Below are 55,627 nucleotides of genomic sequence, written 5' to 3'. Positions count from 1 at the left end.
CGGGAGGCCGTAGACCAGGGACGTCCTGATGTCGGACGCGTCCGCCGATGCGGGCCGGAGCTTCGTTCCGATGCGGAACAGCAGCACGGCCGTGGCCGGAAGGTAGCCGATGACAAAGGCGATAAGCAGCCCGCTCAACTCCAGCTTCAGGACGATGAGGTTGAACCACGCCGCCGTGGCCAGGGCGGCGGCGGCGATGATCTGCACGGTGACAAAGGTGTTCACCCGACTGTCGAGGCGAAGCCACACCGATCCAAGGCCGGCGGTGAAACTGACCGCCGCGACCGCAAGGCTGTACCAGATGTAGGGCTGGGACGGCGTACTGGGCGCCAGCAGCCGCCACACCGGATCGCCCCACAGGGCGATGAGCCCGGCCGCCACGAGCAGGATGACGAAAAAGGCCGTCAGGATCGAGTTGAAATATTCCCGCGGCCGCCCGGATTTCTTGTGGTCAAAGTAAAGGCGCGACACCGCCGAGAGGAGGCCCAGCGTCAGCACGTAACCGAGGATCTCGATGTTTGCGCGAACGATGACATAGGCCCCGAACTCGGCCTGCGGCAGGGCGCGGGTGTAGAGCGGCAGGAGCAGGAAACCGCCGACGCCCAGGACCAGCATATCAGCGACGCCGTAGATCGCGCTGGCGGTGAGCAGTTGGCGGATGTTCATGCAATATCCCGGGTGACCACCGCCGCGCTAGAATCCTCTGGCTGTCAGGTCAAGAAATGATCATCCCGGCCTCCCGCATGCCTGACGTCACGCTCCGGCGCGCGGCCATTCCGGGCGTCCGCGCAGGCCTTGACCGGCGAACAACCTCTCTGGTCTAAGCGCGGGTGCGCGCCGCGTGGAAAACTGCGGACCGGACTCCTGGGGGGCTGGATGGGGCTGTTTGTCAAACGTCTGTTCGGACACCTCTACCAGGTGGTTTCGGAGTCAGCTTACGCTGTTCTCAAGTCGAACGTGCGTTTCCCTGTAGCCTGCAATTTCCTCGCCATGCGGCTGCTCAGCCCGTTCGGAATTTCGAGGGGCTGGGACAGGCCCGGCGAAGCGCCCGGGCAGGGCCCCGTCGCCCAGCTCCGCGCCGACGGGATCGCGCCGCTGGAGCCGCTTGGAGAGAACCGCGTCGCCGCGCTGCGCCGCTTCTTCTGCGATCGCATCGGTGATGTCGATGGATGCGCCTACGCCGACCTCGACGACTATTTCGAACGCTCGCGGGACAGGAAGATCCAGCGTCCCAAGGGCGTCATCGCGACCGGCCAGAGCGATTGCGCGATCACCCAGTTTCTGTTTGAGGACGTTTATGTCGACCTCGCCGCCGAGTTTCTGGGCGTCGACCGGTCGCGGCTCATCGCCGCCGGGTCGATGGACACCCTGATCAGGCTGGACGAACCCAAGGCGCGGATCAGCGGCTATGACGACGCGCTCGAATTCCATCGGGATATCGATAGCTATCGCTTCGTGAAGATGTTCGTCTATCTGACGGATTGCGCGGTCGACGGCGGCCACCACGAGATTTACCTGCAGTCTCACCGGCATACGCCGGCCGTCCTTGGGCCGATCGCCCGCTACACCGATCAGGAGATCGAGAAGGCCATCCCGCAGGCCCGGATCCACAGGGTCGTGGGCAAGGCGGGCTATGCGTTCGCGGAAAACACCTACGCCTTCCACCGAGGCACGAAGCCGCTGACGGGCGACCGACTGATCCTGAACCTCCAGTACATGGAGGATACCTTCCTGGACTACTACAAGACCGCCTTCAGGGTTCCAGGCCAAGCTTGGCAAGCGGCGGCGTGACCATGCGAAGGGCCCCGCCAGGGGGCGGGACGATGACCGACGCACCACAGCGCCGCGCGGGGCGCTGATCGATGCTGTTCAACTCCTACGAGTTCATCTTCTTCTTCCTGCCGATCACATTCGCGGGCTTCTTCCTCGCCGCCCGCGCCAGCCACCGCATGGCCGCGCTCTGGCTGGTCCTGGCGTCGATCTTTTTCTACGGCTGGTGGGACCCGCGCTACGTCTTCCTTCTGCTGGGGTCGATCACCTTCAACTATCTGATGGGCTACTGGATCAGCCGGTCCCGACGCGATGACGGACCAACGGCCAGGGCCAAGCTCCTGCTGTTCCTGGCGGTCGGCGGCAACCTGCTGCTGCTGGGCTACTACAAGTACACCGACTTTTTCATCAGCACGACGAACACGCTGGTCGGGACGGACTGGGCGCTGGCCCATATCATTCTGCCGCTGGGAATATCCTTCTTCGCCTTCACCCAGATCGCCTTTCTGGTCGACGTCTATCGGGGCCTCGCGCGCGAGTACAACCCGATCCACTACACCCTGTTCGCCAGCTATTTCCCCCACCTGATCGCCGGCCCGGTGCTGCATCACAAGCAGATGATGCCGCAGTTCCATCGGCCGGAGACCTATCGGTTCAACGTCCGCAACATCAACGTCGGCCTGACCATCTTCACGATCGGCCTGTGCAAGAAGGTCCTTCTGGCCGATCAATTCGCGCTCTACGCCAATCCGGTTTTCGACGCCGCCGCCGCGGGCGGAAACATCACGACGGCCGAAGCCTGGCTGGGCGCCCTGGCCTATACGTTCCAGCTGTATTTTGATTTTTCCGCCTATTCGGACATGGCCATCGGCCTGTCCCTGTTGTTCAACGTCGACCTGCCGATCAATTTCAACTCACCGTACAAGTCGCGCAACATCATCGACTTCTGGCGGCGGTGGCATATGACCCTGTCGGCCTTCCTGCGCGATTACCTGTATTTTCCGCTGGGCGGGAACCGCCACGGGACGGTCCGCCGATACGTCAACCTGAGCGTCACCATGCTGCTCGGCGGGCTGTGGCATGGCGCCAACTGGACCTTTGTCATCTGGGGCGCGATGCACGGCTTCTATCTCGTCGTGAACCATGGCTGGCAGGCGTTGAGCGCCCGCCTGCGCCTGCCGCGGATTCCAGGCGGGGCCGTCCTGGCCGGAACCATCACCTTCCTGGCGGTCGTGGTCGCCTGGGTCCTGTTCAGGGCCGTAACTCTCGACGCCGCGGTCCTGATGCTGCGGGGCATGGCCGGACTGAACGGTTCGCTGCCGTTGTCAGGCCTGACGCCGCACATTCCAGCTGCGCCGGCGATGGTGACGCTGTGGATCATCGGCGGCCTGGCTGTCGTGAAACTGGCCCCCAACAGTCTGGAAATCTCGGCCTGGCTGGAGAACTGGAAACACCGGGGCCGGGTTCTGGGCTACGCCGCCGGCGCGGTCTTCGTCTTCGTCCTGCTCAACTTCAACAAGGTCTCGACCTTCATCTATTTCAATTTCTGACATGACCGAGAAACGTTTCCTGCAGGGATTTCTGGCCGCGCTGCTCTCGCTGGGCCTGATCGTTCTCGGCTTGCAAATCCTGATGACCCGGGTCGGCGAGATCGACTTCAAGGGGGTGGTCGATCGCCAGCTGGCGGCGCCGAACGGCGAGATACTTTTCCTCAGCGGCCTCAACCAGAACGCCTATCACTACAAGATCATGCTGTTCGACCGGGTGAGCCCGGAGGCGGTCGCGATCGGTTCGAGCCGCGCCATGGAGGTCAGGGGTGAGTTCTTCAACACCCGCTTCGTGACGATGGGCGGCGCGATCAACAATCTGCAGAATCTCGAGACGATCGCCGAACATGTGGCGCGCACGCCGACGCCGCCGCAGCTCGCCCTGGTCTATGTGGATCCCTGGCTGTTCAACGCGCGCTACACGGACAACCAGGCGCCCGTGCCCGACGTCCCGAAGCTGGTCTCGGCCGACATGCTCTTCGGCGGCCTCAAGGCGCTTCGACACGGCAATTGGCTGGGGAATTCGTTGCGGTCCCGCAACCTCGGCATCTATGCGCTGATCAACGACGAGGGCTACGCCCGGGATGGCAGCCAGTACTATCTGGGCACCCAGAACGGCTCGGTGGCGTCGTCCGATGTCCGGTTCGTCAGGACCTTCGGCCGCATCGAGGGGGACAAGCAGAATTTCCAGCGCAACACGCGCGCGGACCCCGCCCTGGTCGCCCGGATCTGCGCAGCGGTGAAGAAAATCCGGCGGAGAACACGGCATGTCGTCGTCGTCGCACCGCCCTTCGCCACACCCATTTGGGCCCGGCTTTCGCAGCCGGACTACGCCTATATCCAGGACGGGTATGAGCAACTGAGTGCATGCGTCGGCGACGCATCCTTCTTCAGCTTCGTCGATCCGGCGTCCATCCGGGGCGGCACGGACTGCGAATTCGTCGACGGCCTGCACGGCGGCGACGTCACCTACGCCCGCATGCTGAACCAGATCGGCGAGGCCGACCCGGAGACGCGGCGCTACCTGAGGGCCGATTTCCTGACGGCCTTTATCGAGCGGTACAAGGGACACGCCGGAGGCTCGGGTCTGGCGTTGCGCCCCGGTATGAAGGAAGTCGACTTCCTGGGGCTGGGTTGCCGAAAATAACGGCCGGAGCCCGAGGCGTCCCGGGCGCTATTTCATCAGCCCCTTGGCCTTCATCTCGACGATCGACTTTTCATAGCCGCTCTCGCGAGGGCCGGAGGTCAGCACCCATTCGCAGAATTCGCCGATCCCGCGCTCGAAGTCATAGGCCGGCGTGAAGCCGAGAACCGAGTTCGCGCGGGTCATGTCGGCGTAGTTGTGCCGGATATCGCCGAGCCGGAAGTTGCCGCTGATCGCGGACTCGACCGGCAGCTTGAGGTGGCGTGACAGCGCATCGACCACCAGGTTCACGCTGATCGGCACGCCGGTGCCGACGTTGAAGACATGGCCGGCGGCCTCGGGCTTCTCCACTCCCAGCACGGTGGCGTCGACGACGTCATCGACGAAGACGAAATCGCGGCTCTCTGCCCCGTCCTCGAAGATGTTCAGCGGTTTGCCCTGCATGATCAGGTTCGAGAAGATCGACAGGATGCCGGTGTAAGGGTTCGACAGCGACTGGCCCGGGCCGAAGACGTTCTGGTAGCGCAGGGCCACGGGCTCGATGCCCAGGGTCGGCGACAGGGTCATGACCATCTGCTCCTGCACCTGTTTGGTGATCCCGTAGAGCGAGGACGGGTGCAGTTTGGAATCCTCGTCGGTCGCGACGAGGGTCAGGGCCGAGGAGCCGGGATATTTCACCTCGAAGTCGCCTGCGGTCATGTCGGCCGCCGCGCGGTGCTCAGGATAGACGTCGCCCAGTTCCGGCGAACGGTATTTGCCTTCGCCATAGACCGAGCGCGACGAGGCGACCACGATCCGTTTCATCGTATGCGGAGCGTTGGCGAGGATGTCGAACATGAGGGCCGTGCCGCCGATGTTGACGGCGGTGTAGTGCTCGACCTTGTACATCGACTGGCCGGTGCCGGTCTCGGCGGCGAAGTGGACGATGACCTCCTGGCCGTCCATCGCGGCCGTCATGTCGCCCCGGTTGGCGACATCGCCGCGAATGAAGCGCACCTGGCCGGCGATCGACCGGTACAGTTCAGAGGCCTCGGGATCCGCGCCGTGGACCTGCTCGGCCAGGGTGTCGAGCACCGTGACCTCGTGGCCGCGCGCCTTCAGCTTCAGCGCCAGCCGCGTGCCGATGAAGCCGGCGCCGCCGGTGATCAGAACCTTCGCCATGACAGGCCCCCTATCGGATCAGCTTGACCGTCTGTTCGATATTGCCGCGCGAGGACGCGCCGAACACCACGGACTGGAGGTTGAGACGGTTCACATAGTCATAGGCCTCAGGCGCGGGGATCGCGCCGGAGGCCAGGGTGGACATGGCCATCATGGCGTAGTCGGCGCCGTCGTTCTCGGCCAGGGCCGCTTCATAGGAGGCGCGATCCGGCGACATCAGATAGCCGAGCTTGTTCATCGACGAACAGATCACGACGTCGTGGATGTCCCACTCGATCAGACGCTTGCGCAGCAGGGGCATGTTCTGGGTGATGAAGCCCGGAGCGGCGCCGTATTTCTTGCGGACGTGCTTGCTGTATTCGACGAACGGCTCGGCCACGCCGAAGCCGAGCATCAGATCGACGACGATGTTCTGCAGGAAGACCACGCGGACATCGAGGCCCTTGAAGGCCGACATCTCCTGGTCGACCAGCATCTTCATCATCCGCACGGCGTCCAGCGACATGACGGCCAGACCGCCCTGCGCGATCTTGCCCATCGCGGAACCGGCGCCGTCGGACATGAGGACGCTGTGCAGCGCACCGACCATGCCCTTTTCCGCAACCAGGTTTGCGTATTTGTGCGGGTAGGGGATCGATGGATACCAGGCCAGCTCGGGGTACTGGCTCTTGCGGGCCCTGAAACGGTCGCAAATCTCGCCCGCGCGTGCATTGCTGTTGAGCATGACGGCCCGGATGCCCGTCTCGAATGCGGTCTCATAGACGTTGAAGATGGCGTCCAGATCGGCGAAGCGCTCGGCCTGGGCCTGAGCCTTCTCCTGCGACATGTGATTGATGCCGAAGAACTGGTTGTCGCCAAAGACGATGCGATCAATCTGCGGCATCAGGCGACGACCTGCTTGTTCTTGTCGAAATCACGGAAGATGCCGTCGATGGTGTCCAGCACCGCCGCCCCGTCGGCGAAGGTGCAGCGGGTCCGCGGGTCGCCACGCTGAACGTGATCCACGAAATGATAGAGCTGGGCGGTGAACTCGACCCCGCGCAGGTAGAAGGGGGCGGGGTTGAACAGGTCGGTGATGTAGAGCTGGTTCCAGCCGGCGTTCAGCCCGTGGGCCGGCGCGGGTGCGTTCATGAATATCTTCAGCCCGTGCTGGTCGGCCAGAATCTTGCCCTCCGTGCCGAAGATTTCGAGCTTGTTGGTGGGCTTGCGGAAGCTGGGATCGCTCCAGTTCACATAGAGCGAACCGGCGAGGCCCGAGCGGTAGAGGAAGCTGGCCGAGACCACGTCCTCGACGTTTTTCGAGAAGACTTTCGACAGGCTGCTGCCCATCACATGATCGGGCTTGCCCATCAGGTAGTCGATCAGATCGATGGCGTGGGACGCCATCTCATACGTCGCCCCGCCCCCGTTGGCGTGGGTGGCGCGCCACCCGTCCTCGCCCGGATCGCGGATGATGGTCGAGCTGAACATCTCGCTGCGAAAGCGGATGACGCGGCCGATCAGGCCTTCCTCGATGAAGGCCTTGGTCTTCATGAAGACGTCGTTGAAGCGGTTGATGTAACCGACCTGGCTGACCAGGCCCTTCTCTTCGAACCGCCGGGCCAGTTCCGCGCCCGAGGCGGAGGAGAGCGTGTAGGGCTTTTCGACGAAGGCGTGCAGTCCCTTGTCGGCCACCGCGGTGAGGATCTCGTGATTGAACGCCGGCGGCGTACAGACCAGCACCGCGTCGAGATGCTCCTTGTCCAGCAGGGTCCGATAGTCCTTGTGGGCCCGAACGCCGGCGTACTTGGACAGCAGCTTGTTCACCACCACGGAAGGATCGGCGACGGCGACGACATTCACGTTCGGATGGCTGTTCACGATGCAATGGTGCGTCACCCCCATGCGGCCGGCGCCGATGACGCCAATCCTCAGTGCGTTTTCAACCATGCGATCCGGAAACCATTGCTCGCGCGAGAACAGGGGGCGTCTCCAGCCGCCGGGAGGCCGCCGAAAAGTGCGCCACACCTATCGGTAGCGCCCTGAATGTCAACTGGTTGTGGCTGGCCGCTGCGGTCCGGAAACGGTCAACCGATGACCTCCAGAAGAAACTGCCCGGGCGAACGCTGCACGGGCGCGGGGCGTTGGCCGCGCAGGTTTTCCACGTCCGCACGAAGCGCGGCGAGGTCATCGCCGAGGGCGTGGACGATCGTGTTGTGCGGCCCGAAATGGCCGCTCTCGGCGACATGGGAATTGTTGGTGATGAGCTTCACGCCCATCGCGAGAGCCTCGAAGCAGCGCATGGTCGCCCCCGTCTGCAGGGGATGGGCGTAGTCCAGCGTGAAGTCCGACGCCGCCAGGGCGTCGACATACTGATCATAGGACAGGGGCTTGAAGGAGATGCTCTTGCGCCATTTCCAGTACAGCAGGGGACTGCGCAAAGCGTTCATCGTCAGGCTGATGACGCCCTTCTCATAGAGGAAAACGAAACTGTCCTCGGTCCCGAGGGCGTTGAGGACATGATCGAGGTAGGCCAGCCGGTTCGAGTGGTTGCGCTGGATCGCCGAGATCCGGTAGCGGGTCGGCGGCGGGGGCGTGATCGGCGTCTGGCTGGAAAACAGTTCAACGACGGGCCAACCCTTGGTCCGGGCGTCCCGGTAGTCGAAGGTGGTGACGCGATCGACCGCGGCCCCCCAGCGCTCCGTCGCCCGGTCGTACGACAGGGCGTCGAAATGGTAGCCGACGACCCGATCCGCCCTGGCCTTCATGTCGGCGACGAGTTCGGGGCCGATGCCGCGCCCCTTGATGATGACGATCAGGTCCCAGTGTTCGCCGGCCAGGAAGCGCCGCGCGAACACCCGCCGCGTCCACCAGCGGGAGATCGGCAGGTCGAATTTGGCGAGCACGCGGCCGATCGGATGCTCCGGGTACTCGTCATTCGCGCGGGTGACCTCGTAGCCCATCGCTTCCAGGCCGCCGCCGATGATCCGGGCGAACGAGTAGAAGGACAGCGGCATGACCAGCAGGCAGGTCTTCTTCTTCTTCGACAAATCGGCTCTCAGGTCTGGGGCGGCGGCAGCGGATGGCCTGTGCCGTCCACGAGATGGCGGACGAACGCCTGGATGCGATATTCCGGGAACTGCGCGTCCGGCTCGGCCAGCGGGAGGTCGACGAAGGCCTTCACCCCGCTGAAATCGAGACCGCTGAAGACGTGGATGCGGTCGGGGGAATAGAAGCGCTCCTGGGCGATCCGCGGATTGTTGGTGATGATCTTCTTGCCGGCGCACAGGTTTTCGAACACCCGCATCGTGTAGCCGCTTTGATGATGGTTCGCGAAGTCGAAGGCGGCGACCGAAGTCTCGATCATGTCCTTGAACTCGGCCTTGCCGATCGAGCCGAACGAGAGGCCTTCGGGCTTCAGCCCGGCACGCCGCAGCTTCAACCGCGCCGGCGGCGTGCAGGCCATGAAGGCCTGGAACGGGACGAGGTGGCGTTCGCAATAATCCCTGAACGCCGCCACCGCCTCGTACCGCGCCGGGTTGACGACATTGCCGACGAAATACACCGCCGACCGGTCCTGCTCCCGACGGGGCAGGTCCTGAAAGTCACGGCTGCAGAACAGCGGCAGATACCGCAGGCCGTATTCGCGCGCGTCGTCCGGGTCGAAGGTGAAGACGTCGTCGAACGCCTGCAGATGGGGCCGATAGTCGTGGTTGGCGATCGAGTCCCAGTTGTAGAGCACGAAGCGAGCGCCGCTGAACGCCGCCTTGAAGCCGGCCATGTTGGCCGCCGACATCTGATGGGCCTGGATGAACAGGACCATATCGTAGTCGCCCCCCCGCTCACGCTCGAGGATGCGGGCGTGGTGCTGGTCGAGACGGCTCTGCCACAGCCCCGGCGAGATGATCCGCAGCCCCTTCATCAGCAGGTCGCGCGGCATGATGTCGTGCACGGTCAGCTCATGCCCGAGCGCCCGCAGTTCGGCGGCGATATTGGACGTGTAGTCGTGATAATGGAGGGCGATCAGCAGAATTCTCACGCCGGATCCCTCTCCGGTGCGTCTGGTTCGAGAAACGCGCCGTCGGGGCGGGTTCGACGCCAGGTCGACGACGCCGTGTCGTATCGACGGATGACCACGGCCGGGGCGCCGACGGCGACGCTGTAGTCGGGCAGGTCCCGGGTCACGACTGCATTGGCCCCGACCACGCAATGTCGGCCGATCCTGGCGCCGAGCACACAGACGTTGTGCCCGAGCCAGCTGCCGTCGCCGATCTCGACGTCGCCCACCTGTTCAACCGCCTGGTCGAGGATGGCGGTTTCCGGATCGCGATAGCCGTGCAGGTTGTCGGATATGTAGACGTTGTTCGCGGTCAGCACCTTGGCGCCCAGCACGATCCTGCGGGTCGCGTAGAAATGGTTGAACCGGCCGATGCGGCTGCCATCGCCGATTTCCAGCCGGCACTCGGCGCTGCCGGTGTGGGGCTGCGCAGCGAGGCAGGTCTGATGGGCCACATAGACTTCGCTGCCGAGGTGAATCCGCTCCGCCCCCTCCACCGCGATAGGCGCCACGACCAGGGTTCCCCGGCCGAAACTGCCGAAACGCCTGGCGTACAGCAGCCGAAACAGGCGCGCGCGAACGGCGTTGCCCAGCCGCATGTGCATCATCATCCGGCGCTACCCCAGGTGGGGAGGTCCGGCGCCGAACAGGCGGGGCCTCGCGAAGACGGGGTCATGACGGGCGAGCCGGCGCTGGTTCGGCATAGCCGCCCGGCTCCTCGTGTGGCGCGCGCACGGCGCGGGTCGTCACCACGCGCTTCCGCGACAGCATGGCGCTGAACAGCAGCATCAGGAAGAAGGGCGTCAGCATGAGGGCTTCGCCGGTGAACGCCAGCACCAGCATCATGCCGAAGAGCAGCGGTTTCGGGAAAAAGCGCTGCCGGAATATAGCGACCAGGAACGGCAGGGACATTGGAATGCCGATGCTGGCGATCAGGGCGATCAGTCCGTTGGACGAGCTGCGTTCGGCGGTCGAGCTGTAGTCAAGGCGGGTGTCGGCGTATCCCAGCCTCGCCGCCTCGCGCTTGTATCGCTCATCGTCGAAACCGACCCCGACGAGCGGGTGGGCGAGGATGACGTTGACGCCGGTGTAGAAGTCGTAGGTCCGCGCCCAACTCGACCCCCGGAAGGCGCCCGTGGTCTTGGCCGTGAAGTTTTCGGCGGCGATGAAGAGCAGCGGCGCCGCGAGAAGCGGCGCCAGCAGGGCGGCGGCGAGCTTCTCGCCGGGGCTGGCCCGGTGGAACCCCTGGGCGAAGCCGATGCCGAAAAGCATCAGGGCGATCAGCAGGCCGGTGGTCGACTGGAGGAGAAGCACCCCGATGATGGCCAGCGCGATATCCAGACGACGTCTGGTGACGAACAGCGACATGAACAGGAAGATGTTCATGTAAATCTGGAAAACGCCGGGCTCCCAGAAGAAGCCGTCCGGCCGGACCAGCCCCCCCGCCTCCGCGATGGTGACGTGGTAGGTGAAGACCCAAAACACCGTCTGGTACACCGCCTCATCGACGAGGACCGCTCGGAAAAGGTGAGGCATCCACAGCGCCAGTAAAACGGTGCCGATGATCTGCAGTCCCATGAACTGGAATATCGGGCGCAGGTCCTCAATGATCGTGTCCCTCGGCTCGGAAAGGTAGAGTCCGAGGAGGGCCGCGCCCGCCAGGAAGTTGGCGTATCGCGTCGCCAGCGCCATGAGATCGACGTCCGGCGAACCGAAGGTCGCCACGATGAGGACGCCGAACAGCAAAAGGCCGATCGCCCACATGTCCCGCTTGAGGCCGAACGTCGGCCCCCGGCACAGGAAGCAAATGCCCAGCACCAGGATCAGGAGCGGGATTCTGGGCACGGCGAGGTTGCCGCCGCTCATCAGAATGGCGAAAAAGATCGCGAGTCGCCGGAGAGCCTGGAGGGCCGCCGGGCTCAGGATATGGTGACGTGCCGCCATCGCCTTCACTCCACAATCTTCAATCTGGCGGTCGCCATTCCCGATTCCGAAGGCCTTTTAGCCGACATCGGGGCAAATCTGAATTCTCGATAGTCCGGCGGGGTCAGGCGACTGCCTTACTCCTGGATCAGCCGCCGCAGGTACGCCCCGTAGTCGCTCTTGCTCAGCTTCTGGGCGGCCCGCTCCACCTCGGCCCGGTCGATCAAACCCATGGAGTAGGCGATCTCTTCGGGGCAGGCGACCTTCAGGCCCTGACGCTTCTCGAGGATGTGGACGTAGTCGCTGGCCTGAAGCAGGGCTTCGTGCGTGCCGGCGTCGAACCAGGCGAAACCGCGCCCCAACTGCTCGACGTTGAGCCGGCCCCGCTCGAGATAGTGCCGGTTCACGTCGGTGATCTCCAGCTCACCCCGGGCCGAAGGCGTGATGCTCGCCGCGATGTCCACGACTTCGGGGTCATAGAAATAGATGCCGATGACCGCCCAGTTCGACTTCGGCGACTTCGGCTTCTCCTCCACCGAGCGGGCCACCCCCTGCTCGTCGAAGCTGACGATGCCGTAACGCTCAGGATCATCGACATGATAGGCGAACACGGTCGCGCCGGTGTCGACCTTCTGGCGGGCGCTGCGCAGGGCGTCGGGCAGGCCGTGCCCATAGATGATGTTATCGCCCAGGATCAGGCATGAGGGGTGCCCGCGTACAAAGTCAGCGCCGATGACATAGGCTTCGGCCAGGCCGTTCGGCGACGGCTGCTCGGCGTAGGAGAGCGTGAGGCCCCACTGGCGCCCGGTTCCCAGGACCTGTTCGAACATGGGCCGGTCATGGGGCGTGGTGATGATCAGGATGTCGGTGATCCCCGCCAGCATCAGCGTCGTCAACGGGTGGTAGATCATCGGCTTGTCGTAGACCGGCAGAAGCTGTTTCGATGTCGCCAGCGTCAGCGGGTGGAGGCGCGTGCCGCTGCCGCCCGCCAGGATGATGCCCTTCATGATTGAGTCCTCGTGTTCCTGGGCCCGTACAGTTCGTCGAGGCAGGTTTCCAGCGCCGCCTGCCAGTGCGGCAGGCGCAGACCGTAGACCGCCGCCAGCCGCTCTGTGCAAAGGCGCGAATCCGCCGGGCGGCGCGCCGGGGTCGGGTAGTCGCTCGTGGCGATGGGCTTGACGCGGCAAGAGGGACCGCCTCGCGCCGCCGACCCCTCCATGATCGCCTGCGCGAAGCCGCACCAGGTGGTCTCGCCCCCGCTGACGGCATGGAACACGCCCCAGGCGTCGGCGGGCGGCGCGGCCGTCATCGTCAGGACGCCGGCGACCACGTCGGCCAGGTCCCGGGCAAAGGTGGGGCGGCCGCGTTGGTCGTCGACGACCGACAGCTCGTCCCGCTCGCCGGCCAGGCGCAGCATGGTCTTCAGGAAGTTGGACCCGACGGGGCTGCAGACCCAGGCGGTGCGAAGGATCACGTGTCTCGGATTGGCGCCCGCCACCGCCTGCTCGCCCTCGAGCTTGGTCCGTCCGTAGACCCCCAACGGACGGGGCGCGTCGTCCTCGCGATAGGGCTCGCCTTTGGAGCCGTCGAACACATAGTCGGTGGAGAAGTGGATGAAGGGGGCGCCGACGCCAGCCGCCGCCGCGGCGGCTGCGGCGGGACCGGCGGCGTTCAGCGCCCGCGCCGCCGCCTCGTCGGTTTCGGCCTTGTCCACCGCCGTGTAGGCCGCCGCGTTGATGACCACATCGGGCGACCGGGCCAGCACGGCGGCCCGCGCCGCGGCCGGGTCGGCGAGGTCGAGCACGTCCCGGCCGAGCGCCTCAACCTCGTGGCCGTCGGCCGGCAGCCGGGCCTGCAGGGCCGTCGCCACCTGGCCGGAGCGGCCGAGAATGAGGATGCGCGCCATCAGCCGCCGGTCGCCACCAGGCCCAGGCGGTCGCCCGCGTAGACGCCATCGCGGAGCGGCCGCCACCAGCTCTCGTTGTCGAGGTACCAGCGCACGGTCTGCCGCAGCCCTTCCTCGAAGCTGACGGTCTGGGTCCAGCCGAGCTCGCGCTCGGCCTTGGTGCAGTCGATGGCGTAGCGCTTGTCGTGCCCCGGACGATCCGTGACGAAGGTGATGAGCCGGCGCCGGGACGTGTCACCGGGAACCGCCTCGTCCAGGGCGTCGCAGATGCCTTCGACCACCTCGAGGTTCCGCCGTTCGGCCCGGCCGCCGAAATTGTATTTCTCGCCCGGCTTTCCCTTCAGGGCCGCCGCGACGATGCCGCGGGCATGGTCCTCGACGTAGAGCCAGTCGCGCACGTTGGAGCCGTCGCCGTAGACCGGCAGAGGCTTGCCGGCCATGGCGTTGAGGATGACCAGCGGGATCAGCTTTTCCGGGAAGTGGAACGGGCCGTAGTTGTTGGAGCAGTTGGTGATCAGGGTGGGCAGGCCGTAGGTCTCGAACCAGGCGCTGACCAGATGATCCGACGCGGCCTTGGAGGCGGAATACGGCGAGCGGGGGTCGTAGGCGGTGGTTTCGGTGAACAGGCCGGTGGGACCGAGGGAGCCGTATACCTCGTCGGTCGAGACGTGCACGAACCGGAACGCTTCGCGCGCCGGGCCGGCGAGCTCCCCGAAATAGCCGCGCGCCGCCTCCAGCAGGCTGTGGGTGCCGACCACATTGGTCTGCACGAACTCGGCGGAGCCGGTGATCGAACGGTCGACGTGGCTTTCAGCGGCAAGGTGGATCACCGCGTCGGGGCGGAAGTCGTCAAACGCCGCCTGCATCGCCGGCAGATCGCAGATGTCCGCCTGTAGGAACCGATAGGCCTCGCGCGCCTCGATCGAGGCGAGGTTTTCCGGGTTGGCCGCATAGGTCAGCTTGTCGACATTGAGGATCGACCAGCCGAGGTCCTCGACGACGTGCCGGCAAACCGCGGATCCGATGAAGCCACAGCCTCCGGTGATGATCGCGCGCATGGACATACTCCTCAGTCGAAGGTCGCGGCGTCGGACAGGCCGGGGAGGGCGCTGTCCTTGGCGGACAGAACCGGCCGGCTGACCGGAAGCGGCCAGGCCACGGCCAGGTCGGGGTCGTCCCAGGCCACCCCTACGTCGTGGTCGCGGCTGTACGGCGCCGACACCTTGTAGATCACCTCGGTGTCCGGCTCGAGGGTCAGGAAGCCGTGCGCGAAGCCGACGGGCACGAGCAACTGGGTCTGGTTTTCGGCGCTGAGTTCGAGGCCGAACCACTGCCGGAACGTCGGCGAACTGCGGCGAAGATCAACGGCCACATCCCAGATCCGGCCGCGGATGACGCGAACCAGCTTGTCCTGGGCAAAGGGCGGCCGTTGGAAGTGCAGGCCCCTCAGGGTTCCTGTCGCCAGCGACAACGACTGGTTGTCCTGGATGAATTCAATCTCGATCCCGCCCATCGCCAGCGCAGGCCGGCTGTAGGTCTCGACGAAGAAGCCGCGATCGTCCTCGAATTTCCGCGGCTGGATGATCTTCACCTCTGGAATCGGCGAGGAACTGATAGCGAAATTCGTCATTCTCTTTCCGTCGCCGCCTTCGTCTGTGAAGGCCGGATCAATGATGAAAGCAGTACCCCCAAGGCGCTTCTGCCCGCGATCCTCAGCCCGCGCAAGCCGCATCCGCCAAAGCGGGCGCGGCCGGCGTCGGGGCGGTGCGTCGGTCCGGCGGGCCGGACTCGGGGTTGCGGCGAGGGCGACGACGCGGTCGTTCCGGCCGACGCGTCCGGGTTCCTGACCGGCCGGAAGCGGGTCAGCCGCCGTGACGCCCTCAAAAATGACTGGTTGGTGCGGGATACAGTTGAATGCCCCATCCCGTTTCGTGCATGTGACCGCCATGCTTCGCCGACTTTTCAACAGGGCCCCAAAGACGCCGCCGACCGCTCCAGTTCCGACCGGGCTGCCCGCAGGCGTCGTCGTCTGGGCGATCGGCGACATCCACGGCCGTCTCGACCTGCTCGAAGTGTTGCTGGAGTCGTTGGCGCAGGCTGACGCTTCCGACGCCCAACGGCGCGTGCTGGTCTTCCTGGGCGACTATGTCGATCGCGGCGCCAATTCGCAGGGCGTGATCGACCGCCTCACCGTCCTTCAGGATCAAGGCCTCTTCGAAACCCATTTCCTCAAGGGCAACCACGAGGCCAAGATGATGGAGTTTCTGAAGGATCCCTCCGTCGGGGCGGCCTGGTGCGAGTACGGCGGCGCGGAGGCTCTGAAATCGTTCGGGCTCAAGGCCCCGGCGATGAAGCATCGCACGGAAGGCTGGGCGACCCTGTCGGCCGATTTGAGACATCGGCTTTCGCCGCGGCAGCTTCGGTTCCTTGGGGAGCTGGAGGCCAGCGTCTCGATCGGCGGCTATTTCTTCGCTCACGCGGGCGCGCGTCCGGGAATCCCGCTCGACGAACAGTCAGAATACGACCTGATGTGGGTCCGGAGCTCGTTCCTGAAGGACCCGGACCCATTCGATCGGGTCGTCGTCCACGGCCATACGCCCGCAGCCGAGCCTTATGCAGACCACCGGCGCATCGGGGTCGACACCAAGGCCTACGAATCCGGCGTGCTCACCGCCGTACGGCTGGAAGGCCTGAGCCTCCAGTTCATCCAGGCGGTGGCGGACCTCGACGGCGCGCCCGGCATTCGCACCCTGCCGTCCCAAAAGGTCCTTCCTGACTGAGGACCAGCGAGGCCGCATCCGGTCCGGTCAGCAGGCGACATCGCGCAAATCCCCCAGGTCGGCCCATACGCTCTCGGCGGTCGGAACCCGGCCCGCTCCGCGCCCCCTTACGGTGAACAGACGGCCGTCGGCGGTGGTCACGCGCAGGGCGTTTCCCTCGTCGGCCAGGTCGGCGAACAGCGGGTCCCCGTCCACGGCCTCGAAGGTCACCCCGGCCCGCCGGGTCTCGAGATCCAGCCTCGCCACCTGCCGCGCCCGGCCCGACGGCAGCCCGGCCGCGCCCGACAGAGCCGCCCGGGCGACAGCGTCCACGGGCAGGCGCCAGTCCGCCGCCTCATGCGCCAGGATGGCCAGCTTGGCGGCGGCGTCGAGGCCGTCCAGGTCCGCGGACGGATCAGCCTCGGCGAAGCCCGCCGCCTGCGCCGCCGCCACGGCCGTGTCGAAGGCCATCCCGTCCGCCAGCCGATTGAGGATGAAGTTGCAGGTGCCGTTCAGGACCGCCTCGATGCGCACGATCTCTCCATGACGGCGCGCGCGCCGGACGGTCTCGATCAGGGGCGCGCCGCCGCCGACGCTGGCGGAGTAGAGCAGGCGCGCGCCGCCGCTGACCGCCAGCGCCGTCAGGGCCGCCAGGTCGCCGCCGATCGCCTGCTTGTTGGCGCTGACCACGTCGATGCCGCGCGACAAGGCGGCCCGGGTCAGGGCGAGGCCGGTCGAGGCGTCGGAGAGGACCTCGACCAGCACGTCCGGCTCGCGCGCCAGCAGGGCCGCCGGGTCCGTCACACGCAGATGGCGCGGCAGGGCCGTGTCCCGCGCCTTGCCTGGGTCGCGGACCAGCACGCCCACCACCTCGAAGCGGTGGTCGGCCAGCAGGCGCGGCAGCAGGCCGCCGCCGACCACGCCGCATCCGGCCAGCGCCACGCGAAGCGGCGCGACCCTGTCCTCGACCGGGCGAGAGGACGCGACATCCGGACCCGGCGCGAGGGTGACGCCGTCGTGCAGCAGCGCCTCGCCGGCGGCGGGCGTGACGGTGGGCGCCCCGATGGCGTCCAGGGTCTCCGCCAGCCGGCGGACGGCCCTGTCGCCGCCGGCCACGACGGCCACCACGCGGCGACCGCGCCGGACCTCGCGGTAGACGGCGGAGGCGGCGTCGGCCGTGTCGCCTGACAGCTGCAACAGGGCGACGGGTTCCGCAGCGGGCGGGGCGGCGAGCGGGGCCGGAGTGGCGCGGCCCAGAGGCAGGGCGGTCATGGCGGCGCCCTCCTCAGGCGGCTTCGGCGGCGGGCGCGACCGGCACGGCGGCCAGGGCGGCCGACAGGTCGGCGAGCAGGTCCTCGGGATGCTCGAGCCCGATCGAGAGGCGCAGCAGGCCGTCGGTGATGCCAGCGGTCGCCCGCGCCTCCGGCGTCATGGCGGCATGGGTCATCAGCGCCGGGTGGGCGATCAGGCTCTCCACGCCACCGAGCGACTCGGCCAGGGTGAACACCTCCAGCGCGTCGACCAGCGTCCGCACCGCGGCGATGTCGGCCAGCTCGAAACTCAGCATGGCGCCGAAGCCCCTCTGCTGGTGCGTCGCCACGGCGTGGCCCGGATGGCTCTTCAGTCCCGGATAGTGGACCGCCTTCACCGCCGGATGGGCCGCCAGCCATTCGGCGATCCGGCCGGCGGTGGCCTGCTGCCGTTCGATGCGGGCGAACAGGGTGCGGACGCCGCGCAGGGTCAGCCAGGCGTCGAACGGCGAGCCGGTGACGCCCAGGCAGTTGGCCCACCAGCCCAGCTGTTCGAGATCCGCGGGATCCTTCGCCACCACGCAGCCGCCGACCACGTCGGAATGGCCGTTGATGTATTTGGTGGTCGAGTGGATCACCAGGTCGGCGCCCAGGGCGATGGGGGTTTGCAGGGCCGGGGACAGGAAGGTGTTGTCGACCGCCGCCTTGCAGCCGACGGCGTGGGCCCGGGCGCAGAGGTCGGCTACGTCCACCACCCGCATCAGCGGGTTGGACGGCGTCTCGATCAGGATCAGCTTCGGCCCGCGGGCGAAGGCCGCGTCCAGCGCCGCGCGGTCGTTCTGATCGACGAAGGCCACCCCGAAATGGCCCCGCTTGGCCCGCGCGCACAGCAGGCGATGGGTGCCGCCGTACAGGTCGTGCGGGGCGATCAGCAGGTCGCCGGGCTCCAGCGAAGACAGCGCCAGATCGACCGCCGCCATGCCGGTCGCCGTCACCACCGCGCCGCAGCCGCCCTCGAGTTTCGCCAGCGCCTCGGCCAGCACGTCGCGGGTCGGGTTGCCCGAGCGGGTGTAGTCGTAGCGCCGTTTCCCCTCGAGCCCGTCGAAGCTGTAGTTCGACGACAGGTAGAGCGGCGTCATCACCGCGCCGTGCGTCGGGTCGCTGTTCACGCCGTGACGGGCGGCGGTCGTACAGGGGCGGACTTCGGACGGACAGGTCATGCGGCGATCTCGCGAGGGGAGGTGGCGTAAAGCGGGGAGAGGGCGTCGTGCAGGGCGCGGCCGACCAGCTCGCGCTCCTTCAGGAAGGCGTCGTGGCCGAAGATCGAGGGGGCTTCGATCAGGCGCTCCAGGTTCGGGGCGCGGGCGGCCAGTTCGCGACTGTCCTCTATCGGCACGAGCCGGTCGGAGGTGAAGCCGATGACGGTCAGCGGGCAGCGCACGGTTTCCGGCGGGACGTCGTGGCGGTCCAGCGAGTCCGACAGGGCGATCCAGCGCGCGGCCGAGGTGGCCTCCGCATAGGCCGCGCCGCGCGCGATCAGATAGTCGCAGACGGGGTAGGCCGCGCCCGCCTCCGCCGGCGGGGTCGAGGCGAAGCGCAGGGCGAATTCGTCGGGCGTGCGATAGGTGACCATGGCCAGTTGGCGGGCCAGGGCGACGCCCTCGGCCTCGCGGCCGCAGTCGCGGGCGAAGGCCAGCAGGCGCCGCTGCACCCCGCGCCACGCCGTGGCGGCGGGATGGCTCCGGTGCGCCGCCGAGACCGCCACGAGCCGACCGACCCGCTGCGGGAAGGCGGCCGCGAAGGCCAGGCCGATGCAGCCGCCGTACGAGGCGCCGACGAACGCCTCGGCGCGCGGTTCGCCGATCGCGTCGAGCAGCAGGGCCAGCAGGCGGGCCTGATCCCCGGTGGTGATGGTGACCCCGGGGTCGTCCCGGCCGGGCGGCAGGTCGAAGGCCAGCACCCGGACCCGGTTCAGGTCGACGGGACCGCCGGCCCGAACCGCCCACGACCACCAGCGCGTGGCGAAGCGGCCGCTGGAGATGCCGCCGGCGACCACGACCAGCGGGCCGCGATCAGGGCCGTGCAGCCGGCCGACCACCTCGGGGGAGGCGAGGCGCTCGCCGGACGTCAGCCGGAAGTCTTTGGGGATCGGCGCGCGGACATCGCGTCCGGGCGCTTCATCGATGGGCCAGTGTTGGGACGCCACGGTCCGCTCCGCTTTCGCTCAGCGAAACCGATGGGGCGGGCCAATTCGTGCGGTGACAGACCCGTGAAGTCAGCCGGACCCCGGACGTGGAGGGGCCGTCGCTTCACTCATCTCTCGCGGCTTCCGGGGAGGCCTCGCAGGAGTTGGCACCATCTCCAGGATCGGGTGGATCCTGGAAGGTTGCCCCGGCGTCAAAGGGCCTATCCCTCAGCCGGTCTTGATGAGTGCCCTTACGGTGGCGAACAGTTCGGGCGGCGTCAATCCCCCTGTTGCAGGTGCGAAGCCGAGGGCGTTCAGCCCTCGCTCCATCCCCCCGCCAGCGCCTTGAACAGGGCAATCTGGTAGGTCGTCACCAGGGCGTCGGACGCCGCCAGCTGCGCATCCGAGGACGCCAGCGTCCGTTCCGCGTCGATCACGGTCAGGAAGCTGTCCGCTCCGGCGTCGAAGCGCAGGCGCGATAGGCGGGCGGCGGTGGCGGCCTCGTCGCGGGCCGCCTGCAGGGCCGAGCGGCGGTCGAGCTCGTTGGCGTAGTTGGCCAGGGCGGTCTCGGTTTCCTGCAGGGCGACCAGCACCGCCTGGTCGAAGTTGGCCAGGGCCACGTCGGCGCCGGCGCCGGCCTGTTCGACCCGGGCGCGGGCGGCGAAGATGTTGGGGAACGACCAGCTGATCAGCGGCCCGACGGAGAAGCGGAAATTCTCGCTGTCGCCCAGACCGCCGGCCTCCAGCGCCGTGGCCCCGAGCGAGCCGCCCAGGGTGATGCGCGGGTAGAGGTCCGCCGTCGCCACGTTCACCCGCGCCGCGGCGCCGGCCAGGTTGCGCTCCGCCTGGCGCACGTCGGGGCGACGGGCCAGCAGGGCGGCGCCGTCGCCGACCGGGATGGGTTGGCTCAGCTGCGGCGGGCGCTGGCAGGCGCGGGCCGCTTCGCTGGCCTCGGCCGGGGTGCGTCCGATCAGGGTGGCGAGACGGAACAGGGCCCCGTCGCGCTGGGCCCGCAGGGGCGGCAGCGACGCCCGGGTGGTCTCCAGGGCCGCACGGGCGCGGGCGGTGTCCAGCCCGTTGCCCGAACCGGCGTCCAGCAGTCGCTGGGTCAGATCGACGGTGTTCGACTGCAGTTCGACGGTGCGTTCCGCCACCGCGATCTGCGCGTTGGCCGAGCAGGCGTCGGCATAGGCCCGGGCCGTCTCGGCCGCGACCGATACGCGGACGATGCCCAGCGCCGCCTCGGCGGCGGCGGCGTCGGCGCGGGCGGCGCGGATGGTCGACTCCACCCGGCCGAACAGGTCGACTTCGTAAGCGACGTCCAGACCGGCGTCGTAGGTGTCGGTCTCCGGGGCTTCGGTCCCGGCCGGAAGGCCCGGCACGGTGGCGGCGGAGGGACGACCGGTGTTGACGGCCGCCGTGGTCGTCGTGGTCGGGAAACGGCCGACGCGGGCCTCGCCCAGCGCGGCGCGGACGCGGCGCAGGTTGGCGGCCGCGGCCTCCAGCTCGTTGTTCTCGGCCAGGGCCTGGCCGATCAGGCCGTCCAGGACCGGATCATCATAGAGACGCCACCAGTCGTCGCGCGCGGCCTCGGCCGTCACGGCGGGGGTGGCGGCCCCGATGAAGGCGCCCGACGCGGAGGGGGGAAGGGTCGCGTCAGGCGCCTTCGGCCCGACCGCGCACGAGGCCAGCAACAGGCTGGCGCCGGCGGTTGCGGTCAGGAACCGGAGAGGGGGTCGGATCGTCATCAGGCGTCTCCCAGCCGGGGCGTGGCGGGTTCGAGTTGGTCGTGCGGCGGCATGCCGCCGGTGGTCGGAATCTCGACTTCCTTCTCGGGGGAGCCGGGCATCTTCGACGCCACCCAGCGCATCACGACGTAGAAGACCGGGGTGAAGATCAGGCCGAAGAAGGTCACGCCCAGCATGCCGGAGAAGACCGCCGTGCCCAGCGACTGGCGCATCTCCGCGCCGGGGCCGGTCGCCAGCATCAGCGGCACGACGCCGAAGATGAAGGCGAAGGAGGTCATCAGGATCGGACGCAGGCGGGTCCGCGCGGCGCGCACGGCGGCGTCCCAGCGGTTCAGTCCCTCGTCCTCGGCCTGTTTGGCGAACTCCACGATCAGGATGGCGTTCTTGGCCGCCAGGGCGATCAGCACCACCAGTCCGACCTGGACCAGGATGTTGTTGTCCAGACCCCGGATGTTGACCCCGATCATCGCCGCCAGGATGCACATCGGCACGATCAGCACGACCGCGAGCGGAAGCGTGAAGGCCTCGTACTGGGCGGCGAGCACCAGGAAGACGAACACCACCGCCATGATGAAGACGATCGTGGCGCCGCCGGACGACTGCTTCTCCTGCAGCGCCAGGCCGGTCCATTCGTAGGAGAAGCCCGGGGGCAGGGTGGCTTGCGCCAGCTGCTCCATGTGGGCGATCGCCTGGCCCGAGGACACGCCCGGCGCAGCCTGTCCCTGAAGCTCGGCCGCGGGGAACAGGTTGTAGCGGACGATCCGCGACGGGCCCGAGTCCTCTTGCAGGGTGGCCACCGATCCGATCGGGACCATGGCGCCCGACGCCGACCGGGTCTGCAGGTTGGCGATGTCGGCGATGTCGTCGCGCGAGGTCGGCTCCGCCTGCGCCGTCACCCGGAAGGTGCGGCCCAGGAAGTTGAAGTCGTTGACGTAGGCCGAGCCCAGATAGACGCCCAGGGTGCTGAACACGTCATTGGGCTGGACCCCCATCATCAGCGCCTTGTCGCGATCGACGTCGGCGGCGATGCGCGGCGAGCCGGTGTTGTAGGTCGAGAAGACCTGCTGCACCTGGTCCGGCGCCTGGGCGGCGGCGCCCATCATGGCGAAGGTCGCGCCTTCCAGCGGGCGGTAGCCCGCGCCGGACGTGTCCTGCACCATCATCTGGAAGCCGTTGCCGTTGCCCAGACCCTGAACCGCGGGCGGGGCGATGACGAAGATGTTGGCGTCCTCGATGCCCATGGTCGCGCCGGTGATGGCGCCGGCCAGGGCGGCGGCGCTCTGTTCGGCGGTCTTGCGTTCCTCGAAGGCGTCCAGACGAACGAAGATCGTCGCCGCATTGGAGCCGAACGAGAAGCTGGTGCCGTCCAGGCCGGCGAAGGCGACCAGGCCCTCGACGCCCTCGGTGCTCTTGATGGTGTCCGAGGCGCGGCGCATCACCGCTTCGGTGCGCTCGAGCGAGGCGCCCGGGGGCAGCTGGATGACGCCGATCAGGAAGCCCTGATCCTGCTCCGGAATGAAGCCCGACGGGGTGTCGATCAGACGCCAGGTCGTCAGGCCGAGCAGGCCGACGTAGACGATCAGCACGATGGCGACGGTGCGGACCAGCCGCGCGGTCAGCCGGCCGTACTTGTCCGACAGCCAGTCGAAGCCTTCGTTGAAACGCCGCCCGGCCCAGCCGCCGTAGTAGACGGCCGTGCCCCAGACGCCCGGCTTGCGGGCGTTCTCGTCGTGCTCCTTGTGCGGCTTCAGCAGCAGCGCGGCCATGGCCGGCGACAGCGTCAGCGACACCAGCAGCGACACCACCGAGGCGGTGGTGATGACGATGGCGAACTCGCGATAGAAGATGCCCGGGATGCCCGGCACGAACATGGTCGGAACGAACACCGAGACCAGCACCAGGCCGATCGAGATCAGCGCGCCGGAGACCTCCTTCATCGAACGATAGGCGGCCTCCTTGGGCGTCAGCCCCTCGCGGATGTAGCGCTCCACGTTCTCGACCACGACGATGGCGTCGTCGACCACGATCCCGACCGCCAGGACCAGGGCGAACAGGCTGAGCGAGTTGATCGAATAGCCGAGCATCAGCTGGACGGCGAAGGTCGCCACCAGCGCCACCGGAATGGCCACGATCGGGATGATCGCCGCCCGCCAGGTCTGCAGGAAGACGATGACCACCAGGACGACGAGGATCACGGCCTCGAACAGGGTGTGCTGCACGGACTCGACCGAGGCCGCGACGAACTCTGTCGGGTTGTAGGCGACGTCGACGGCCATCCCCTGCGGCAGCTCGGCCCGGAAGGCTTCGACCTCGGCCATGACGCGGTCGGCGGTGCCCAGCGCATTGGCGCCCGGCTGCTGGATGATGGCGATGCCGACGCCCTGCTCGCCGTCGAAGAAGCCCTTGATGCCGTAATCCTGGGCGCCCAGTTCGACGCGCGCGACGTCGCGGATGCGGGTCACGCGGCCTTCGGCGTCGGTCTTGATGACGATGTTCGAGAACTCGTCGGGATCACTCAGACGGCCCTGCACCTGCACCGGCAGCTGGAAGGCGGCGGCGCTGGTGGCGAAGGGCGGCTGGCCGATCGCGCCGGCGGCGGCCTGGACGTTCTGGGACTGCAGCGCGGCGACGATGTCCGGTCCGGTCAGGTTGCGGGCCGCCGCCTTGGCGGGGTCGATCCAGACCCGCATCGAATAGTTGCCGCCGCCGAAGACCTGGACAGCACCCACGCCCTCGACCCGCAACAGCCGGTCGCGCAGCGTCGAGTTGGCGTAGTTGCCGACGTAGTCGTTATCCAGAGACTTGTCCGGGGACGTCAGTCCCAGGATCATCAGGAAGCCGCTTTCCTGCTTGTTCACGGTGACGCCGATCTGGCGGACCTGGGAGGGCAGGCGCGGCTCGGCCAGGGCGACCCGGTTCTGGACCAGCACCTGCGCCGCATCCAGGTCGGTGCCCGGCTGGAAGGTCACGGTGACCGCCACCGTCCCGTCCGAGGTGGACGAGGACGACAGGTACAGCATGCCCTCGACGCCGTTGACCTCCTGTTCGATGGGCGCGGCGACGGTCTCGGCCACGGTCTCGGCCGAGGCCCCCGGATAGGCGGTGTTGATGGTGATCGTCGGCGGCGCGATCTCCGGATACTGCGACAGGGGCAGCAGCGGATAGGCGAACACACCCATCAGGGTGATGAACACCGCGATCACGGCCGCGAAGATCGGCCGGTCGATGAAGAAGCGTGAGATGTTCATGTCCGGCTCAGTCGCCCGAGGACAGGCTGTTGGCGAAGGTCGCGGTCGAGGCGGGCGCGGCCCGGGTCACGGGAACCTGGGCTTCGCGGGCGACGGGGCGGATCTGGCCGGTCGTGGCCTTCACCTTCATGCCGGGCGCCTGGATGCGCTGGACGCCGTTGATGATGACCCGGTCCGTGCGGGCCAGGCCCGAACGGATGACCCGCAGCCCGTCGACGATCGGTCCCAGCTGCACCGGCTTGGGCGCCACCGAACCGTCGGCGGCGACGACATAGACGATGCGCCGGGCCTGGTCGGTGGCGATGGCGGCGTCGGGCACCAGCATGGCGGTGTAGCCGCCGGCCCCGGCCAGACGAGCCTGACCGAACATGCCCGGCTTCAGGAAGCCGTCGGCGTTGGGGATCACCGCCCTCAGGCGGATCACGCCCGAGGAGGTGTCAACCGCATTGTCGGTGAAATCGAGCGTGCCCGAACGGGTGAAGGTCGCCTCGTCCTGCAGCCGCACCTGGATCGGGGCCGCGCCGTTGCGGGCCTGACGCTGGTATTTCAGCAGCACGGCTTCGGAGCCGTCGAAGACGAAGTGAATCGGTGCGCTGGAGACCACGGTGGTCAGCACGTCCGCGGCCGACGAGCCGCCGGCCACCAGGTTGCCGGCGTCGACGCGGCGGTCGGACACCCGGCCCGAGATCGGCGCGGTGACGCGGGTGAACTCGAGGTCCAGCTGGCGGGCCCGGACGTTGGCGTTGGCGGCGGCGATCGCCGCCTGGGCCGTCTGCAGGGCGCCGCGGCGGGTGTCGACCTCGGCCTGCGAGATGGCCTGCGATTCCAGCAGGGTCTCGGCCCGCGTCAGTTCGCTCTGCGCCAGCGTCAGCTGGGCCTGCGCCTGGGCCAGTTGGGCCCGGGCCGAGGCCAGGGCCGCTTGCGCCGGCCGCGGGTCGAGGCTGAACAGCAACTGGCCGCGCCGGACATAGTCGCCGTCGCGGAAATGGACGCCCGAGATGTAGCCGCCGACGCGGGCGCGCACCTCGACCGACTGGGTCGCTTCAAACCGGCCGGTGAACTCGTCCCAATCCTGGACGGCCTGCACCAGCGGTACGGCGACGGTCACCGCCGGCGCCGGGGGGGCCTGCGCCTCGCTCTTCGAGGTACAGCCATAGAGCGCGGCCGCCATGAGGGCGGACGCGGCCACGATCTTCACCGTGCGCATGTGTGCTAGTCTCCGTAAGGGAGAAATCCCTGTCTCTGTCGACCTCGGCCATCGGGGAGGAAACCGTTAGTCAACGCCCGGTGACTTAATGGTGATCGCATGGCCGCTTGTCAACGGGCGATGACAAAGCCATATACGGCGTGGGGCTTTGTTCAGGAGCTATCCTGTTGTTTTGTCATGTCGCGCCTCGGCCAAGAAATGCCGAGGCGACCCGCGCCGCCATTCTGGAGGCCGCGCGCGAACGGTTCGCGCGCGAAAGCTATGACGACGTCGGCATGCGCGACATCGCCCGGGACGTCGGCGTCGACGCCGCCCTGGTGTCTCGCTATTTCGGCTCCAAGGAAGATCTGTTCACGGCTGTCCTCGACAGCTGCGAGAACGGCGCCGACCTGATGGAGGGCGAGCGCGCCACCTTCGGCCGTCGGATTGCGCATGAGGCCATTTTCGAGGGCAAGAGCGAGAGCAAGCTCAAGGGCCTGCTGATCCTGCTGCGTTCGGTCGGCTCGACCAAGGCGATGGAACTGGTGCAGCGCACCGGCAACGAGCGCTTCTTCAACCCGTTCGCCGAATGGGTCGGCGGCCCCGATGCCGCTGTTCGCGCCAGGCTGGCGGCGGCCTTCATCATGGGCATGGCCGTCAGTCGCGAGATCACCGGCGGTTTCGGCCTGAACCCCAGCGAGTGCGAGCAGATGCGCGACAGGATGGCTGTCCTGCTCCAGGACATCATCGACAACTGATTCAGCCGCGCGGCTGGAATTTCCGGATCACGCCCGAGAAGGTCATCAGCACCCGCTCGCCCGCATGGATTTGGCCGCGCACGAAGATCAGGCTCTTGCCGGCCCGGATCACCTCGCCGGTCGCCTCGACCAGTTCCCCGACATAGGCGCCGTCGATGAAGGTCGAGTCGAGCGACACGGTCACGCCCGAGGCCCCCTCCATCTCCTGATAGGCGGTCTGGAACATGGCGATGTCGGCGAAGGTCATCAGGCAGCCGCCGTGCATCCGGTCGCCGGCGTTCATATGCTTGGGCTCGGCCCGGAAGGCGCAGCGCATCCGCCCGTCCGGGTCCGGCTTGAAGTAGAACGGCCCGACCACCTGGTCGAAGGTGCCGTGCAGGTCGTACATCTGCCAGCCGGCGAACTCGCCCTCCGAAACCGTGACCTTCGCGACCATGGGAAAACTCCGCCTTCTCTATGTTCCCGCAATGCAGCATATAGGCGCGATGAGCGACCCCATCGAAACCGCCATCTTCGAAAAACTGGCGAAGGCCGACCCCAAAGGCGTCGGCGGCAAGAGCATTGAGCCCGCCGACGTGGCCAAGGAACTGCAGCCGGAACAGTGGCAGCGCATGCTGCCCAAGGTGCGCGCCTGCGCCCTGGGCCTGATGCGTCAGGGCCGGCTGACCATCACCAAGAAGGGCAAGGCGGTCGATCCGAACGCCTTCAAGGGCGTCATCCGCCTGCGTCTGCCCACCGAAGCGGAAACCGCCGCGGCGTTGGCGGCCCTGCCGCCGGCTGTTGAGGACGATGGCGACTTCGCCTGACACCACAGGCCTGGACGCCGTCCTCGCCGACATCCGCGCCTGCCGCGCCTGCCTCGGCCAGCTGCCGCACACGCCGCGCCCGGTGGTGCATGTCTTTCCCGAAACCCGGCTGCTGATCTGCGGTCAGGCTCCCGGGCGGCGCGTGCACGAGAGCGGTCGGCCGTTCACCGATCCCTCCGGCGACCGCCTGCGCGACTGGCTCGGCGTCGATTACGAGACCTTCTACGCCGACCGCCGCATCGGCGTCGCCGCCCAGGCCTTCTGTTACCCCGGCACGGCCCCGAAAGGCGGCGACTATCCGCCGCCGCGCCGCTGCGCCGAACTGTGGCGGCCCGGCCTGCTGGCCGAACTGCCGCAGGTCGAACTGACCCTGCTGGTCGGCGGCTACGCCCAGGCCTGGGCGCTGGACGACCGCGCGAAGCCGAACATGACCGACACGGTGCGGGCGTGGCGCGACTACGCGCCGGACATCCTGCCTCTGCCGCACCCCTCGTGGCGCAACACGGCGTGGCTGCGGCGGAATCCGTGGTTCGAGGCCGAGGTGCTGCCGTATCTTCGCCAGAGGGTTCGGGGCATTCTGGGGACATGATCGTCCGCGCGCTGGCCGTCCTGTCGCTGATCCTCACTGTCGCCGCCTGCGCCACGCCCGCGATCCAGCCGCCGCTGACGCCGCCGCCCGGTTTCGCCGGTCCCGCACTGGAAGCCCGCCACCTCGTCATGGACGACGGCGCCCGCCTGCCGCTGGCCCGCTGGACGCCCGAGGGCGAGCCGTGGGCGGTGATCGTCGCCCTGCACGGCATGAACGACAGCCGCGCCTCGTTTCGGCTGGCCGGTCCGTGGTGGGCCGAGCAGGGCATCGAGACCTGGGCCATCGACCAGCGCGGCTTCGGCGAGGCCCCCGGCCGCGGCGTCTGGGCCGGCGAGGCGCGCATGGCCGAGGACCTGCGCACCGCCGTCGCCCTGGCCCGGGCCCGTCATCCGCGGGCGGCCCTCGCCGTCGTCGGCGAGAGCATGGGCGGGGCGGTGGCGATCGTCGCCTTCGCCTCGGACCGGCCACCGGACGCGGACCGCCTAGTCCTGCTGGCCCCGGCGGTGTGGGGCTGGTCGGCGCAGGGGCCGATCAACTCGGCCGGGCTGTGGCTCGCCGCCCGGACCATGGGTGACCGCGCTGTCGAGGCACCCGAATGGGCCGTCCGCGCGCTCCCGGCCTCGGACAACCGGCTGGAGCTGTTCCGCAACTATCGCGACCCCAACAGCCTGATCACCACCCGCTTCGACGCCCTGTACGGCCTCGTCGACCTGATGGAGAACGCGTCCCGCCGCCTCGGCGACATCCGGGCGCCGAGCCTGCTGCTCTACGGCGCCAACGACAATGTGATCCGCAAGGAGCCGATGCGGCAGGCGCTCGCGCGGGCCGGAGAGCGGCCGGGTCTTCGCACCGCCTTTTATCCGGACGGCTGGCATATCCTGAACCGGGATCTGCAGGCGGAGACGGTCTATCGCGACGTCGAGGCCTGGCTGCGTGACGCCTCGGCTCCCTTGCCGTCCGGCGCCGGGGCCGCGCTGCCGGCGCTTCGATAGAGCGAAGGGGCGGATCGCCGCTCGCCGGTCTCGCCCCCAAACCGCCATGCTTGCTCTGTTAAGCGTCCCGGCGTATCAGCCCGCAACAAAAAATACCCCGGGAGACGCCACTTATGGGCAAGACGCTGTTTGATTCCCCGTCGTTCGCGAACCACGAAGGCGTGCACGCGGTCTTTGACGAAAAGACCGGCCTGCGTGCGATTATCGCTGTTCACTCTACGGCGCGGGGTCCCGCCGTCGGCGGCACCCGCATGTGGAACTACGCCTCCAGCGCCGAAGCGCTCGAGGACGTCCTGCGTCTGTCCAAGGGCATGAGCTACAAGAACGCCGTCGCGGACCTCGAGATGGGCGGCGGCAAGTCGGTCATCATCGGCGACAGCCGCACCCAGAAGACCCCCGAGCTGTTCCAGGCCTTCGGCCGCGCCGTGAACACCCTCGGCGGCATCTATTACGCGGCGGAAGACGTCGGCGTGTCGGTCGCCGACATCGCCGAAGCCCGCAAGGTCACCCCCTATGTGCTGGGCGTGAAGGAAGGCCCGGAAGCCTCGGGCGACCCCAGCCCCGTCACCGCCGAGGGGGTGTTCCGCTCGACCCTGACCGTCGCCCGCCGGCTGTGGAAGCAGGACGACCTGACCGGCCTGACCATCGCCCTGCAGGGCATCGGCCATGTCGGCGGCTACCTCGCCGACAAGCTGCACGCCGCCGGCGCGAAACTGGTGATGACCGACGTCAACACCGCCCTGCTGTCGGAAGTCGCCGCCCGCACCAATGCCGAGGTCGTGGCGCCCGACGCCATCTATGACGTCAAGGCCGACATCTACGCCCCGTGCGCCCTCGGCGCGACGCTGAACCCGGAGACCCTGGACCGGCTGACGGTCAAGGCCGTGGTCGGCGCCGCCAACAACCAGCTGGCCACGCCGGACATCGGGCGGATGCTGTTCGAGCGCGGCGTGCTCTACGCCCCCGACTACGTCATCAACGGCGGCGGCATCATCAACGTCGCCTCGGAAATGAACGCGCGCCAGACCGGCGGCGCCTACGACCCGGCCTGGGTCGAGGGCAAGCTGTCCCGCCTGATGGAGACGCTGGAGGAAATCCTCGAACGCTCGGCCGTCGAGAAGCGGCCCACGCACGAGATCGCCGACGCCATCGCCGAGGCCCGCATCAACGCGGCCCGCGACGCCAAGGCGGAACAGCGCAAGGCGGCCTGACCTGTCCCGGTCGCGCCCGGCGGCGGACGAACGGGCCCGCGTCTGACGCACCGGCCCTCCATGGTGCGTCGTGGCGGCGGAACCCATCGGGGCATCTGGACTCTTCGGACCGGTCCCGGGGAGTCCAGAGTCCGGATTCGCTCCGGCCGGGCATACGGAACACTATGCCTGAATGCTCCCGTTTGATTCGGGCCGAGGCGCCATGACCGCAACGCACCGCAAGGGCTTCGACCCGCTGCTCATCGTCATGGTGGTCGGCTTCATCATGGCCGTCGGAGCGCTGGCCTACCCCGCCTTCCGGGCCGATCCGATGAGCGCGCCCGGGTTGGTGCTGATCTTCACCGCCGGCGCCGTGGCCCTGATCGGCCTGTTCGCCTTCGCCCGGAGCGAGCGCCGCAAGCCGTTGGGCGACACCACCATCGACCTGCTCGACGCCATGGCCGAACCCGCCGCCCTGGTCTGGGCGTCCGGCCAGGTCCTGGCCTTCAACGCGGCCTGGGCCGAGAGCAACGGCGCCGTCAACACCCTGCCCAAGGGCCGCTCGGCCGCCGCGCTGTACATGGCCTTCGCCCAGGCCCGCGCGGGCGAGCAGGGACGGGCCATCGTCATGATCGGCGACCGTGAGCAGGAGGTGCTGATCGGCCAGGCTGGTGAGGGCCGCTTCCTGGTCCGCGCCGCGCCCGAGGCCGCCATTCCCGTGATGACCGGAGGGACGTCCGCCCCCGGCTCCAACGCCGCCGAGAGCCGGGCCATGGCCGCCGGCGCCCCGTTCGGCTCGGCCGTGATCGCCGCCGAGGATCTGTTCGGGGGCAAGGTCGAGGAGGCCAACGCCGCCCTCTCCGTCCTGACCGGTCCCGCCGCGGCGCGTGACGCCGCCTTCGGTCATCTGTTCGACCCCGTCCTGGTCACGGAGGCGCGCGCTAGGCTGGCTGCGGGATCGTCGGGCCCGATCGAACTGGTCGCCCGCGCCTTTCCCGACCGGATGCTGCACCTCTACGTCGCCCCGGAAGGCGACAAGCGGCGCGTCTGGCTGTTCGACGTCTCGGCCCAGAAGTCGATGGAATTACAGCTGTCGCAGGCCCAGAAGATGCAGGCGGTGGGGCAGCTCGCCGGCGGTGTGGCCCACGACTTCAACAATCTGCTGACGGCCATCCAGATGCAGCTCAGCGGCCTGCTGGAGCGCCACCCGGTCGGCGATCCCTCTTACGAGGGGCTGAACGAGATCCGCCAGACCGCCATCCGCGCCGCCGACCTGGTGCGCAAGCTGCTGGCCTTCTCGCGCAAGTCCACGGTGCGCCGCGAACGGCTCGATCTCGGCGAACTGGTCGGCGAATTCGCGGTCCTGCTGCGCCGCCTGCTGCGCGAGGACGTGCGGCTGGAGACCGACTACGGCCGCGACCTGCCGGTGGTCCTGGCCGACAAGAGCCAGCTCGAGACGGCGGTGATGAACCTGGCCGTCAACGCCCGCGACGCCATGCGCGGCGTGGTCGAGCCGGGCGCCGGCGTGGTCACCATCCGCACCCTGCGCCTGAGCCGCGACGAGGCCCGCGCCCTCGGCTGGGCCGCCGCCCCCACCGCGGCCGTCGCCCTGATCGAGGTGACCGACACCGGTCCCGGCGTGCCGCCCGAACTGCTGGACAAGATCTTCGAACCCTTCTTCACCACCAAGGCGGTGAACGAGGGCACCGGCATGGGCCTGGCCACCGTCTACGGCATCGTCGAGCAGGCCGGCGGCCACATCAACGTCTCCAACCTCGAGGACGCCGAGTCCCGGATCCTGGGGGCGGCCTTCCGCATCTTCCTGCCCGAGGCCGGCGAGGCGGAGCTGGCCGAGACGCCGGTGGTCGAGGTCAAGCCCAAGGCGCCCCGCGATCTGTCCGGGGCCGGCCGCATCCTGTTCGTCGAGGACGAGGCGGCCGTGCGCGGCATCGCCGCCCGCCTGCTGCGCCAGCGCGGCTACGACGTGATCGAGGCGGCCGACGGCGAGGAGGCCCTGGCGCTGGCCGAGGAGCACGCCGGGACCATCGACATGATGATCTCGGACGTCATCATGCCCGGCCTCGACGGTCCGTCCTTGCTGAAGAAGGCCCGGCCGTTCCTCGGCGACGCGCCGGTGATGTTCATCTCGGGTTACGCCGAGAGCGACTTCTCGGACCTGCTTCAGGACGAGGTCGGCGTCTCCTTCCTGCCCAAGCCTCTGGACATCAAGACGCTGGCCGAACGGGTCAAGCAGGAGTTGCGCGCCGCCTAGGCCTACTGTTCGCGACGGTCCCGGTTCCGGTCCCGGCGGTCGTCGCGGCGCTCGTCCCGCCGATGATCCCGGTAGCGATCGCGCCAGTAGGGCGACTCGGGCGGGATATAGAAGTCGCGGTAGCCATAGTCGCCGGGGCAATAGCGCTGGTTGGCGCCGTAAGGCAGGCCCGGCGGCGTCGCCCAGTAGCAGTAGGCGTTCTCGTATTCGAGGTCGGCCGCCGCCTGGTCGAGACCCACGGCGATGGCTTCCCACATGGCCGGGTCGCTGCTGCAGGCGGTGGTCGTCAACGCGGCCATCGCCGCGAGGCCGAGCCGGAACTTCTTCAACGTGGATATCATGTCGCGCGCCTCCCAACCCGCACCGTGCCCGGCGGCGGGGGAGGTCGGCAACCGACGAAATCTGACGGCGTCAGCCCGCCTGCACCGCCTCGCGGGCCGCGAGCACGCTCGGGTCCGCCGCCGCGGCGGCCAGGATCCAGTCGCGGAAGCGGGCGATCTTGGGCGAGCGCCGCCGGCCTTCGGGCCAGACCAGCCAGTAGGCGTAGTCGGGGATCAGCTTGACCGCCAGCGGCACCGGCTGGACCAGCAGGCCCGCCGCCAGTTCGCGCGCGAACAGGATCGGCGAGGCCAGCGCCACCCCCTGATCGCCGAGCGCTGACGCCACCTCCAGCGCCTGGTAGTCGGCCCGCAGACGGGAGGGGGCCTGGCCGTCGGCGGCGACGCCGGCGGCGGCGAACCACACCGCCCATTCCTTATCCAGCCCGATCCGCGGCGCCTTCAGCAGGTCTTCGGCGGTCCGCAGCTCCAGTCGATCCCGCAGGCGGGGGCTGCATACGGGGGTGAACACGCTGGGCATGACCTCGACGCTCTCCACGCCCGGCCAGTGGCCGGTTCCCGAGCGGATGCCGACATCGAACCCTTCGCGCGACAGATCGACGAGATGGGCCGCCGTATCGAGGCGCACCGCCAACTCGGGATGCGCCAGCTGGAACTCGCCCAGCCTCGGGGCCAGCCATTGTGTCGCCAGCGTCGCCAGGGTGGTGATCGACAGGATCGCCTGGTCAGCCTCGGTCAGGTCCGACAGGGCGCGGCGCAGCAGGGTCATGGCTTCGGTGGCGGCGCGCGACAGCCGTTCGCCGGCCTCGGTGGGGACGACCTCGCGCGGCAGCCGCCGGAACAGGCTCTGGCCCAGCCGGCCTTCCAACGCCTTGATCTGCCAGCTGACCGCCGCCTGGGTCATGCCCAGTTCCTCGGCCGCGCGGGTGAAACTGTTCAGGCGCGCGGCGGCCTCGAACACCCGGATAGAGGCCAGGGGAATTCCGGCGAGAGGATCGGCCATAAGCATGCCTTATGCTGCGCCCCGCCAATCTGGTTTGCGGGCGGCCGCTGTCAAGGCCATTTTGACGTTGTCCTCACCGCAGGAACGTCAGGAGGCCAAAATGGAAGAGGCACACCGTATACATAAGGAAGTCGCATGGGGTTGGGTCAACGTGCTCAACGACTGGCGGCGCAGCCGCACGCGCGCCCGCATCCGCAAGCCGCAGCGGATCCTCGCAGCCCCGAGCCGTTGATCCGCCTGCATGGGGCGGACGGTCAGTCGACCGTCCAGCCGTCCGCCTCGCGCAGGGCATTGTGGATGGCCGTCGCGGCGATCGCGGCTTCCGCCCCGGCCACGGCGATCTGGTTGAGCCCGCGCACCACGTCCCCGGCGGCGTAGAGTCCGGGCACGCTGGTCGCCTGATGGGCGTCGACCTCCATGCAGCCGTCATCCCCCACCCGCGCGCCCAGCGCCCGAGCCAGCTCCGCGTTCGGCGATGTCCCCAGCGCCGAATAGACCAGGTCGAACACGCGGAAATTCCCACCCCAGCTCAGCGCCGTCACCCGATCGCCCTCGAGCCGGACGTTGTCGATGGGCGCCCGGATCAGTTCGGCGCCCATCCGGCGAAGCTCATTCTCCTCCGTCAACGCCCCGGCCGGACCGACGTGGATCAGCGTCACCCGATCGGAGTAGGTGCGCAGGAAGGCCGCCTCGCGCACGCCCCTGTCGTCCTGACCGATGATCGCCACCGCCTTGTCGATGGCTTCATAGCCGTCGCAGATCGGGCAGATGCGGACCAGCGACCGCTCGATGGCCCGCTCGACGCCGGGCAGGTCGGGATGGTGGTCCACCACCCCGGTCGCCAGCAGCACCGCCCGCGCCCGGATGTCCCGCCCGTTCAGGCGCGCCCTGAACCCTTCGCCGTCCGGCTCCAGGGTCTCGACGCGGCCGGACTCGATCACGGCGTCGAACTCCAGCGCCTGTTCGGTCATCCGCCCTACGATCGCCTCGCCGGTGATGCCCTGGGGAAAGCCGGGCAGGTTGTGGCTCACCGGGATCCAGCAGGCGCGCGGCGCGCCGCCGTCCGCGACCAGCACCCGTCGCCGGAACCGCGCCAGATAGGTCGCGGCGGTCAGGCCGGCGGGGCCGGCGCCGATGATCAGGACTTCGGGATCGGCGGGGCTCAGCGGGTTCGCCATGTCGTCGGCCAATAGTCCACGGGCACCCCCCAGCATTCCGGCATTTCCAGTTCCGAGGTCAGCACGAATTCCCGTCCGGTCCAGGTCCAGGTCGAGGCGGTCCCGCAGTCGCCGATCCCTCGCGCCTTGGCGAAGGCGGTGATGGTGCGGGCCTCCGGCGCAAAGCCGGCGTTGATCGTGGTGGCGGTCGGCTCGTCCGAGGTCGAGGTCAGTCGGGCGGGGCGGGGGTCGCGGCCTCCGGGACCGGTGATGAACCACTCATGGCCCATGTTGTAGGCGCCCATGAAGCAGGGCACGGCCCACAGTTCGGTCGAGGCGTCGAGCCGCGCCGACATGACCTCCTTCTGCACCCAGTCGCTGTCGGCGGTATCGGCGCGGCAGGCGATCACCACCGGCAAGGCTTCCAGCGCGGCCGGAAGCACCTGGTCCTTGTCCCCGAAGCCGGTCTGGGAGACGGCGGGCGCCGGCGTGACCACGGGGAGAGGCGGAGGCGTCGGCACGGCCGAGGCCGGCTTGACGCCGCGCCGACGCAGGGCGGTCACGGTGTCCAGCCGCCCCTGCCGCTCGTCGATCCACAGGAGGGCGGCCGAGGCTCCGGACAGCGACAACTCTCCGGCCGAGCCGACCTGCGCCGCCTGCCCGTCGGCAAGCGCACGCACGACATCCGGCGCCCGGTCGGCGGAAACCTCGCCCACCAGCGGGTAGTCGGTGATCAGCGTAAGGCCGTAAACCTCCCCGTCGACGCTCAGAGTGGGCGGTCCCACCTGGTCCTCCGGCGCCCAATAGCCGACAGCCACCTCGGGCCGGGCGTCGGGTCCCGGTTGCTGGGCGATCCGGATCCAGCCGGTCCCGTCGGTCGCGGCCGTGAAGGCGAAACAGGCGTTGCCGTTGTCGCAGACCGCCATCCAGTCGCGGAAGCCGCGGCGCTCCGAAGGCATTTCGCTCGCGGCGGCCGTCTGCGGCGCGGCGGGGTCGGTCCGGGGCGGTGACGCGGCGGCCCCCGGTTCGGCGGAACAGGCGGCCAGCATCAGGCCCGTGGTGATCGTGACGAGGCGCATGTGGTTCTCCCCCTACAGCCGTCGACGAGCCCGGAGGTTCCGCGACGGCTTGCGGCGCGGATCCCGATCCGGCCGCTCTTCCGGGATACTCGGGCCGATCCGTCCGGTCCGCAACCTCACGTTCGGCGACCGTCCGCCTTTGCGCCCGCGCGCCCCCGCCGCTATACCCCCCGCCTCACTCCCATTTCCAAGTCAGAGGCGCGAAACCGCATGGCCAAGATCAAGGTCGCCAATCCCATCGTGGATATCGACGGCGACGAGATGACCCGCATCATCTGGCAGATGATCAAGGACAAGCTGGTCTTCCCCTTCCTCGACCTCGAGCTCGACTACTACGACCTGTCGATGGAGAACCGCGACGCCACCGACGACAAGGTGACGGTTGACGCGGCCCACGCGATCCAGAAGCACGGCGTCGGCGTGAAATGCGCCACCATCACCCCCGACGAGGCGCGGGTGAAGGAGTTCGGCCTCAAGAAGATGTGGAAGTCGCCCAACGGCACCATCCGCAACATCCTGGGCGGCGTGGTCTTCCGCGAGCCGATCATCTGCAAGAACGTGCCGCGGCTGGTGCCGGGCTGGACCCAGCCGATCGTCGTCGGCCGCCATGCCTTCGGCGACCAGTACAAGGCCACCGACTTCCTCGTTCCCGGCCCCGGCAAGCTGACCATCAAGTTCCAGGGCGAGGACGGCCAGGTCATCGAGCATGAAGTGTTCGACTTCCCGTCGTCGGGCGTGGCCATGGGCATGTACAACCTCGACGACTCGATCACCGAGTTCGCCCGCGCCAGCTTCGCCTTCGGCCTGCAGCGCAATTTCCCGGTCTACCTCTCGACCAAGAACACCATCCTCAAGGCCTATGACGGGCGCTTCAAGGACATCTTCCAGAAGGTGTTCGACGAGGAGTTCGCGGCCCAGTTCAAGGAAAAAGGCCTGACCTACGAGCACCGCCTGATCGACGACATGGTGGCCGCGGCCATCAAATGGTCGGGCGGCTTCGTCTGGGCCTGCAAGAACTACGACGGCGACGTGCAGTCCGACGTGGTGGCGCAGGGCTTCGGCTCGCTGGGCCTGATGACCTCGGTGCTGATGACGCCGGACGGCAAGGTGCTGGAGTCGGAGGCCGCCCACGGCACCGTCACCCGCCACTACCGCCAGCACCAGAAGGGCGAGGCGACCTCGACCAACTCGATCGCCTCGATCTTCGCCTGGACCCGCGGCTTCTCGCACCGGGCCAAGCTGGACGGCAACGACGAGCTGGCCACCTTCGCCGCCACGCTGGAGCGGGTCGTGGTCGAAACGGTCGAGAGCGGCCACATGACCAAGGACCTGGCTCTGCTCGTCGGCGACCAGCAGGGCTGGCTGACCACCGAGGGCTTCCTCGACAAGGTCGCCGAGAACCTGACCAGGGCGATGAAGGGCTAGACGGGGCGCTGACGCCCGCGACGCGGTCGCTCGCTGTCCGGGCCGCGTCGGGCCTTCCGACCGCGGCCCACCGACAAGGCCCGCCGGATTCGCGTCCGGCGGGCCTTTCGTTTGAGCGAGGTCCGCGTTCGTGCATTGATGGACCCATGAAGAAGCTGTTCGGCAATCTCCTGCTGCTCGCCGTCATCGTCGCGGTCGTCAGCTTCTTCGCCGCCCCGGCGGTGGCCTTCTTCGGCATCCGGTCGGCGGCGGACGCCAATGACGTCGCCGGCCTGTCGCGCCTGATCGACTTCGCCGCCGTCCGCAAGTCGTTGCGGCCCCAGCTGTCGGGCGATCCCGCCGCCATGGCGCCCGCGCCCGCCTTCCTCGATGATCCGATCGGGGCGGTGCGCCACCAGATCGAACAGGCCCGCCCGACGGCGGCCGTCGATGTCGACGCCTGGCTAACCCCCGCGGCGCTGGCCGCCCTGACTCGGGGCGAGGGCCGCTACGCCGCGCAACGTACCCGCATTCCGGCGGTGGCGCCGACCAATCCGATGCCCGGACCGGTGTTCTGGGGCATGAACCGGGTGCGGCTGGCGGTCGCCGACGAGGGCGGACCGCGCACCGTCTTCACCTTCGAGCGGAAGGGGCCGTTCGAATGGAAGCTCGTCCATATCGGCCTGCCCGAGCGCGTCGCCCCCGCGGCGACCGCGCCCGCGCGCCGCTAGCGATCGGTTCCGACTCACGGCAACCGTAGCTGTGGGAAGGCGTTACGACGCCAGAGGGTCGAATGAAGAAATCACTGATCGTCGGCGTCGCCGCCGGGGCCGTCGTCCTGTTCGCGCTCGTCTGGGCGGCCGCCCCCGTGCTGGCGGCGCAGGCCCTGATCCGCGCGGCTGAGGCCGGCGACGAGAACAAGATCGAGCGCCTGGTCGATTTCCCGTCGTTGCGCCAGAGCCTGAAGGACGAACTGAACGCCGAACTGGCGGCCCAGCTGCGCCGCGACCCGCGCATGGCGGAGAGCGGCCTCGGCGGCCTCGGCCTGATCCTGGCCCCGATGCTGGTGTCCGGCGCCGTCGACGCCGTCGTCACGCCCGAGGTGGTCGCCCGGATGGTCACCACGGCCGAGGCGCCCGATCCGACCGTCCGTGACCAGCCCGAGCCCGGGGATGCGGTCGACGAGGACGACATCCACCAGTCCTGGGGCTACCGCGACTTCAACGCCTTCGCGGTCACCCTGACCGACCGTGACCGGCCCGAACAGCGGCTGGCGCTGATCCTGGAGCGGCGCGGCCTGTTCACCTGGAAGCTGGCCGCGGTGGATATCCAGAACGAGGCGGGCGCCTAGGCCAGCGCGGCCCGCACCGCCGCCAGGCCGTCCTCGGCCCTGGATCCGTCAGGCGCGCCGCCCTGGGCGAAGTCCGGCTTGCCGCCGGCCCCCTGGCCGCCCATCGCCATCACGGCCGCGCGGGCCAGATCGGCGGCGTTGACCTTGCCGGTCATGTCCGAGGTCACGGCGACGGTGACCGCCGCCTTGCCCTCGGTGACGCCGATCAGGGCGACGACGCCGGAGCCGACCTGCTTGCGGAAGTCCTCGGCCACCCCACGCAGGCCCTTGCCGTCGACGCCGTCGAGCACGCGGGCGATCAGCTTGACGCCGTTGATCTCCTCCGGTGCGGCGGCGCCGCCCGAACCGCCGCCCAGCGCCAGCTGCCTCTTCAGGTCGGCGACCTGCTTCTCCAGCGTGCGCACCGAGCCGCTCAGCGCCTCGACCCGCGCCGGCACGTCGGCGGGCTGGACCTTGAAGCCTTGGGCCAGCTTCCTGGCCACCCCGGCCTGGGCCAGCAGATACTGGCGGGCGGCCTCGCCGGTGAGGGCCTCGATGCGACGCACGCCGGCGGCGATGCCGCTCTCCGAGACGATCTTGAACAGGGCGATGTCGCCGGTGCGGGCCACGTGGGTGCCGCCGCACAGTTCGACGGAGTAGGGGCCTTCACCGGTCAGGTCGCGGCCGAGGGTCAGCACGCGGACCTCGTCGCCGTATTTCTCGCCGAACAGGGCCACGGCGCCGGCGTTGATCGCCTCCTGCGGGGCCATCATCTTCGTCTCGGCCGGGATGTTCTGACGGATGACGGCGTTCACCTCGTCCTCCATTCGCGCCAGTTCGTCCTCGGTGACCGGGGCGTTGTGGCTGAAGTCGAAGCGCAGGCGTTCGGCGTCGACCATCTGGCCCTTCTGGGCCACGTGGCCGCCCAGCACATTGGCCAGGGCCTTGTGCAGCAGGTGCGCCGCCGAGTGGTTGGCGCGCGTGGTCAGGCGGGCCTCGGCGGCGACGCGAAGCTGGACGCGCGCGCCGATGGTCAGCGTGCCGGAGCTGATCTCGATGCGGTGGGCGAACAGGTCGCCGGCGTGCTTCTGCACGTCCAGCACGACGCCGGAGCCCTGCTGGCCGGTGGCGTCGGTCCATTCGATTTCGCCCCTGTCGCCGGCCTGGCCGCCGCCCTCGCCATAGAAGGGGGTCTGGTCGAACAGCACCTCGGCGGTCTCGCCGGAGGCCAGTTCGTCGACCGAGGCTCCGTCGCGCACGATGGCCAGCACCTCGCCCGAATCCTCGACCAGGTCGTAGCCGGTGAAGACGGTGGGGCCGAGGCGGTCGCGCAGGGCGAGCCATTCGCCGGTCGAGGCGGTCTGGCCCGAGCCGGTCCAGTGCTCGCGCGAGCGGCTGCGCTGCTCGGCCATGGCGGCGTCGAAGCCCTCGGTGTCGACGGTGAAGCCGCGCCGGCGCGCCTCGTCCTGGGTCAGGTCGAGCGGGAAGCCGTAGGTGTCATAGAGTGTGAAGGCCGTCTGACCCGGCAGCACGCCGCCCTCGCCGAGATCGCGAGAGGCGTCCTCGAGCAGGCCCATGCCGCGGCCCAGCGTGGTGCGGAAGCGGATCTCCTCCTGCTTCAGCGTGTCCTCGATGAAGGCCTGGGCGCGGCGCAGTTCAGGATAGGCCTCGCCCATCTCCTGCACCAGGGTCGGCACCAGCCGGTGCATCAGAGGATCGGCGGCGCCCAGCAGGTGGGCGTGGCGCATGGCGCGGCGCATGATCCGGCGCAGCACATAGCCGCGGCCCTCGTTCGAGGGCGTGACCCCGTCGGCGATCAGGAAGGACGACGAGCGCAGGTGGTCGGCGATGACCCGGTGGCTGGGCGCGCGGTCGCCCTCGGCGGCGGTGTTGGTCGCGTGCTCCGAGGCCGCGATCAGGGTGCGGAACAGGTCGGTCTCATAGTTGGAGTGCACGCCCTGCAGCACCGCCGCGACGCGCTCAAGTCCGGCGCCGGTGTCGATCGACGGCTTCGGCAGCAACGAGCGCGAACCGTCCGCCGCCTGGTCGAACTGCATGAAGACCAGGTTCCAGATCTCGACCCAGCGGTCGCCGTCCTCCTCGGGCGTGCCGGGAGGGCCGCCCCAGATGTGGTCGCCGTGGTCGTAGAAGATCTCCGTGCACGGGCCGCACGGGCCGGTGTCGCCCATCGACCAGAAATTGTCCGAGCCGGCGATGCGGGTGATCCTGGATTCCGGAAGGCCGGCGATCTTCTTCCACAGGTCGAAGGCCTCGTCGTCGTCGATATAGACGGTGGCCATCAGCCGGTCGGCAGGGATGCCGAACTCCTTGGTGACCAGGTTCCATGCCATCTCGATGGCGTGTTCCTTGAAGTAGTCGCCGAACGAGAAGTTGCCGAGCATCTCGAAGAAGGTGTGGTGGCGGGCGGTGTAGCCGACGTTGTCCAGGTCGTTGTGCTTGCCGCCGGCGCGGACGCATTTCTGCGACGAGGTGGCGCGCTTGATCGCCCGCGTCTCCTGGCCGGTGAAGACGTTCTTGAACGGCACCATGCCGGCGTTGACGAACAGCAGCGTCGGATCGTTCTGCGGCACCAGCGGAGCGGACTGGACCTTCTCGTGGCCGTCGGCCGCGAAGTAGTCGAGGAAGCTCGAGCGGATCTGGTTGAGGCTGGCCATGGTTCGTCGCGCACGCGTCTGGAGAGGTCAGGGGAGGCAGCGTGCATATAGGTCTTTCGGCCCGAACGCATCACCCATCGGCGTTGTGCGCCTCCGGCGCTAGCGGACGCCTCGCATGGCGCGGGCGGCGGTGAAGGCGAGCGCCAGGCCGAACAGGGCGTGGGCCAGCAGGCCCAGGCCGATCATGTGCGGCGGCGGGGGCGCACCGGCGTGGGCCAGAGACAGCGGCACGACGATGGCGTTCATCACCCCGTAGACGACGACGCCGAAGCCGAGGCCGGACAGCGCCGGCCGACGCAGCAGCACCGGGGCCGGCCGTGCGGCGGCGACGAACAGGCCGGCGAACAGGATGGCGATCAGGAAATGGCAGGCCAGCCCGAGCGCCGCGCTGGTCAGGCCGCCCTCATAGGCGGCGGGGCCCTGAAGGCCGGAGGCGATCGTCTGGAGAATCTGGACCGGCGTGGCCGAGCGGTAGATGACGAAGGCGGCGAGAATGTCGACGGCGCCGCCGGCGAGGCCGGCCAGCACGGCGGCGCGGATGGTCGAGGTCAGGCGCGGGCCCATGGGTCTCTCCCCTCTTCGGGAAGCAGCCTAGGGCGAACGGTCAAGCTTCGCCAGTGGGCTATCCTTCGTCCTCGTGCTCGACCTCGTCGGCGGCCTCGTCTTCGGAGAGCAGGTCGTCGAGGGCGTCGATGATGGCGTCGATCTGCCCGGGCGTAGCAGTGACCGCCATCGAGGCGCCCTTGTCGCCCTCGATCTCGATCAGATAGCCGTCGGGGGTCTCCGACAGGATGAACTGCTTGAGGGACTGGACCTGGGTGTCGGCCATGGCGGGCTCCGGTTTGACGAACCCGACAACCGCGGGCTTCGGAGAAAGGTCCCCCTTGCAAAAAAAGGCCGCCCGATCCGGGTGGGGATCGAGCGGCCGCTCCGTCCGGCCCGGCCCGGCGGGGTCGGTGGCGGGTCGGCGGACCCGGCCGGAGAAGATTTGTCGAAAAGCACCGTCCACTGCGTTCACGGCGTGCGGTCCGCGCGGACCCTAGCCCTCGAGGTCCTGGCCCTCGTCAGGCTCGGGGTGGCCCAGCAGTTCCTCGGCGATCTTGTTGGTCGAGGCGCGCACGGCCTTCTCGATCGAGTCGGCGACGTCGGGATTGGCCTTGAGGAAGGCGCGCACGTTCTCGCGGCCCTGGCCGATGCGCTGGCTGTCGTACGAGAACCAACTGCCCGACTTCTCGACGATGCCGGCCTTGACGCCCAGGTCGATGATCTCGCCCAGCTTGGAGATGCCCTCGCCATACATGATGTCGAAGATGACCTCGCGGAACGGCGGGGCGACCTTGTTCTTGACCACCTTCACGCGGGTGGTGTTGCCGACCACCTCGTCGCGGTCCTTGATCGCGCCGGTGCGACGGATGTCGAGGCGGACCGAGGCGTAGAATTTCAGCGCATTGCCGCCGGTCGTCGTCTCGGGTGAGCCGTACATGACGCCGATCTTGTGGCGGATCTGGTTGATGAACAGCACGATGCACTGCGACTTGTTGATCGAGGCGGTCAGCTTGCGCAGCGCCTGGCTCATCAGGCGGGCCTGCAGGCCGGGCAGGCTGTCGCCCATCTCGCCCTCGATCTCGGCCCGCGGGGTCAGGGCGGCGACGGAGTCGACCACCACGATGTCCACGGCGCCCGAGCGCACCAGGGTGTCGACGATCTCAAGCGCCTGTTCCCCGGTGTCGGGCTGCGACACCAGCAGGTCGTCGAGGTTGACGCCCAGCTTCTGGGCGTAGCCCGGGTCGAGCGCGTGCTCGGCGTCGACGAAGGCGGCGGTGCCGCCGGCCTTCTGGATCTCGGCCACGGTGTGCAGGGCCAGGGTGGTCTTGCCCGAGCTCTCCGGCCCGAACACCTCGATGACCCGGCCGCGCGGCAGGCCGCCGATGCCCAGCGCCATGTCGAGGCCCAGCGAACCGGTCGAGACCGAGGGAATGGCTTCGGTCACGCCGTTCTTGCCCAGTTTCATCACCGAGCCCTTGCCGAAGGCGCGGTCGATCTGGGCGATCGCCGCCTCCAGAGCCCGCTGCTTGTCGCCGTCGTCCTTGCCGACCAATTTCAAATTCGCCTGTGCCGCCACCTTGCCACTCTCCCTTGCCATGATTCCCGTTCGGTGCCCGGGGGAGAGGCCCGCCTTCGGTCCGATGACCGTGACCCGCTCCCTGTGAGAGGGGATATGTGCACGGTTTGTTCCGGTTGCCAATATGTTCTTTTTCGCCGGCTCGCTCTCTACGTCCGATTTTGACGTATCAGGTCCCTGGCGGCCGCCGCCACGCCACCATGCCGAGGGTGGAGATCTGCACCGGCTCGCCGTTCTGGTTGCGGGTCTCGTTGCGGGTGCGGACCATGCCGCGGTCGGGACGGGACTTCGACGGCGTGATCTCCAGCACCTCGACGTGGACGGTCAGCGTGTCGCCCGGGCGGGTGGGGCGAGGCCAGGTGGTCTCGCCGCCGACGCCGATCAGCCCGACGGCGAACGGCAGGCCGTCGACCAGCATCCGCATGCTCAGCGCCGCCGTGTGCCAGCCGCTGGCCGCCAGACCGCCGAACAGGCTGTCCCGCCCGGCGTCTTCGTCGAGGTGGAAGGGCTGGGGGTCGTACTGTCGGGCGAACGCCTTGATCTCGTCAGCCGTGACGGTGACGGAGCCGGACACGAAGGCCTGCCCGACGTGGAGGTCCTCGAGGTAGATCTGTCGTTCGGGCACGGGAGTCTCCGTTCGCGGCGTCGAGCCGCCAGGCTGGGATATGGCGATTTCAAACCGCCGCGGGAGTCTCCGCCGCCGCCGGCTCGGCCGACCGGGCGGCGAACGACAGCGCACCGCCCAGCACCAGCACCGCCAGCGCCGCCATCAGCCACGGTCGGACGGCGCCGCGCCCGGGCGACAGCGGCCGGACCAGCATCAACGCCAGCAACCCCATCAAGGCCAGCACGCCGGGCAGGTCCAGGCCGATGCCGAGGAACACCGGATGCGACAGGGCGACCAACCAGCCGCCCCCGATGGCGGCGACGAACGCGACGGGACCCAGCGACCGGGGACGGGTCAGGCCCGGGTCCACGAAGGCGGCCAGCGCCGCGACACCCGCCGCCGGCAGGGCGGGCCACAGGAACAGGAAGGCGGTCTGGGGCGCGACGGTCTGGGCGACGGCGCCGAGGGCGAGAACCAGGGCGATCAGGCCGGTCCAGCCGCCCCACGGCGTCTGCGCGGCCAGCCCCGGGGCCAGCGACAGGCCGATGGCGACCACGGCGGCGCCAATGACGATGGGGTTCAGCCCCCCCAGGGCCAGCGCCAGGACGGCGGCGGCCGCGATGGCACCCGCCGTGACGCGCCGATCCGGCCGGCCTCGCCCGCCCAGCACCGCCATGCCCAGCGCCAGCACGGTCAGGGCCGCGCCCGCCTCCATCCACGGCAGGCGCGCCAGCAGGGTGTAGTATGCGTCGGCGCTTTCGGCCCGCGCCGCTATCGATCCGGCGAGGGTCCGCACCGCCTGGGTCAGCACCAGACCGGTGGCGAGGAACCAGACGCCGTCGACAGCGCCGCGCCCCAGGTCGGCGAACGTCAGCCCCGCCCGGCGCCGCGCCCGCCAGGTCGCGCCGGCCAGCAGCAGCGCCGCCAGCGCCAGCAGCCCCCAACCCGTCGCCGGCGCGTGGTCGAGGACGACCCGGCCGAACAGGTCGGCATAGACCCTGTCGGCGCCGCGGGCCGGCAGGACCTGCGCGCGCAGCAGGGCGTCGGCGCTCTCCAGCGCCTGCGAGCCGATGTGCTGGACCGCGCCCCGGTCGAGAGCCTCCGGCGAGGAGGCCCCGTGATACTGCTCGGGCCGTCCGATGAAGGCGAGGTTCAGGCCCTGGACGCCGCGGTCCTTCGGGATGGTGAAGTCGGTGCCGTTCGGCATCCGTTCGTAGACGAAGGCCGCCAGCGAATTGGTCGTGACGCCGCCATCGGCCCGGACGCCGGCCCGGCCGAACAGGGCGACGGTCTCGGCGGCGCCGCGCCCGGTCTCGAACATCATGGCCCGGCCGCCGCCCCCGCGCGCCTCCAGATTGACCACCGCCCCGATCCGGTCGCGCAGCGGATGGCCGCCCCAGAACACCCGCGCCCCGTCCAGCCCGATCTCCTCGGCGTCGGTCAGCAGCACCACCAGCGTCCGGTCGGCCGGTCCCCGGGCGCGGATCGCCCGCACACTCTCCAGCACCGCCGCCACGCCGGCCGAATCGTCCGCCGCCCCGGCCGAGCCCGGCACGGTGTCGTAATGGGCCATCAGCGCCACGGCGGAGAGGGACGGGTCGCGCCCGGGCAGCACCCCGACCAGGTTGGTGGCGGTGAAGTTCGCCGCCTCGGGGTCGCCCCCGATCCGCCGCAGATACCGCGCCGAGCCCCGCGAGATCGGCCCGGACTGGGTCGAGGTCTGCAGGCCGAGCTCGGCCATCCGCCGCAGCAGGACGTCCCGGACCCGGGCGTGGTCGGCCGATCCGACCGGATGCGGGCGTTGCGCCAGCTCGCGCACATCGGCAATGGCGCGCTCCGCCGAGAAGGCGGTCGGCGGCGCGCTGGCCCCCACGGGGCTCGGGACCTGAAGCGCTGCGACGCCGATCAGCAGCGCGAGCGCCAGCGCCCCGACCAGCCAGTACAGCCGCATGATCCATCCTCCCCCGACGACGGCCAACCCTAGCCGGGCGAGCCGGGCTCGTCATCAAGGGAAGGGCGCCCCGCGATCAACCATGTCTGCTCAGGTTTCGTTAGAATACGCGACCTAACCGGGACCCCGTTAACGGGGGAACGGAATGCTCAAGGCTCTGAACGCGCTCGTCCGACAGTGGCGTTGCCGCCGCCACCGCTGGCGGCCGGACCGGCACCGGCCCGACGGCGAGTGGTGCGACCTGTGCGGAGCGCGCCGGCGTCTTCGGGCGGATTGAGCCCTGCCCCCAGGTCCGCTTTCGACCCATTGCGGACGTTAGGCATTCCGACGCGCCTGCTCGCTCTGGCGGCGGTCAGGTTAGCCTTCACACGCGCCCAGTAGTTGGGCTTCGCGAGTGGTTGGCGCTTCTTCCTCGCTCGGTTCGAGTGCCAACTCTTCAGCAACATACCTCTTGGCTCTTCGCGGACCTGCGGTTCGCACCAGGACGGCAAAGCTACGAGATTCGTCAAGAAGGATGACGGTCCCGCATGCCAACTGAATATCGGACGATGACAAACCATCAGCCTCTTCAAACCTGTAGCGGCCAGCAACTCGTATTGGCCCTGCTTCCGGGCCTGCGGCGTGCCTGATCGCGCGGATGGTGGCGACGTCGGGCGTATTGGAATTGTAGAAGCTCGCGAAGACCGCCAGCCCGCCCGCGAAGAGCAAACCCACAATCGCCAGCCATTTCTCGCGGCGTGATAGTAGCGAGCCGACTGGATCCATTTTAGCGCTCGATTCTCCTACCTGCGGAAAGGCTGTTTTACTGCAGTCGAAAGTACCTCCGTCCGGCATCGCAGCAAGCGTCCATTTCCCACACTTGGCCGACCGTCCGCTACCGACCCATTGCGGACCTTGCGGCGGGGCCATCTTAGAGAGAAAGGTGCGGAAGGCGGCAACGCGCTAAAGCCGGAGCTGGAGGCGAAGTGAAGCTGTGGACAGCCGAGATGGTGCGGAACGGATTCAGCTTCGCCGCACTGCTTACGTTCGTGCTCATGGGGCTCCAGTTCGGTGCGTTCGGACGGCGGGGGCTAGGGCCTTCGCAGGCATACCCGATTGAACGCAGTAACCACAGCCACCTGTTCTTCGTGTCGCAATCCGAAGCGTGGGGACTTGCCGGGTTGCTCGGCCTCGCCGTTGCCTTCGTCGGCGTCGCCGCCTTGATCGAATATCGGGTGATCCGGAAATCGGCCTAGGCGACGGTCGCCTCGCGACCGATTGCGGACCTTGTTCTGTTCGGTGATGGTGTTTCGATGAGGAGACTTATCGCCCTTGTCTTGCTGTCGCTTTCGGCTTGCAGCGAGCAGGTGGAGGAAGCCTATCCTACTTGGGCAGAGGCTCAGCGTGCAGGGGCTGTAGACGAGGGCTGGATTCCTGCCTTCGTCCCTCAGAGTGCTCGCGACATCAGGGACTCGCACGACCTTGATAGCAACCGCCAGACCCTTTTCTTTGTCGCACGACCAGCAGATGTCGAAGCGATGGTGGAGAGTTTTCCCCCAGCCTCGGTCGCGAACCAAGCCGCAGTCTCCGATCTGTCCAGCGAGCATGGACTCGCGCCCACTTCGGACGCCTACATGGTGTGCGCGAAACCTCTGAACGGTGCGCTTGTCGTGGATCGCGAGAGCGGGCGTGCTGTTTATACGACCGCCATCCAATGGGCCGACGAGGCGTGCTCCCTGAGATAGTCGAGCACGTCGGCCAAGGTCTGCTTTCCAACCTTAGGCGACGGGCAGGTCCCGACCCATCGCGGACCTTCAGCGTTCTATGGGCTGGAAGGTGACTTTGACCCCTGCGATGTCGGATTTCTCTGTGAACACGCGTGCTCTTGCATCGTATCTGACGATCAGATTCTGATCGTCGGACCAGGCGACCTCGACCCAAGGTCCACCGCCGACACTCTCCTCTGCGGCCCCGTGATTGGCATCGGCCACGAAGGTGTTCCCGGCGGCGGCTGGGCGGACGCCCGACCTCAACACCGAAACTTGGGTGGCGTGTCCAGTGGTGGCTCCACAGCTTCGCTCGAATAGGAATGCGCTGAGGCGGCCATTCGGCGACCCAAGCTCGGACAATATGCTGTTCTCACAGCCAGCCGAACAACCGCCCACCACAACGGCAATCCCGGCGAAGAGGAACTGCTTCCACATCACGACAGACTGAGCGGCACGGTAGGGCGCGTCAACGTCGGCTTATCATCCGCAGGTGACGTTCCGCTCCCGACCATTGCGGACACTCGACCAGTGGGCCAGAACTGCACCAATGTTCGAATTACGTACTGCTCCTATCGTTGTTGCGACGGCGTTGATGCTGGCGTCAACGACGGGCGCCGCTTTGGCCGAAACCGGGGCCGGTGACAGCGAGCCGCAAAGCGGCCAAGGGCCGCAAGATCGTAAGGTCTTTACGGCGGAGCAGGAACGTCACTGGCGGATCATACAGGAGACCGTTGTCGGAATTGCGTATTGCAACCGACCCGGCTTCGTCGATCAGACCTATGCCATCCCCGTTCTGGATTGGTCAGGGGAGTATCTGGATAACGAAGGCCGCCCGGTGATCAACGAGTACGCGCGTGCGGTTCGAGAGGCGGTTGCGCGACGGCGTGCGCAGAACGGCCAGGTTTCCCTAACTGAGTGCGCGAGGTTCGATGGAGCAGAAGGCGCCCGTACACGTCAGGCCTTCATGCAAGCCGTTTATCAGCTCGGCATCGTGGCGCCGGAGGCGACGCAAGGTGACCCGCCGCTTGATCCACCAGAACGCGATGCTGAGGTCCGCTAACCACCCATAGCGGACCTGTCGAACCGACCGCTTGATTTGAAGGAGACGCGGCATGGACCGGTTCAGCGGCGGTTGCCTGTGCGGCGATGTCCGGATCGTGGCGACGGGACGCCCGTACCGGGTCGGGCTGTGCCACTGCCTCGACTGCCGCAAGCACCACGGGGCGCTGTTTAACGCCTACGCGGTGTTCCCCAGGGACGCGGTGACGATCGAGGGCGAGACACGCGACTACGCCGGCCGGTGCTTCTGTCCGCGCTGCGGCTCGTCCGTTTTCGCGCGGACCGCTGACGAGATCGAAGTGAGCCTGGGGTCCCTCGACGCGCTTGACCAGCTGACGCCGACCTATGAACTCTGGACCCGTCGCCGCGAAGCCTGGCTGCCGCCGTTTCCGCTCAAGCGACGCTATGAGCGCGATCGTGACGCCGGGGGCCGCACCGAGGGTTAGGCCGCGGGATCGCTTGCCGTGCCCCAGCCCCGAATATATACGGCATATACGGATCGTATATTCAGGAGCGCCCGGTGGGTATCGTCAACATCGAGGATGAACTGCACGAGCAGCTGCGCCGGGCGAGCAAGGCGTCGTGCCGGTCGATCAACGCCCAGGCGGCGTTCTGGATCAGGATCGGCATGCTCTGCGAGATCAATCCGGGCCTCAGCTTTCAGGAGCTGGTGGCGCGTGAGCTGAAGGCGGCGGGCGTCGATCCGGCGGCCGCGGCGGCATGACCAAGACGCCGGCCGAGGTCGAGCTGATGGCCGAGGCCGGGCGTCTGCTGGCGTCGGTGTTCACGCACCTGGACGGACAGCCCCTCGCTGGAATGAGCACCCTGCAGGTCAACGATCTGGTCGAGCGGTTCATCGTCGACGAGCTGGGCGCGCGGCCCGCCAGCAAGGGCCAGTACGGCTACGGTTTCGTGCTCAACAGTTCGAGGAACGAGGTCGTCTGCCACGGCGTCCCGTCGGCGGACGAGGTCCTGCGGGACGGCGACATCGTCAACCTGGACATCACGCTCGAGAAGCACGGCTTCATCGCGGATTCCAGCAAGACCTACCTGATCGGCGACGTGGCGGCTCCGGCGAGGCGGCTGGTTCAAGCCACCTGTCAGGCCATGTGGAAGGGCATCGGCGCGGTGCGTCCGGGCGCCCGGCTGGGCGACATCGGCTTCGCCATCGAGCGGCACGCGAAACGGAACGGCTATTCGGTGGTGCGTGACTACTGCGGCCACGGCATCGGGCGCGAGATGCACGAGGCGCCGCAGGTGCTCCATTTCGGCAAGCCGGGGACGGGCCTCCCGCTGCGGGAGGGCATGGTCTTCACCATCGAGCCCATGCTGAACCAGGGCCGCAGGGCGGTCCGGACCGAGGACGACGGATGGACCGTGGTCACGGTGGACGGGACGCTCTCCGCACAGTTCGAGCACACGGTCGCGGTCACCCGTGACGGCGTCCGCGTGCTGACCCTGCGTCCGGACGAAGCCCGGCCCGCCGCGGTGCGAACCACCGCCTGATTTCAACCCGGCGTCAGGCCGGCCGGGCGGCCCTTTCGAGCACACCCGCCAGCGAGGCCATCCGGGCCGCGTCGATCTTGTTCCCCTCTTCCGATGCGGCTTCGGCGGCGGCCGCGGCGGCCAGGGCCGCGGAGAGCTCGGCCGCCCGCGCCCGGTCGAGGTCGCCCTCGCGCCACTGGTCGACCACGGCGCGAACCTGGCCGGCCAGGGCGGCGTCGAGCCCGTCAGACCGCGTGAGCTGATCGAGATAGGCGCCGGCCACGTCCGGGTGATCCCCCCACACCGGGCGGGTCTGGGTCTGCGGATTGATCGTCTCCTGCATCACCCGCTCGGCGACGGCGATCTCGGCCGCCGACAGATGCTCGCTCGGCTTCAGGCGAAGCACGTCGAAGCCGCGCGCGATCTCGCTGGCGTAGATGCGGCCGTTGAACCAGTAGGCCGACCAGGCCCCGCCCACCTTCAGCCGTTCGGCGTCGATCGGGCCGCGGTCGAAATACGCGATCTCGACCGGCCGGGCCGGATCGGTGAAGTCGACGATCGAGACGCCGCCCTGATACCAGGCCTGGACCATCAGGTCGCGGCCGGGGACGGGGATCACATTGCCGTTGTGCGCGACGCAGTTCTCGGTGGCCGACTGGGCGGCGGGCAGCTTGAAGAAGCTCTTGCCCACAAGACGGCCGTCCTCGATCGTGGCGATCAGGTCGGCGCCCCAGGTGTGGGGGTCCTCGGCCCGGCAGCGCGCCGAGGTGCCGCCGCCCCATTCGTCGGTGAACAGCACCTTGTCGCCGGCGTTGTTGAACGTGGCGGAGTGCCAGTAGGCCATGTCCGGATCGAACAGCTCGGAGACCCGCGCCGGGTTCTCCGGATCGGAGATGTCCAGCAGGATGCCGTTGCCGCTGCACGCCCCGGCCGCGAGGTTCAGCTCGGGGTAAACGGTGATGTCGTGGCAGTGGTTGGTCGCGCCGCTCTCCTGACCGGCGACGCCGTAGCGGCCGCCCTTCCACAGGCCGGCGATCTCGCCGGTTTCGCGATCGGCGAAGATGCGGGGCCGGTTGACGATGGCGGCCTGCTCCGGCGCGTCGAGCGGCACCTTGATCACGTCGATCGAGTACAGCGCGGTTTCGGGGTTCTCGCCCGGCTCGCCGTCCTGGCAGATGGCCAGTTCGTCGGACTTGCGCACGCCCGAGGTGGCCGAGTTGTAGATGTAGAGGACGTTGGAATCGTTCGGGTCCGGGACCTGGGTGTGGGTGTGCGACCCGCGGCAGGTCTGGACGGCGGCGATCTGGCGCGGCGCCGACAGGTCGCTGATGTCGAAGATGCGGATGCCGCGGAACCGCTCGGCGTTGACCTCGCCCTCGGCGTCCCTGACGCCGCAGTCGAGCCGGGCGCGGTTCTGCTCGACCGACATGAACAGCAGGTCGCCGTGAATGGAGACGTCGCCCTGACCGCCGGGGCAGACCACCGACAGGACCAGTTCCGGCGCGCCCTGGCCGGTGACGTCCCAGGCGTTGAAGCCGTGGAAGCTGCCCACGAACAGCCGGCCGTTCGACATGGCCATGTCGCTGTTGGCGAGGGCGAGGGGGCTGTATTTCGGTTTGGGCTGGGGGTCCGGCAGACCCGCCGCGGCGGCCTGGTCCCGGGCGGCTCTGGCCGCAGCCGCCTCTTCGCGCGTCGGCGGCGCGAACAGCGCTTCCGGATCGAAGAAGCCCGGCGGCGGCGCGACGGAATACTCCAGCGTCAGGTTGGACGCGGCCTGCCCGGCGTCGTGCAGGCCCGGCGACAGGGTGGTGCGGACGTCCGTCCCGACGGCCGGCGTCTGGCCCGGGGCCTGCGCCTGGGCCGTGGCGGCCGCGAACAGAAGACTGGCCGCCGCGGCGGAGCTCAACAGAAGACTGCGGATGATCATGGTCGCCCCTCGGATGACTGGATTCAAAGCTCGGACAGGATGGTCTGCATGCGCAGGATTTCGGCCGACTGGTCGGCGACGACGGAGGTGACGAACTCGGACAGCAGCGGGTCCTCCGCCGTGTCGGGCCCGGCGAGCAGGGCGTCGACCATGTCGAGCGCTCCCTGATGGTGCTGGATCATGCCTTCCAGGAACAGGCGGTCGAAGGTCGGCCCGGTCGCGGCGGCCAGCGCCGACATCCGCGCCGGCGACAGCATGCCCGGCATCAGCGGCGCATCGGACGCGTGCGCCTGATGCCCGGCGTGCGGATCCGCGGTCGCCACGGGCTGGCCATGCCCGGCCAGCCAGTCCTGCATCAGCGCCATCTCGGCCGCCTGGCTCTGCGCGATCCGCTCGCCCAGCCGCCGCACGGTGTCCGAGGCGGCCCGGGTCTCCAGCAGCCCGACCATCTCCACCGCCTGGGCGTGATGGACGATCATGTGCTGCATGAAGCGGACGTCGGCCTCGACGAATCCGGTCCGGCTCAGCTCGACCGATTCCCGGGCCGTGATCACCCGCGAGTCGGCGCCCGGCGCGCCCGGATGGAAGATGGGAGGTGTCTGGGAGTTCGCCGGCGCCCCGATCAGACCCGCAAGAACCACTCCAAGGATCAGATGCACGCTGACAGGCTCCGGCCGGTCGTCGCTTGACCGCGTATCAGACTAGGCAGGGCGCCGCCGCCGGGGCAAGGCGCAAATCGCCGGCGGCCTTACGCCGCCCGGCGCAGGGCCGCGGCCGTCTTGACGTAAAGGCCCTTGCGCCCGGCCACCGCACGGAAGGCGATGCTGTCGCCTTCCAGCGCCTCGTCACGGCCGAGGAACAGGCAGCCGTCGTCGACCAGCCGCCGCTCCAGGTTGTCCAGCGCCTGGGTGCGCCGGGCCGGCTCCATGTCGCCGAGCACGTGGCGGCAGAAGATGACGTCGAAGCGATGCTCGTCGGCGGGCGGGTCCAGCAGGTTGGCGCGGGCGAAATGCACCGCGGCGCGCATCTGGGGCTTGGCGATCCAATTGTCCTCGGCCTGGTCGAACCACGTCAGCATGGTCCCGGCCTTGAGGCCGCGCTGAATCTCGAAGCCGGTGTAGGCGCCGGCGCGCGCCTTCTCCAGCGCGCGCTGCGACAGGTCGGTGCCGACGATCTCCACGGGGAAGCCGCCGTCCATGGCCCCGATCGCCAGCGACCAAGCCTCCTGTCCGGTCGAGCAGCCCGCCGACCAGACCTTGACCGGCGCGCCGCCGCGGGCGGCCGAGAGGGCGGGCAGCAGCTCGCCGGCGAAGGTGTCGAAGGTCGCCCGGTCGCGACGGAACCAGGTCTCGGGATTGAGCAGGGCCTCGATCACCGCCCAGCCCAGCGTCGCCACCGGTTTCGCCCACAGTGAGGCCAGCAGGGCGTCGACCGTCTCATAGCCTTCGCGACGGGCCAGCGGGCCCAGCCGGTGCTCGGCCAGTTTCATCCGGTCGCGCGTCAGCCGGAACCCGGCGCGCGAGGCCATCAGCGACTGCAGGCGGTCGAAGTCCTCGGGCGACATGGGTTCAGACGGCCCCCACCTCGGCGAATTTCGATGTCAGGATCTCGCCGTCGAACGGCTTCATCACATAGTCGTCGGCGCCGGCCGACAGGGCCTCGGCGATGCGTTCGGCGCGGGTTTCGATCGTGCAGAACAGCACCTTGGGCTCGCCGCCGCCGGGCAGTTCCCGCAGACGGCGCAGGAAGGTCATGCCGTCCATCACCGGCATCGACCAGTCCAGCAGGATAACCTGGGGCATGACGCCGGCGCAGAAGGCCAGCGCCTCGGAGCCGTCGGCGGCCTCGTCGACCTCGAAGCCCAGAGTCTCGACGATACGCCGGGCGACCTTGCGGATGATCCGGCTGTCGTCGACGATCAGGCAGGTTCTGGGGGTCAAGGCCTGGCTTCCGGAACTAACGCGCACAACGCCCGCGTGTGTATGACCGCTATAATCAGCGCATGCCGGTTAACGAGTCCTTGGGAAACCGGCTTAAGCCTCAGTTAGGCATGTGGACAATCAGGGAAACCCGGCCTTCCTCCGCTTGCGCGTCCAGCGACCCGCCGGCGTCCCGCGCGGTCAGCCACAGCCAATACGGTTGAATCCACTGTCCCTGCAGGCCCTCGCCCAGCGGCTGGCCCGCCAGTCCCGCCACCGCCTCGGGCTTCAACCGGGCCCGCACGCCTTCGGCCAGGCCGGTGATCTCCAGCCCATCCTCGCCGCGGCGCGTCGACACCCCCGCCGTGCCGCCCGAGGGAAGGGCGGCGAGCGTCAGCCAGGCCAGGTTCACAAGTGCGCGAGCCTCGGCCTTCGAATAGTCCCCGCCCTCGACGCGCCAGTCCAGCGTCGCCCGTCCGCCCTCCGACAGGGCGGCGACCAGTTCGCCCAGTTCGGCGCCCGAGAATCGCTCCGCCGAGGTCGAGGCCCCGAAGGCCACCCGGGCGAAGGCCACCAGCGCCACCATCTTGCGGGCGCTGGCCTCGATCAGCCCCATGGCGTCATCGCGCATGTCCTGCGCGCTGGGGTCCTTCAGCAGATCCAGCCCGGAACTGATCGCTCCGGCGGGGCTGATGAAGTCGTGGCACAGCTTGCCGGCGACCAGCGCCGCCAGGGCCTGGCCGTCGGGAAGGGCGGAAGGGGCGGCGGTGTCGGTCATCGGGCTCGAAAACAACAGGTGGCGGGTCACGCGGACGCTGCCCTGATTTGCCGGTTCTTCAAACCGCCCCGATGGGCTATCGGAGCGCCCATGAGCAAACGACTGACCGCCGACCTCGCCTCGGGCGCATTGACCGAGGCGCTGGCCGACATCGCCGAGGACGCCGCGCGCGTCATCCTGCCTTACTGGCGCAGCGGCGTCGTCGTCGAGGCCAAGGCCGACGACAGCCCCGTGACCCGCGCCGACCGCGAGGCCGAGGCGCTGATCCTCGAGCGGCTGGAGGCGCTGTACCCCGGCGTCCAGACCGTGGCCGAGGAGGCGGCCGCCGCCGACGGCGTCCCGGCCGAGGCCGCCGACTGGTTCTGGCTGATCGATCCGCTGGACGGCACCCGGGGCTTCATCGAGGGCCGCGAGAGCTTCACCGTCAACATCGCCCTGGTGCATGACGGCGCGGTGGTCGCCGGCGTCGTGACCGCCCCGGCCACGGCCACCACATGGCGCAGCGCCGCCCCGGGCGCCGGCGCCTTCCGCCGCCGCTTCGGCGAGGCGTGGCAGCCGATCAAGGTGCGCAACCG

The 55,627-nt window shown here is 68.7% G+C and carries 54 protein-coding genes and 1 riboswitch (2 of these 55 cut by a window edge); of the genes, 19 read left to right on the top strand and 35 right to left on the bottom strand.

Going from position 1 to position 55,627, the window contains the following annotated elements; translation table 11 throughout:
• On the bottom strand, positions 1–666 hold the 5' portion of the coding sequence (locus ACSQ1L_RS06460) for a lipopolysaccharide biosynthesis protein (protein ID WP_435993123.1). The gene continues 783 nt to the left of window position 1, outside the view; 666 of the gene's 1,449 nt are visible here — the first part of the coding sequence; its start codon is at positions 664–666; the stop codon falls past the left edge of the window.
• Positions 667–795: 129 nt separating this feature from the next.
• Between ACSQ1L_RS06460 and ACSQ1L_RS06455 the strand changes: the two genes are divergently transcribed.
• The 3 genes from ACSQ1L_RS06455 (at position 796) to ACSQ1L_RS06445 (ending at position 4,464) form a co-directional block, all read left to right on the top strand.
• Positions 796–1,791, top strand: coding sequence for a hypothetical protein (locus ACSQ1L_RS06455; protein WP_435993121.1), 996 nt, complete (start codon positions 796–798; stop codon positions 1,789–1,791).
• A 71-nt stretch (positions 1,792–1,862) separates the two neighbouring features.
• The gene (locus tag ACSQ1L_RS06450) at positions 1,863–3,320 is read left to right on the top strand and encodes an MBOAT family O-acyltransferase (RefSeq protein ID WP_435993119.1); all 1,458 of its coding nucleotides are present in this window, start codon (positions 1,863–1,865) and stop codon (positions 3,318–3,320) included.
• 1 nt (position 3,321) lies between these two features.
• Positions 3,322–4,464, top strand: coding sequence for a hypothetical protein (locus tag ACSQ1L_RS06445; protein WP_435993117.1), 1,143 nt, complete (start codon positions 3,322–3,324; stop codon positions 4,462–4,464).
• 27 nt (positions 4,465–4,491) lie between these two features.
• Here ACSQ1L_RS06445 and ACSQ1L_RS06440 read toward each other — a convergent pair whose 3' ends face one another.
• The 11 genes from ACSQ1L_RS06440 to rfbC all read right to left on the bottom strand — a co-directional run bounded on the left by ACSQ1L_RS06440 (position 4,492) and on the right by rfbC (position 15,117).
• Positions 4,492–5,622 carry an NAD-dependent epimerase/dehydratase family protein gene (locus ACSQ1L_RS06440; protein ID WP_435993115.1) on the bottom strand — a complete coding sequence of 377 codons (1,131 nt, stop codon included), beginning with the start codon at positions 5,620–5,622 and terminating at the stop codon, positions 4,492–4,494.
• A gap of 10 nt (positions 5,623–5,632) precedes the next feature.
• A complete protein-coding gene (locus ACSQ1L_RS06435) occupies positions 5,633–6,505 on the bottom strand; it encodes a hypothetical protein (protein WP_435993113.1) in 873 nt (290 codons plus the stop codon).
• Positions 6,505–7,551: a Gfo/Idh/MocA family protein gene (locus ACSQ1L_RS06430; protein WP_435993111.1), complete on the bottom strand. Its 1,047-nt coding sequence runs from the start codon at positions 7,549–7,551 to the stop codon at positions 6,505–6,507. Before ACSQ1L_RS06430 ends, ACSQ1L_RS06435 begins: the two co-directional genes overlap by 1 nt.
• Before the next feature lie 137 nt (positions 7,552–7,688).
• Positions 7,689–8,651, bottom strand: a complete 963-nt coding sequence (locus ACSQ1L_RS06425; RefSeq protein ID WP_435993109.1) for a glycosyltransferase family protein — start codon at positions 8,649–8,651, stop codon at positions 7,689–7,691.
• An 8-nt stretch (positions 8,652–8,659) separates the two neighbouring features.
• The gene (locus ACSQ1L_RS06420) at positions 8,660–9,640 is read right to left on the bottom strand and encodes a hypothetical protein (protein WP_435993107.1); all 981 of its coding nucleotides are present in this window, start codon (positions 9,638–9,640) and stop codon (positions 8,660–8,662) included.
• Positions 9,637–10,257, bottom strand: a complete 621-nt coding sequence (locus ACSQ1L_RS06415) for an acyltransferase (RefSeq protein WP_435993105.1) — start codon at positions 10,255–10,257, stop codon at positions 9,637–9,639. Before ACSQ1L_RS06415 ends, ACSQ1L_RS06420 begins: the two co-directional genes overlap by 4 nt.
• A 73-nt stretch (positions 10,258–10,330) precedes the next feature.
• Positions 10,331–11,602 carry an O-antigen ligase family protein gene (locus tag ACSQ1L_RS06410; protein ID WP_435993103.1) on the bottom strand — a complete coding sequence of 424 codons (1,272 nt, stop codon included), beginning with the start codon at positions 11,600–11,602 and terminating at the stop codon, positions 10,331–10,333.
• Between the two features lie 116 nt (positions 11,603–11,718).
• The gene (gene rfbA / locus ACSQ1L_RS06405) at positions 11,719–12,588 is read right to left on the bottom strand and encodes a glucose-1-phosphate thymidylyltransferase RfbA (RefSeq protein WP_435993102.1); all 870 of its coding nucleotides are present in this window, start codon (positions 12,586–12,588) and stop codon (positions 11,719–11,721) included.
• Positions 12,585–13,487: a dTDP-4-dehydrorhamnose reductase gene (gene rfbD, locus ACSQ1L_RS06400; RefSeq protein ID WP_435993100.1), complete on the bottom strand. Its 903-nt coding sequence runs from the start codon at positions 13,485–13,487 to the stop codon at positions 12,585–12,587. The genes rfbA and rfbD overlap by 4 nt, the downstream gene beginning before the upstream one ends.
• Complete coding sequence (gene rfbB, locus ACSQ1L_RS06395; RefSeq protein ID WP_435993098.1) at positions 13,487–14,545, bottom strand: dTDP-glucose 4,6-dehydratase; 1,059 nt, start codon at positions 14,543–14,545, stop codon at positions 13,487–13,489. Before rfbB ends, rfbD begins: the two co-directional genes overlap by 1 nt.
• 11 nt (positions 14,546–14,556) lie before the next feature.
• Positions 14,557–15,117, bottom strand: coding sequence for a dTDP-4-dehydrorhamnose 3,5-epimerase (gene rfbC / locus ACSQ1L_RS06390; protein ID WP_435993096.1), 561 nt, complete (start codon positions 15,115–15,117; stop codon positions 14,557–14,559).
• Positions 15,118–15,433: 316 nt separating this feature from the next.
• Between rfbC and ACSQ1L_RS06385 the strand changes: the two genes are divergently transcribed.
• Positions 15,434–16,267 (top strand): metallophosphoesterase family protein, encoded by an 834-nt coding sequence (locus ACSQ1L_RS06385; protein ID WP_435993094.1) that lies wholly within the window; start codon positions 15,434–15,436, stop codon positions 16,265–16,267.
• 27 nt (positions 16,268–16,294) lie between these two features.
• On the opposite strand, the gene ACSQ1L_RS06380 is transcribed toward ACSQ1L_RS06385, so the two are convergent.
• The 6 genes from ACSQ1L_RS06380 to ACSQ1L_RS06355 all read right to left on the bottom strand — a co-directional run bounded on the left by ACSQ1L_RS06380 (position 16,295) and on the right by ACSQ1L_RS06355 (position 25,884).
• Positions 16,295–17,518, bottom strand: a complete 1,224-nt coding sequence (locus tag ACSQ1L_RS06380; protein WP_435993092.1) for a hypothetical protein — start codon at positions 17,516–17,518, stop codon at positions 16,295–16,297.
• A 13-nt stretch (positions 17,519–17,531) separates the two neighbouring features.
• Positions 17,532–18,716, bottom strand: a complete 1,185-nt coding sequence (gene metB, locus ACSQ1L_RS06375; protein WP_435993090.1) for a cystathionine gamma-synthase — start codon at positions 18,714–18,716, stop codon at positions 17,532–17,534.
• Positions 18,713–19,702, bottom strand: coding sequence for a homoserine O-succinyltransferase MetX (metX, locus tag ACSQ1L_RS06370; RefSeq protein WP_435993088.1), 990 nt, complete (start codon positions 19,700–19,702; stop codon positions 18,713–18,715). The genes metB and metX overlap by 4 nt, the downstream gene beginning before the upstream one ends.
• Positions 19,703–19,806: 104 nt before the next feature.
• A riboswitch (SAM riboswitch) is annotated at positions 19,807–19,929 on the bottom strand.
• A gap of 66 nt (positions 19,930–19,995) precedes the next feature.
• Positions 19,996–21,429 (bottom strand): efflux transporter outer membrane subunit, encoded by a 1,434-nt coding sequence (locus ACSQ1L_RS06365; RefSeq protein ID WP_435993086.1) that lies wholly within the window; start codon positions 21,427–21,429, stop codon positions 19,996–19,998.
• A complete protein-coding gene (locus tag ACSQ1L_RS06360) occupies positions 21,429–24,677 on the bottom strand; it encodes an efflux RND transporter permease subunit (RefSeq protein ID WP_435993084.1) in 3,249 nt (1,082 codons plus the stop codon). The genes ACSQ1L_RS06365 and ACSQ1L_RS06360 overlap by 1 nt, the downstream gene beginning before the upstream one ends.
• Positions 24,678–24,684: 7 nt before the next feature.
• Positions 24,685–25,884 (bottom strand): efflux RND transporter periplasmic adaptor subunit, encoded by a 1,200-nt coding sequence (locus tag ACSQ1L_RS06355; RefSeq protein ID WP_435993082.1) that lies wholly within the window; start codon positions 25,882–25,884, stop codon positions 24,685–24,687.
• Positions 25,885–26,051: 167 nt separating this feature from the next.
• Here ACSQ1L_RS06355 and ACSQ1L_RS06350 point away from each other — a divergent pair, with 167 nt between their 5' ends.
• A complete protein-coding gene (locus ACSQ1L_RS06350; protein WP_435993080.1) occupies positions 26,052–26,621 on the top strand; it encodes a TetR/AcrR family transcriptional regulator in 570 nt (189 codons plus the stop codon).
• A 1-nt stretch (position 26,622) separates the two neighbouring features.
• Here ACSQ1L_RS06350 and ACSQ1L_RS06345 read toward each other — a convergent pair whose 3' ends face one another.
• Entirely contained in the window at positions 26,623–27,057 is a 435-nt protein-coding gene (locus ACSQ1L_RS06345; RefSeq protein WP_435993078.1) for a PaaI family thioesterase, read from the bottom strand.
• 49 nt (positions 27,058–27,106) lie between these two features.
• Between ACSQ1L_RS06345 and ACSQ1L_RS06340 the strand changes: the two genes are divergently transcribed.
• From ACSQ1L_RS06340 to cckA, 5 genes are all read left to right on the top strand, one after another.
• Positions 27,107–27,427, top strand: a complete 321-nt coding sequence (locus ACSQ1L_RS06340) for a DUF3253 domain-containing protein (protein ID WP_435993076.1) — start codon at positions 27,107–27,109, stop codon at positions 27,425–27,427.
• Positions 27,411–28,016, top strand: coding sequence for a uracil-DNA glycosylase family protein (locus ACSQ1L_RS06335; RefSeq protein WP_435993074.1), 606 nt, complete (start codon positions 27,411–27,413; stop codon positions 28,014–28,016). Before ACSQ1L_RS06340 ends, ACSQ1L_RS06335 begins: the two co-directional genes overlap by 17 nt.
• Positions 28,013–29,008, top strand: a complete 996-nt coding sequence (locus ACSQ1L_RS06330) for an alpha/beta fold hydrolase (RefSeq protein ID WP_435993072.1) — start codon at positions 28,013–28,015, stop codon at positions 29,006–29,008. The genes ACSQ1L_RS06335 and ACSQ1L_RS06330 overlap by 4 nt, the downstream gene beginning before the upstream one ends.
• 113 nt (positions 29,009–29,121) lie before the next feature.
• Entirely contained in the window at positions 29,122–30,219 is a 1,098-nt protein-coding gene (locus tag ACSQ1L_RS06325; RefSeq protein ID WP_435993070.1) for a Glu/Leu/Phe/Val family dehydrogenase, read from the top strand.
• A gap of 202 nt (positions 30,220–30,421) precedes the next feature.
• Positions 30,422–32,470, top strand: coding sequence for a cell cycle histidine kinase CckA (cckA, locus tag ACSQ1L_RS06320; RefSeq protein WP_435993068.1), 2,049 nt, complete (start codon positions 30,422–30,424; stop codon positions 32,468–32,470).
• Positions 32,471–32,472: 2 nt separating this feature from the next.
• Here the strand turns inward: cckA and ACSQ1L_RS06315 are convergent, their stop codons facing one another.
• From ACSQ1L_RS06315 to ACSQ1L_RS06300, 4 genes are all read right to left on the bottom strand, one after another.
• On the bottom strand, positions 32,473–32,811 hold the full coding sequence (locus tag ACSQ1L_RS06315) for a hypothetical protein (RefSeq protein WP_435993066.1): 339 nt from the start codon (positions 32,809–32,811) through the stop codon (positions 32,473–32,475).
• Positions 32,812–32,881: 70 nt separating this feature from the next.
• Entirely contained in the window at positions 32,882–33,811 is a 930-nt protein-coding gene (locus ACSQ1L_RS06310) for a LysR substrate-binding domain-containing protein (protein ID WP_435993064.1), read from the bottom strand.
• A 254-nt stretch (positions 33,812–34,065) separates the two neighbouring features.
• Positions 34,066–34,989 carry an NAD(P)/FAD-dependent oxidoreductase gene (locus ACSQ1L_RS06305; protein WP_435993061.1) on the bottom strand — a complete coding sequence of 308 codons (924 nt, stop codon included), beginning with the start codon at positions 34,987–34,989 and terminating at the stop codon, positions 34,066–34,068.
• The gene (locus tag ACSQ1L_RS06300) at positions 34,974–36,047 is read right to left on the bottom strand and encodes a DUF1176 domain-containing protein (protein ID WP_435993060.1); all 1,074 of its coding nucleotides are present in this window, start codon (positions 36,045–36,047) and stop codon (positions 34,974–34,976) included. The genes ACSQ1L_RS06305 and ACSQ1L_RS06300 overlap by 16 nt, the downstream gene beginning before the upstream one ends.
• Before the next feature lie 210 nt (positions 36,048–36,257).
• On the opposite strand from ACSQ1L_RS06300, the gene ACSQ1L_RS06295 reads away from it, so the two are divergent.
• From ACSQ1L_RS06295 to ACSQ1L_RS06285, 3 genes are all read left to right on the top strand, one after another.
• The gene (locus ACSQ1L_RS06295) at positions 36,258–37,472 is read left to right on the top strand and encodes an NADP-dependent isocitrate dehydrogenase (protein WP_435993058.1); all 1,215 of its coding nucleotides are present in this window, start codon (positions 36,258–36,260) and stop codon (positions 37,470–37,472) included.
• Positions 37,473–37,618: 146 nt separating this feature from the next.
• Entirely contained in the window at positions 37,619–38,182 is a 564-nt protein-coding gene (locus tag ACSQ1L_RS06290; RefSeq protein WP_435993056.1) for a DUF2939 domain-containing protein, read from the top strand.
• Positions 38,183–38,244: 62 nt separating this feature from the next.
• Positions 38,245–38,802 (top strand): DUF2939 domain-containing protein, encoded by a 558-nt coding sequence (locus ACSQ1L_RS06285; RefSeq protein WP_435993054.1) that lies wholly within the window; start codon positions 38,245–38,247, stop codon positions 38,800–38,802.
• Here ACSQ1L_RS06285 and alaS read toward each other — a convergent pair.
• From alaS to ACSQ1L_RS06250, 7 genes are all read right to left on the bottom strand, one after another.
• Positions 38,799–41,456 carry an alanine--tRNA ligase gene (alaS, locus tag ACSQ1L_RS06280; protein WP_435993052.1) on the bottom strand — a complete coding sequence of 886 codons (2,658 nt, stop codon included), beginning with the start codon at positions 41,454–41,456 and terminating at the stop codon, positions 38,799–38,801. The genes ACSQ1L_RS06285 and alaS overlap by 4 nt on opposite strands.
• A 99-nt stretch (positions 41,457–41,555) precedes the next feature.
• Positions 41,556–42,020 (bottom strand): hypothetical protein, encoded by a 465-nt coding sequence (locus ACSQ1L_RS06275; protein WP_435993050.1) that lies wholly within the window; start codon positions 42,018–42,020, stop codon positions 41,556–41,558.
• A gap of 58 nt (positions 42,021–42,078) precedes the next feature.
• Entirely contained in the window at positions 42,079–42,285 is a 207-nt protein-coding gene (locus tag ACSQ1L_RS06270) for a hypothetical protein (protein WP_435993048.1), read from the bottom strand.
• A gap of 210 nt (positions 42,286–42,495) precedes the next feature.
• Positions 42,496–43,578 carry a recombinase RecA gene (gene recA / locus ACSQ1L_RS06265; RefSeq protein WP_435993046.1) on the bottom strand — a complete coding sequence of 361 codons (1,083 nt, stop codon included), beginning with the start codon at positions 43,576–43,578 and terminating at the stop codon, positions 42,496–42,498.
• A gap of 169 nt (positions 43,579–43,747) precedes the next feature.
• A complete protein-coding gene (locus ACSQ1L_RS06260) occupies positions 43,748–44,203 on the bottom strand; it encodes a MaoC family dehydratase (protein WP_435993044.1) in 456 nt (151 codons plus the stop codon).
• 49 nt (positions 44,204–44,252) lie between these two features.
• Positions 44,253–46,136, bottom strand: coding sequence for a M20/M25/M40 family metallo-hydrolase (locus ACSQ1L_RS06255; RefSeq protein WP_435993042.1), 1,884 nt, complete (start codon positions 46,134–46,136; stop codon positions 44,253–44,255).
• Between the two features lie 357 nt (positions 46,137–46,493).
• On the bottom strand, positions 46,494–46,901 hold the full coding sequence (locus ACSQ1L_RS06250) for a hypothetical protein (RefSeq protein ID WP_435993040.1): 408 nt from the start codon (positions 46,899–46,901) through the stop codon (positions 46,494–46,496).
• Between the two features lie 200 nt (positions 46,902–47,101).
• Here ACSQ1L_RS06250 and ACSQ1L_RS06245 point away from each other — a divergent pair, with 200 nt between their 5' ends.
• The 5 genes from ACSQ1L_RS06245 to map all read left to right on the top strand — a co-directional run bounded on the left by ACSQ1L_RS06245 (position 47,102) and on the right by map (position 50,449).
• A complete protein-coding gene (locus ACSQ1L_RS06245) occupies positions 47,102–47,371 on the top strand; it encodes a hypothetical protein (protein ID WP_435993038.1) in 270 nt (89 codons plus the stop codon).
• Positions 47,372–48,431: 1,060 nt separating this feature from the next.
• Positions 48,432–48,944, top strand: coding sequence for a hypothetical protein (locus ACSQ1L_RS06240; protein ID WP_435993036.1), 513 nt, complete (start codon positions 48,432–48,434; stop codon positions 48,942–48,944).
• Positions 48,945–48,996: 52 nt separating this feature from the next.
• Positions 48,997–49,389, top strand: coding sequence for a GFA family protein (locus ACSQ1L_RS06235; RefSeq protein WP_435993034.1), 393 nt, complete (start codon positions 48,997–48,999; stop codon positions 49,387–49,389).
• 74 nt (positions 49,390–49,463) lie between these two features.
• A complete protein-coding gene (locus tag ACSQ1L_RS06230; protein WP_435993032.1) occupies positions 49,464–49,667 on the top strand; it encodes a ParD-like family protein in 204 nt (67 codons plus the stop codon).
• The gene (gene map, locus ACSQ1L_RS06225; RefSeq protein ID WP_435993030.1) at positions 49,664–50,449 is read left to right on the top strand and encodes a type I methionyl aminopeptidase; all 786 of its coding nucleotides are present in this window, start codon (positions 49,664–49,666) and stop codon (positions 50,447–50,449) included. Before ACSQ1L_RS06230 ends, map begins: the two co-directional genes overlap by 4 nt.
• Before the next feature lie 13 nt (positions 50,450–50,462).
• On the opposite strand, the gene ACSQ1L_RS06220 is transcribed toward map, so the two are convergent.
• The 5 genes from ACSQ1L_RS06220 to chpT all read right to left on the bottom strand — a co-directional run bounded on the left by ACSQ1L_RS06220 (position 50,463) and on the right by chpT (position 55,052).
• Positions 50,463–52,355 (bottom strand): LVIVD repeat-containing protein, encoded by a 1,893-nt coding sequence (locus tag ACSQ1L_RS06220; protein ID WP_435993028.1) that lies wholly within the window; start codon positions 52,353–52,355, stop codon positions 50,463–50,465.
• A 23-nt stretch (positions 52,356–52,378) separates the two neighbouring features.
• Positions 52,379–53,014: a DUF305 domain-containing protein gene (locus ACSQ1L_RS06215; protein WP_435993026.1), complete on the bottom strand. Its 636-nt coding sequence runs from the start codon at positions 53,012–53,014 to the stop codon at positions 52,379–52,381.
• Positions 53,015–53,103: 89 nt separating this feature from the next.
• Positions 53,104–53,919 carry a CheR family methyltransferase gene (locus ACSQ1L_RS06210; RefSeq protein WP_435993024.1) on the bottom strand — a complete coding sequence of 272 codons (816 nt, stop codon included), beginning with the start codon at positions 53,917–53,919 and terminating at the stop codon, positions 53,104–53,106.
• 4 nt (positions 53,920–53,923) lie between these two features.
• Positions 53,924–54,295 (bottom strand): response regulator, encoded by a 372-nt coding sequence (locus ACSQ1L_RS06205; RefSeq protein ID WP_435993022.1) that lies wholly within the window; start codon positions 54,293–54,295, stop codon positions 53,924–53,926.
• A 100-nt stretch (positions 54,296–54,395) separates the two neighbouring features.
• Complete coding sequence (gene chpT / locus ACSQ1L_RS06200; protein ID WP_435993020.1) at positions 54,396–55,052, bottom strand: histidine phosphotransferase ChpT; 657 nt, start codon at positions 55,050–55,052, stop codon at positions 54,396–54,398.
• Between the two features lie 90 nt (positions 55,053–55,142).
• Between chpT and cysQ the strand changes: the two genes are divergently transcribed.
• Positions 55,143–55,627, top strand: the 5' portion of a protein-coding gene (gene cysQ, locus ACSQ1L_RS06195) for a 3'(2'),5'-bisphosphate nucleotidase CysQ (RefSeq protein WP_435993018.1). It continues 301 nt past the right edge of the window; only the first 485 of its 786 coding nucleotides appear in the window; it begins with the start codon at positions 55,143–55,145; its stop codon lies beyond the right edge, outside the window.

This window comes from Brevundimonas sp. LjRoot202 (genome assembly GCF_964253355.1).
GTDB lineage: Bacteria > Pseudomonadota > Alphaproteobacteria > Caulobacterales > Caulobacteraceae > Brevundimonas.
The sequence above is the reverse complement of the archived record's forward strand: the minus strand, read 5'-3'. Positions and strand labels throughout refer to the sequence as shown.

What these genes read in the sequence shown, in the direction of transcription:
- ACSQ1L_RS06300 (WP_435993060.1), bottom strand. Translation starts at nt 36,047, where the DNA reads ATGCGCCTCGTCACGATCACCACGGGCCTGATGCTGGCCGCCTGTTCC.
- ACSQ1L_RS06450 (WP_435993119.1), top strand. Translation starts at nt 1,863, where the DNA reads ATGCTGTTCAACTCCTACGAGTTCATCTTCTTCTTCCTGCCGATCACA.
- ACSQ1L_RS06240 (WP_435993036.1), top strand. Translation starts at nt 48,432, where the DNA reads ATGTTCGAATTACGTACTGCTCCTATCGTTGTTGCGACGGCGTTGATG.
- ACSQ1L_RS06445 (WP_435993117.1), top strand. Translation starts at nt 3,322, where the DNA reads ATGACCGAGAAACGTTTCCTGCAGGGATTTCTGGCCGCGCTGCTCTCG.
- ACSQ1L_RS06210 (WP_435993024.1), bottom strand. Translation starts at nt 53,919, where the DNA reads ATGTCGCCCGAGGACTTCGACCGCCTGCAGTCGCTGATGGCCTCGCGC.
- ACSQ1L_RS06415 (WP_435993105.1), bottom strand. Translation starts at nt 10,257, where the DNA reads ATGCGGCTGGGCAACGCCGTTCGCGCGCGCCTGTTTCGGCTGCTGTAC.
- rfbA (WP_435993102.1), bottom strand. Translation starts at nt 12,588, where the DNA reads ATGAAGGGCATCATCCTGGCGGGCGGCAGCGGCACGCGCCTCCACCCG.
- ACSQ1L_RS06270 (WP_435993048.1), bottom strand. Translation starts at nt 42,285, where the DNA reads ATGGCCGACACCCAGGTCCAGTCCCTCAAGCAGTTCATCCTGTCGGAG.
- ACSQ1L_RS06310 (WP_435993064.1), bottom strand. Translation starts at nt 33,811, where the DNA reads ATGGCCGATCCTCTCGCCGGAATTCCCCTGGCCTCTATCCGGGTGTTC.
- ACSQ1L_RS06340 (WP_435993076.1), top strand. Translation starts at nt 27,107, where the DNA reads ATGAGCGACCCCATCGAAACCGCCATCTTCGAAAAACTGGCGAAGGCC.
- ACSQ1L_RS06220 (WP_435993028.1), bottom strand. Translation starts at nt 52,355, where the DNA reads ATGATCATCCGCAGTCTTCTGTTGAGCTCCGCCGCGGCGGCCAGTCTT.
- ACSQ1L_RS06360 (WP_435993084.1), bottom strand. Translation starts at nt 24,677, where the DNA reads ATGAACATCTCACGCTTCTTCATCGACCGGCCGATCTTCGCGGCCGTG.
- ACSQ1L_RS06345 (WP_435993078.1), bottom strand. Translation starts at nt 27,057, where the DNA reads ATGGTCGCGAAGGTCACGGTTTCGGAGGGCGAGTTCGCCGGCTGGCAG.
- ACSQ1L_RS06285 (WP_435993054.1), top strand. Translation starts at nt 38,245, where the DNA reads ATGAAGAAATCACTGATCGTCGGCGTCGCCGCCGGGGCCGTCGTCCTG.
- rfbC (WP_435993096.1), bottom strand. Translation starts at nt 15,117, where the DNA reads ATGACGAATTTCGCTATCAGTTCCTCGCCGATTCCAGAGGTGAAGATC.
- ACSQ1L_RS06255 (WP_435993042.1), bottom strand. Translation starts at nt 46,136, where the DNA reads ATGCGGCTGTACTGGCTGGTCGGGGCGCTGGCGCTCGCGCTGCTGATC.
- ACSQ1L_RS06380 (WP_435993092.1), bottom strand. Translation starts at nt 17,518, where the DNA reads ATGACCGCCCTGCCTCTGGGCCGCGCCACTCCGGCCCCGCTCGCCGCC.
- ACSQ1L_RS06430 (WP_435993111.1), bottom strand. Translation starts at nt 7,551, where the DNA reads ATGGTTGAAAACGCACTGAGGATTGGCGTCATCGGCGCCGGCCGCATG.
- ACSQ1L_RS06410 (WP_435993103.1), bottom strand. Translation starts at nt 11,602, where the DNA reads ATGGCGGCACGTCACCATATCCTGAGCCCGGCGGCCCTCCAGGCTCTC.
- metB (WP_435993090.1), bottom strand. Translation starts at nt 18,716, where the DNA reads ATGACCTGTCCGTCCGAAGTCCGCCCCTGTACGACCGCCGCCCGTCAC.
- ACSQ1L_RS06275 (WP_435993050.1), bottom strand. Translation starts at nt 42,020, where the DNA reads ATGGGCCCGCGCCTGACCTCGACCATCCGCGCCGCCGTGCTGGCCGGC.
- ACSQ1L_RS06365 (WP_435993086.1), bottom strand. Translation starts at nt 21,429, where the DNA reads ATGACGATCCGACCCCCTCTCCGGTTCCTGACCGCAACCGCCGGCGCC.
- rfbB (WP_435993098.1), bottom strand. Translation starts at nt 14,545, where the DNA reads ATGCGCGCGATCATCACCGGAGGCTGTGGCTTCATCGGATCCGCGGTT.
- ACSQ1L_RS06325 (WP_435993070.1), top strand. Translation starts at nt 29,122, where the DNA reads ATGGGCAAGACGCTGTTTGATTCCCCGTCGTTCGCGAACCACGAAGGC.
- ACSQ1L_RS06335 (WP_435993074.1), top strand. Translation starts at nt 27,411, where the DNA reads ATGGCGACTTCGCCTGACACCACAGGCCTGGACGCCGTCCTCGCCGAC.
- chpT (WP_435993020.1), bottom strand. Translation starts at nt 55,052, where the DNA reads ATGACCGACACCGCCGCCCCTTCCGCCCTTCCCGACGGCCAGGCCCTG.
- cckA (WP_435993068.1), top strand. Translation starts at nt 30,422, where the DNA reads ATGACCGCAACGCACCGCAAGGGCTTCGACCCGCTGCTCATCGTCATG.
- ACSQ1L_RS06295 (WP_435993058.1), top strand. Translation starts at nt 36,258, where the DNA reads ATGGCCAAGATCAAGGTCGCCAATCCCATCGTGGATATCGACGGCGAC.
- ACSQ1L_RS06330 (WP_435993072.1), top strand. Translation starts at nt 28,013, where the DNA reads ATGATCGTCCGCGCGCTGGCCGTCCTGTCGCTGATCCTCACTGTCGCC.
- ACSQ1L_RS06440 (WP_435993115.1), bottom strand. Translation starts at nt 5,622, where the DNA reads ATGGCGAAGGTTCTGATCACCGGCGGCGCCGGCTTCATCGGCACGCGG.
- ACSQ1L_RS06385 (WP_435993094.1), top strand. Translation starts at nt 15,434, where the DNA reads ATGCTTCGCCGACTTTTCAACAGGGCCCCAAAGACGCCGCCGACCGCT.
- ACSQ1L_RS06435 (WP_435993113.1), bottom strand. Translation starts at nt 6,505, where the DNA reads ATGCCGCAGATTGATCGCATCGTCTTTGGCGACAACCAGTTCTTCGGC.
- map (WP_435993030.1), top strand. Translation starts at nt 49,664, where the DNA reads ATGACCAAGACGCCGGCCGAGGTCGAGCTGATGGCCGAGGCCGGGCGT.
- ACSQ1L_RS06235 (WP_435993034.1), top strand. Translation starts at nt 48,997, where the DNA reads ATGGACCGGTTCAGCGGCGGTTGCCTGTGCGGCGATGTCCGGATCGTG.
- alaS (WP_435993052.1), bottom strand. Translation starts at nt 41,456, where the DNA reads ATGGCCAGCCTCAACCAGATCCGCTCGAGCTTCCTCGACTACTTCGCG.
- ACSQ1L_RS06355 (WP_435993082.1), bottom strand. Translation starts at nt 25,884, where the DNA reads ATGCGCACGGTGAAGATCGTGGCCGCGTCCGCCCTCATGGCGGCCGCG.
- ACSQ1L_RS06250 (WP_435993040.1), bottom strand. Translation starts at nt 46,901, where the DNA reads ATGGATCCAGTCGGCTCGCTACTATCACGCCGCGAGAAATGGCTGGCG.
- ACSQ1L_RS06305 (WP_435993061.1), bottom strand. Translation starts at nt 34,989, where the DNA reads ATGGCGAACCCGCTGAGCCCCGCCGATCCCGAAGTCCTGATCATCGGC.
- ACSQ1L_RS06315 (WP_435993066.1), bottom strand. Translation starts at nt 32,811, where the DNA reads ATGATATCCACGTTGAAGAAGTTCCGGCTCGGCCTCGCGGCGATGGCC.
- rfbD (WP_435993100.1), bottom strand. Translation starts at nt 13,487, where the DNA reads ATGGCGCGCATCCTCATTCTCGGCCGCTCCGGCCAGGTGGCGACGGCC.
- ACSQ1L_RS06290 (WP_435993056.1), top strand. Translation starts at nt 37,619, where the DNA reads ATGAAGAAGCTGTTCGGCAATCTCCTGCTGCTCGCCGTCATCGTCGCG.